General features: G+C 67.1%; 56 protein-coding genes and 2 pseudogenes (2 of these 58 running past the window's edge). 36 read left to right on the top strand and 22 right to left on the bottom strand.

Going from position 1 to position 56060, the window contains the following annotated elements; all coding sequences use genetic code 11:
* Nucleotides 1-141 carry the 3' portion of a hypothetical protein gene (locus tag ACNQR1_RS09130; RefSeq protein ID WP_418045471.1) on the top strand. The gene continues 345 nt to the left of window position 1, outside the view, so only the last 141 of its 486 coding nucleotides appear in the window; the start codon falls outside the window, past its left edge; the stop codon is at nt 139-141.
* A 12-nt stretch (nt 142-153) separates the two neighbouring features.
* On the opposite strand, the gene pcrA is transcribed toward ACNQR1_RS09130, so the two are convergent.
* Nucleotides 154-2493 (bottom strand): DNA helicase PcrA, encoded by a 2340-nt coding sequence (gene pcrA, locus ACNQR1_RS09125; RefSeq protein ID WP_418045470.1) that lies wholly within the window; start codon nt 2491-2493, stop codon nt 154-156.
* On the opposite strand from pcrA, the gene ACNQR1_RS09120 reads away from it, so the two are divergent.
* Nucleotides 2486-2806, top strand: a complete 321-nt coding sequence (locus ACNQR1_RS09120; RefSeq protein ID WP_418045469.1) for a chorismate mutase — start codon at nt 2486-2488, stop codon at nt 2804-2806. The two genes, pcrA and ACNQR1_RS09120, sit on opposite strands and share 8 nt — an antisense overlap.
* Nucleotides 2807-2834: 28 nt before the next feature.
* Here the strand turns inward: ACNQR1_RS09120 and ACNQR1_RS09115 are convergent, their stop codons facing one another.
* The 3 genes from ACNQR1_RS09115 to ACNQR1_RS09105 all read right to left on the bottom strand — a co-directional run bounded on the left by ACNQR1_RS09115 (nt 2835) and on the right by ACNQR1_RS09105 (nt 7361).
* Nucleotides 2835-3704, bottom strand: coding sequence for a hypothetical protein (locus tag ACNQR1_RS09115; protein WP_418045468.1), 870 nt, complete (start codon nt 3702-3704; stop codon nt 2835-2837).
* A 79-nt stretch (nt 3705-3783) separates the two neighbouring features.
* Nucleotides 3784-5832 carry an acyltransferase family protein gene (locus ACNQR1_RS09110; RefSeq protein WP_418045467.1) on the bottom strand — a complete coding sequence of 683 codons (2049 nt, stop codon included), beginning with the start codon at nt 5830-5832 and terminating at the stop codon, nt 3784-3786.
* 80 nt (nt 5833-5912) lie between these two features.
* Nucleotides 5913-7361, bottom strand: coding sequence for an NAD-dependent succinate-semialdehyde dehydrogenase (locus ACNQR1_RS09105; protein WP_418045466.1), 1449 nt, complete (start codon nt 7359-7361; stop codon nt 5913-5915).
* A gap of 161 nt (nt 7362-7522) precedes the next feature.
* On the opposite strand from ACNQR1_RS09105, the gene ACNQR1_RS09100 reads away from it, so the two are divergent.
* Both ACNQR1_RS09100 and pgi read left to right on the top strand, forming a co-directional pair.
* A complete protein-coding gene (locus tag ACNQR1_RS09100) occupies nt 7523-8926 on the top strand; it encodes an IS1380 family transposase (protein ID WP_011768002.1) in 1404 nt (467 codons plus the stop codon).
* Between the two features lie 147 nt (nt 8927-9073).
* Nucleotides 9074-10723 carry a glucose-6-phosphate isomerase gene (gene pgi / locus ACNQR1_RS09095; RefSeq protein WP_418045465.1) on the top strand — a complete coding sequence of 550 codons (1650 nt, stop codon included), beginning with the start codon at nt 9074-9076 and terminating at the stop codon, nt 10721-10723.
* A gap of 12 nt (nt 10724-10735) precedes the next feature.
* On the opposite strand, the gene ACNQR1_RS09090 is transcribed toward pgi, so the two are convergent.
* Nucleotides 10736-11056, bottom strand: a complete 321-nt coding sequence (locus ACNQR1_RS09090; RefSeq protein WP_205867210.1) for a hypothetical protein — start codon at nt 11054-11056, stop codon at nt 10736-10738.
* 221 nt (nt 11057-11277) lie between these two features.
* On the opposite strand from ACNQR1_RS09090, the gene ACNQR1_RS09085 reads away from it, so the two are divergent.
* Nucleotides 11278-11730, top strand: a complete 453-nt coding sequence (locus ACNQR1_RS09085) for a hypothetical protein (protein WP_418050322.1) — start codon at nt 11278-11280, stop codon at nt 11728-11730.
* Nucleotides 11731-11745: 15 nt separating this feature from the next.
* On the opposite strand, the gene ACNQR1_RS09080 is transcribed toward ACNQR1_RS09085, so the two are convergent.
* From ACNQR1_RS09080 to ACNQR1_RS09070, 3 genes and pseudogenes are all read right to left on the bottom strand, one after another.
* Nucleotides 11746-12495, bottom strand: coding sequence for an SDR family oxidoreductase (locus ACNQR1_RS09080; RefSeq protein ID WP_044520156.1), 750 nt, complete (start codon nt 12493-12495; stop codon nt 11746-11748).
* Between the two features lie 45 nt (nt 12496-12540).
* Nucleotides 12541-13029 (bottom strand): zinc finger domain-containing protein, encoded by a 489-nt coding sequence (locus ACNQR1_RS09075; protein ID WP_418050321.1) that lies wholly within the window; start codon nt 13027-13029, stop codon nt 12541-12543.
* A gap of 123 nt (nt 13030-13152) precedes the next feature.
* Nucleotides 13153-13395: pseudogene (locus ACNQR1_RS09070) on the bottom strand (DNA-formamidopyrimidine glycosylase family protein); the annotation flags it as partial.
* Nucleotides 13396-13435: 40 nt separating this feature from the next.
* Here ACNQR1_RS09070 and ACNQR1_RS09065 point away from each other — a divergent pair.
* Nucleotides 13436-15181: an FUSC family protein gene (locus tag ACNQR1_RS09065; protein WP_418045464.1), complete on the top strand. Its 1746-nt coding sequence runs from the start codon at nt 13436-13438 to the stop codon at nt 15179-15181.
* On the opposite strand, the gene ACNQR1_RS09060 is transcribed toward ACNQR1_RS09065, so the two are convergent.
* On the bottom strand, nt 15152-15535 hold the full coding sequence (locus tag ACNQR1_RS09060) for a phage holin family protein (protein WP_044520159.1): 384 nt from the start codon (nt 15533-15535) through the stop codon (nt 15152-15154). The genes ACNQR1_RS09065 and ACNQR1_RS09060 overlap by 30 nt on opposite strands.
* Nucleotides 15536-15541: 6 nt before the next feature.
* The gene (gene cobF, locus ACNQR1_RS09055; protein WP_418045463.1) at nt 15542-16312 is read right to left on the bottom strand and encodes a precorrin-6A synthase (deacetylating); all 771 of its coding nucleotides are present in this window, start codon (nt 16310-16312) and stop codon (nt 15542-15544) included.
* Nucleotides 16313-16435: 123 nt separating this feature from the next.
* Here cobF and ACNQR1_RS09050 point away from each other — a divergent pair, with 123 nt between their 5' ends.
* A complete protein-coding gene (locus tag ACNQR1_RS09050; protein ID WP_418045462.1) occupies nt 16436-17707 on the top strand; it encodes a diiron oxygenase in 1272 nt (423 codons plus the stop codon).
* Here ACNQR1_RS09050 and ACNQR1_RS09045 read toward each other — a convergent pair.
* A complete protein-coding gene (locus ACNQR1_RS09045; RefSeq protein WP_418045461.1) occupies nt 17691-18866 on the bottom strand; it encodes an MFS transporter in 1176 nt (391 codons plus the stop codon). The genes ACNQR1_RS09050 and ACNQR1_RS09045 overlap by 17 nt on opposite strands.
* A gap of 61 nt (nt 18867-18927) precedes the next feature.
* On the opposite strand from ACNQR1_RS09045, the gene ACNQR1_RS09040 reads away from it, so the two are divergent.
* Entirely contained in the window at nt 18928-19791 is an 864-nt protein-coding gene (locus ACNQR1_RS09040) for an LLM class flavin-dependent oxidoreductase (protein ID WP_418045460.1), read from the top strand.
* A gap of 200 nt (nt 19792-19991) precedes the next feature.
* A complete protein-coding gene (locus ACNQR1_RS09035) occupies nt 19992-21203 on the top strand; it encodes an MFS transporter (protein WP_418045459.1) in 1212 nt (403 codons plus the stop codon).
* Here ACNQR1_RS09035 and ACNQR1_RS09030 read toward each other — a convergent pair.
* Entirely contained in the window at nt 21177-21581 is a 405-nt protein-coding gene (locus ACNQR1_RS09030; RefSeq protein ID WP_418045458.1) for a DUF5709 domain-containing protein, read from the bottom strand. The genes ACNQR1_RS09035 and ACNQR1_RS09030 overlap by 27 nt on opposite strands.
* Nucleotides 21582-21789: 208 nt before the next feature.
* On the opposite strand from ACNQR1_RS09030, the gene ACNQR1_RS09025 reads away from it, so the two are divergent.
* From ACNQR1_RS09025 to rnhA, 5 genes are all read left to right on the top strand, one after another.
* The gene (locus ACNQR1_RS09025) at nt 21790-22083 is read left to right on the top strand and encodes a hypothetical protein (protein ID WP_418045457.1); all 294 of its coding nucleotides are present in this window, start codon (nt 21790-21792) and stop codon (nt 22081-22083) included.
* Nucleotides 22084-22264: 181 nt separating this feature from the next.
* On the top strand, nt 22265-22591 hold the full coding sequence (locus ACNQR1_RS09020) for a hypothetical protein (protein ID WP_418045456.1): 327 nt from the start codon (nt 22265-22267) through the stop codon (nt 22589-22591).
* A gap of 48 nt (nt 22592-22639) precedes the next feature.
* On the top strand, nt 22640-24034 hold the full coding sequence (locus ACNQR1_RS09015; protein ID WP_418050320.1) for an acyl-CoA dehydrogenase family protein: 1395 nt from the start codon (nt 22640-22642) through the stop codon (nt 24032-24034).
* Between the two features lie 26 nt (nt 24035-24060).
* Complete coding sequence (locus ACNQR1_RS09010) at nt 24061-24711, top strand: glyoxalase (RefSeq protein ID WP_418045455.1); 651 nt, start codon at nt 24061-24063, stop codon at nt 24709-24711.
* Nucleotides 24712-24759: 48 nt separating this feature from the next.
* Entirely contained in the window at nt 24760-25245 is a 486-nt protein-coding gene (gene rnhA, locus ACNQR1_RS09005; RefSeq protein WP_418045454.1) for a ribonuclease HI, read from the top strand.
* Between the two features lie 59 nt (nt 25246-25304).
* Here the strand turns inward: rnhA and ACNQR1_RS09000 are convergent, their stop codons facing one another.
* Entirely contained in the window at nt 25305-25742 is a 438-nt protein-coding gene (locus tag ACNQR1_RS09000) for a hypothetical protein (protein ID WP_418045453.1), read from the bottom strand.
* Nucleotides 25743-25849: 107 nt separating this feature from the next.
* Here ACNQR1_RS09000 and ACNQR1_RS08995 point away from each other — a divergent pair, with 107 nt between their 5' ends.
* Nucleotides 25850-26677, top strand: a complete 828-nt coding sequence (locus tag ACNQR1_RS08995) for a helix-turn-helix domain-containing protein (protein WP_418045452.1) — start codon at nt 25850-25852, stop codon at nt 26675-26677.
* Here ACNQR1_RS08995 and ACNQR1_RS08990 read toward each other — a convergent pair.
* Nucleotides 26672-28945, bottom strand: coding sequence for an ATP-dependent DNA ligase (locus ACNQR1_RS08990; RefSeq protein ID WP_418045451.1), 2274 nt, complete (start codon nt 28943-28945; stop codon nt 26672-26674). The two genes, ACNQR1_RS08995 and ACNQR1_RS08990, sit on opposite strands and share 6 nt — an antisense overlap.
* Nucleotides 28946-29017: 72 nt before the next feature.
* Between ACNQR1_RS08990 and ACNQR1_RS08985 the strand changes: the two genes are divergently transcribed.
* Both ACNQR1_RS08985 and ACNQR1_RS08980 read left to right on the top strand, forming a co-directional pair.
* Nucleotides 29018-29689, top strand: a complete 672-nt coding sequence (locus ACNQR1_RS08985; protein ID WP_418045450.1) for a cutinase family protein — start codon at nt 29018-29020, stop codon at nt 29687-29689.
* A gap of 23 nt (nt 29690-29712) precedes the next feature.
* Nucleotides 29713-30633 (top strand): carbohydrate kinase family protein, encoded by a 921-nt coding sequence (locus ACNQR1_RS08980; RefSeq protein WP_418045449.1) that lies wholly within the window; start codon nt 29713-29715, stop codon nt 30631-30633.
* On the opposite strand, the gene ACNQR1_RS08975 is transcribed toward ACNQR1_RS08980, so the two are convergent.
* On the bottom strand, nt 30624-32051 hold the full coding sequence (locus tag ACNQR1_RS08975) for a PLP-dependent aminotransferase family protein (RefSeq protein ID WP_418045448.1): 1428 nt from the start codon (nt 32049-32051) through the stop codon (nt 30624-30626). The genes ACNQR1_RS08980 and ACNQR1_RS08975 overlap by 10 nt on opposite strands.
* A 79-nt stretch (nt 32052-32130) precedes the next feature.
* Between ACNQR1_RS08975 and ACNQR1_RS08970 the strand changes: the two genes are divergently transcribed.
* A complete protein-coding gene (locus ACNQR1_RS08970; protein ID WP_418045447.1) occupies nt 32131-32766 on the top strand; it encodes a pyridoxamine 5'-phosphate oxidase family protein in 636 nt (211 codons plus the stop codon).
* 60 nt (nt 32767-32826) lie between these two features.
* Entirely contained in the window at nt 32827-33720 is an 894-nt protein-coding gene (locus ACNQR1_RS08965) for a Ku protein (protein ID WP_418045446.1), read from the top strand.
* A gap of 1 nt (nt 33721) precedes the next feature.
* On the opposite strand, the gene ACNQR1_RS08960 is transcribed toward ACNQR1_RS08965, so the two are convergent.
* Nucleotides 33722-34045 carry a hypothetical protein gene (locus ACNQR1_RS08960; protein WP_418045445.1) on the bottom strand — a complete coding sequence of 108 codons (324 nt, stop codon included), beginning with the start codon at nt 34043-34045 and terminating at the stop codon, nt 33722-33724.
* A 153-nt stretch (nt 34046-34198) separates the two neighbouring features.
* Entirely contained in the window at nt 34199-34678 is a 480-nt protein-coding gene (locus tag ACNQR1_RS08955) for a glucose-6-phosphate dehydrogenase (protein WP_418045444.1), read from the bottom strand.
* 185 nt (nt 34679-34863) lie between these two features.
* Here ACNQR1_RS08955 and ACNQR1_RS08950 point away from each other — a divergent pair, with 185 nt between their 5' ends.
* From ACNQR1_RS08950 to ACNQR1_RS08925, 6 genes and pseudogenes are all read left to right on the top strand, one after another.
* Complete coding sequence (locus tag ACNQR1_RS08950) at nt 34864-35655, top strand: SDR family oxidoreductase (RefSeq protein ID WP_418045443.1); 792 nt, start codon at nt 34864-34866, stop codon at nt 35653-35655.
* Nucleotides 35656-35663: 8 nt separating this feature from the next.
* Nucleotides 35664-36740, top strand: coding sequence for a diacylglycerol kinase (locus tag ACNQR1_RS08945; protein ID WP_418045442.1), 1077 nt, complete (start codon nt 35664-35666; stop codon nt 36738-36740).
* 24 nt (nt 36741-36764) lie between these two features.
* The gene (locus ACNQR1_RS08940) at nt 36765-37031 is read left to right on the top strand and encodes a hypothetical protein (RefSeq protein ID WP_418045441.1); all 267 of its coding nucleotides are present in this window, start codon (nt 36765-36767) and stop codon (nt 37029-37031) included.
* Nucleotides 37032-37086: 55 nt separating this feature from the next.
* Nucleotides 37087-37317 (top strand): hypothetical protein, encoded by a 231-nt coding sequence (locus ACNQR1_RS08935; protein WP_418045440.1) that lies wholly within the window; start codon nt 37087-37089, stop codon nt 37315-37317.
* Nucleotides 37318-37407: 90 nt separating this feature from the next.
* Nucleotides 37408-38634 carry an Nramp family divalent metal transporter gene (locus tag ACNQR1_RS08930; RefSeq protein WP_418045439.1) on the top strand — a complete coding sequence of 409 codons (1227 nt, stop codon included), beginning with the start codon at nt 37408-37410 and terminating at the stop codon, nt 38632-38634.
* Nucleotides 38635-39045 (top strand): annotated as a pseudogene (locus ACNQR1_RS08925) (gamma-glutamylcyclotransferase family protein); the annotation flags it as partial.
* A gap of 5 nt (nt 39046-39050) precedes the next feature.
* On the opposite strand, the gene ACNQR1_RS08920 reads toward ACNQR1_RS08925, so the two are convergent.
* On the bottom strand, nt 39051-40148 hold the full coding sequence (locus ACNQR1_RS08920; protein ID WP_418045438.1) for a glutamate--cysteine ligase: 1098 nt from the start codon (nt 40146-40148) through the stop codon (nt 39051-39053).
* Between the two features lie 62 nt (nt 40149-40210).
* Between ACNQR1_RS08920 and ACNQR1_RS08915 the strand changes: the two genes are divergently transcribed.
* From ACNQR1_RS08915 to hchA, 8 genes are all read left to right on the top strand, one after another.
* Nucleotides 40211-41026, top strand: a complete 816-nt coding sequence (locus tag ACNQR1_RS08915; RefSeq protein WP_418045437.1) for an LLM class F420-dependent oxidoreductase — start codon at nt 40211-40213, stop codon at nt 41024-41026.
* Nucleotides 41027-41069: 43 nt separating this feature from the next.
* Nucleotides 41070-42371, top strand: a complete 1302-nt coding sequence (locus tag ACNQR1_RS08910) for an NAD(P)/FAD-dependent oxidoreductase (RefSeq protein ID WP_418045436.1) — start codon at nt 41070-41072, stop codon at nt 42369-42371.
* A complete protein-coding gene (locus tag ACNQR1_RS08905; protein WP_418045435.1) occupies nt 42365-43111 on the top strand; it encodes a DUF1365 domain-containing protein in 747 nt (248 codons plus the stop codon). Before ACNQR1_RS08910 ends, ACNQR1_RS08905 begins: the two co-directional genes overlap by 7 nt.
* Nucleotides 43108-44376, top strand: a complete 1269-nt coding sequence (locus ACNQR1_RS08900; protein ID WP_418045434.1) for a class I SAM-dependent methyltransferase — start codon at nt 43108-43110, stop codon at nt 44374-44376. The genes ACNQR1_RS08905 and ACNQR1_RS08900 overlap by 4 nt, the downstream gene beginning before the upstream one ends.
* Nucleotides 44377-44384: 8 nt before the next feature.
* On the top strand, nt 44385-45152 hold the full coding sequence (locus ACNQR1_RS08895; protein ID WP_418050319.1) for a DUF1295 domain-containing protein: 768 nt from the start codon (nt 44385-44387) through the stop codon (nt 45150-45152).
* Nucleotides 45153-45154: 2 nt separating this feature from the next.
* A complete protein-coding gene (locus ACNQR1_RS08890) occupies nt 45155-45736 on the top strand; it encodes a sigma-70 family RNA polymerase sigma factor (protein WP_418045433.1) in 582 nt (193 codons plus the stop codon).
* Complete coding sequence (locus ACNQR1_RS08885) at nt 45733-46443, top strand: anti-sigma factor domain-containing protein (RefSeq protein WP_418045432.1); 711 nt, start codon at nt 45733-45735, stop codon at nt 46441-46443. The genes ACNQR1_RS08890 and ACNQR1_RS08885 overlap by 4 nt, the downstream gene beginning before the upstream one ends.
* A gap of 75 nt (nt 46444-46518) precedes the next feature.
* Nucleotides 46519-47403, top strand: coding sequence for a glyoxalase III HchA (gene hchA, locus ACNQR1_RS08880; RefSeq protein ID WP_418045431.1), 885 nt, complete (start codon nt 46519-46521; stop codon nt 47401-47403).
* 34 nt (nt 47404-47437) lie between these two features.
* Here the strand turns inward: hchA and ACNQR1_RS08875 are convergent, their stop codons facing one another.
* Genes ACNQR1_RS08875 through ACNQR1_RS08865 form a run of 3 tightly spaced genes read right to left on the bottom strand, consistent with a single transcriptional unit; the run spans nt 47438 to nt 51223 of the window.
* Nucleotides 47438-47890, bottom strand: coding sequence for a hypothetical protein (locus ACNQR1_RS08875; RefSeq protein WP_418045430.1), 453 nt, complete (start codon nt 47888-47890; stop codon nt 47438-47440).
* Between the two features lies 1 nt (nt 47891).
* Nucleotides 47892-50750 (bottom strand): RND family transporter, encoded by a 2859-nt coding sequence (locus ACNQR1_RS08870; protein ID WP_418050318.1) that lies wholly within the window; start codon nt 50748-50750, stop codon nt 47892-47894.
* A complete protein-coding gene (locus tag ACNQR1_RS08865; protein WP_418045429.1) occupies nt 50729-51223 on the bottom strand; it encodes an MmpS family transport accessory protein in 495 nt (164 codons plus the stop codon). The genes ACNQR1_RS08870 and ACNQR1_RS08865 overlap by 22 nt, the downstream gene beginning before the upstream one ends.
* Nucleotides 51224-51473: 250 nt before the next feature.
* Here ACNQR1_RS08865 and ACNQR1_RS08860 point away from each other — a divergent pair, with 250 nt between their 5' ends.
* The 3 genes from ACNQR1_RS08860 to ACNQR1_RS08850 all read left to right on the top strand — a co-directional run bounded on the left by ACNQR1_RS08860 (nt 51474) and on the right by ACNQR1_RS08850 (nt 54848).
* Nucleotides 51474-51944: a MarR family winged helix-turn-helix transcriptional regulator gene (locus ACNQR1_RS08860; RefSeq protein ID WP_418045428.1), complete on the top strand. Its 471-nt coding sequence runs from the start codon at nt 51474-51476 to the stop codon at nt 51942-51944.
* A 132-nt stretch (nt 51945-52076) separates the two neighbouring features.
* Nucleotides 52077-52538 (top strand): SRPBCC family protein, encoded by a 462-nt coding sequence (locus tag ACNQR1_RS08855; RefSeq protein ID WP_418050317.1) that lies wholly within the window; start codon nt 52077-52079, stop codon nt 52536-52538.
* A gap of 228 nt (nt 52539-52766) precedes the next feature.
* Nucleotides 52767-54848 carry a hypothetical protein gene (locus ACNQR1_RS08850; RefSeq protein ID WP_418045427.1) on the top strand — a complete coding sequence of 694 codons (2082 nt, stop codon included), beginning with the start codon at nt 52767-52769 and terminating at the stop codon, nt 54846-54848.
* Nucleotides 54849-54914: 66 nt separating this feature from the next.
* On the opposite strand, the gene ACNQR1_RS08845 is transcribed toward ACNQR1_RS08850, so the two are convergent.
* On the bottom strand, nt 54915-56060 hold the 3' portion of the coding sequence (locus ACNQR1_RS08845; RefSeq protein WP_418045426.1) for a glycosyltransferase. The gene runs 3 nt beyond the window's last position; the window shows 1146 of its 1149 coding nt (coding positions 4-1149); its start codon lies off the right edge, out of view; the stop codon is at nt 54915-54917.

The following is a 56060-nucleotide window of genomic DNA, read 5'->3' as shown; positions in this document are numbered from 1 at the left end:
GCCCTGTCGATGTTCTTCTTCGCCGGCTTCGAGACGCCCTTCAGCGCATCTGTTTTCACCGCCGCCGCGGCCGCTCTACTGCTCGGCCTGGCACCCGACAGTAGCCACACGCTACGGCTGGACCGGTTCCTCAGTAGCTGAGCAACCTAAGCCCTACAGTTTCTGCACCGGTGCGTGGTTGTGCATCAGCTTGACCCGGCCGGCGCTGCCGAAGTCGATCAGTGACATCGCCGATTCGCCCACACCCGAGACTTCCTCGACCCGGCCCAGCCCGTACTTGTCGTGGCTGACACGGTCGCCGGGCTCCAGGGTGATCACCGGACGGTTGCGGGCGGGCGCCGGCCGCGACGGTGACGGACGCGGACTACCGTAGCGGCCGGCGTTACCGACCGGCGCGCTCAGCGACGACGTTGGCTGCTCGATGCGCCGCCAGTTGATCAGATCCTCCGGAATCTCCCGCAGGAACCGCGATTCCGGGTTGAGCATGGGCTGTCCCCACGACGAGCGCACCTTCGCCCGCGAGAGGTAGAGCCGCTTACGCGCGCGGGTGATGCCGACGTAGGCCAGCCGGCGTTCCTCGGACAACTCGTTGGGATCGCCGAGCGCCCGCATGTGCGGGAACATGCCGTCCTCCCAGCCGGTGACGAACACCGCCGGGAACTCCAGACCCTTGGCGGTGTGCAGCGTCATCATCGTCACCACGCCTGCTCCGTCTTCGGGGATCTCGTCGGCGTCGGCGACCAGTGACACCCGCTCCAGGAACTGGGCCAGCACCCCGGTGTCGGGGATGTCCTCGTCGACCGGCTCCCCCTCGCCCTGTTCGGCCAGTGCCCGGGCATTGGCCAGGTCGGTGCTGAATTCGTGTGCGACGCTGACCAATTCGTTGAGGTTGTCCAGCCGGGCGAGATCCTGCGGATCGCTGGAGGCTTCCAGCTCACGGCGGTAGCCGGTGCGCTCCAGGACAGACTCGACGAGATCGCCCAGCTCGTCGTCGAGCTTGGCCCGCAACTGGTCCAGCATCTCCACGAAACTCGCGATGGCCTTCTCCGAGCGGGAGTTGAGCATCGGCACCCGACCCTCGGCGGCTGCCTGCAACGCATCGTTGAAGCTGGCTCCGGTGTTCTCGGCGTACACCGCCACACAGGCCTCGGCCCGGTCACCGATGCCGCGGCGCGGGGTGTTGAGGATGCGCCGCATGCTCACCGAGTCACCCGGATTGTCCAGCACCCTCAGGTAGGCGACGATGTCGCGGATCTCGCGGCGCTCATAGAACCGCACGCCGCCGACGACCTTGTAGGGGATGCCGGCGCGGATGAACACCTCCTCCAGCGCGCGCGAGGAGTTGTTGGTGCGGTAGAACACCGCGACGTCCGAGTATTTGATGCCCTCGCTGTCGGCCAGCGCGTCGATCTCCTCGGCCACGAAGCGGGCCTCGTCGTGCTCGTTGTCGGCCACATAGCCGACGATCAGCTCGCCCTCACCCTCCTCGGTCCACAGCCGCTTCTCGCGCCGGCCGGTGTTGCGGGCGATCACCGAGTTGGCCGCGTTCAGGATGGTCTGGGTGGAGCGGTAGTTCTGCTCCAGCAGGATCGTCGTCGCGTCCGGGTAGTCCCGCTCGAAGTCCTCGATGTTGCGGATCGTCGCGCCGCGGAACGCGTAGATGGACTGATCGGCGTCACCCACGACGCACAGTTCGGATGCCGCCACCCCGTCGTTCTCGTCGAGATGGTGGCCCACCAATTCACGCACCAGCACGTACTGCGCATGGTTGGTGTCCTGGTACTCGTCGACCAGGATGTGGCGGAACCGGCGCCGGTAGTACTGGGCGATCTGCGGGAAGGCCTGCAGGATGCCGACCGTCTCGCCGATCAGATCGTCGAAGTCCAGCGCATTGGCCGCGCGCAGCCGGCGCTGATATTCGCCGTAGACCTGGGCGATGATGCCCGCCATCTCCTCGGCCGCCTCCGACGCCTCGGCCGCGGCCTGCTCCGGACCGATCAGCTCGTTCTTGAGGTTGGAGATCCCGTTGGCCAGCAGCCGCGGCGAGTACCGCTTGGTGTCCAGCCCCATGTCCTTGCCGATCATCATCAGCAGACGCCGGGAATCGTCGGAGTCGTAGATCGAGAAGTTGGAGTTCAGGCCCGGCAGCAGCGAAGCCTGGTTGCGCAGGATCCGCACGCACGTGGAGTGAAACGTCGACACCCACATGTTCCGAGCCCTGGGACCCACCAGCTGAACCACCCGCTCACGCATCTCGGCGGCGGCCTTGTTGGTGAACGTGATGGCCAGGATCTGCCCCACCCCGACGTCACGGGCGGCCAGCAGATAAGCGATCCGCCTGGTCAGCACCGCCGTCTTACCCGAGCCGGCGCCCGCGACGATCAACAGCGGCGACCCCTGGTGCAGCACCGCTTGGCGCTGCTGCGGGTTCAAGCCGTCAAGAAGTTCATCAACATCTGCAGCAGCCGGCGGTGCCATGGGAGAAGTGGTCATCTTGCGTTCAAACTTACCGCCGACCGGGGACAGTTTTGCGCTGGCACGGGCCGACTGGGACTATCAGGCTGTGCCTGAGATCGATGACCTGCGTCGGGAGATCGACGAACTCGACGCCACCATCCTCGCCGCCGTCCAGCGCCGCGCCGAGGTCTCCAAGCTGATCGGCAAGGCCCGGATGGCCTCCGGCGGTACCCGCCTGGTGCACAGTCGCGAAATGCAGGTCATCGAGCGTTACAGCGTGCTCGGCCCCGAGGGCAAGGACCTCGCCATTCTGCTGCTGCAGCTGGGCCGCGGCCGGCTGGGCCACTGAGTTCTCCGCGGAACTGCATTCCCGGTCGTCACGCCGGCCGCTGAGCGACCCTGGCTTCCGCTTCGCGGCGCGCCCAAGCTGCCCGCACCCGATCGAGAATGTCGCGCGGACGATCTTCCTTGATGACGCGGATGTGCAGCCAGCCCTGGCGTTGGATTCTTCTGAGCCTGACCACGTCCCACGCATACGTTTCGCGATCGGTCCGGTGATGGTCCCCGTCGTACTCGACCGCGACCATGATGTCCTCCCAGCCCATGTCGAGATAGGCGAACGGATGCCCGGCGCCATCGAGCACCGGTATCTGCGTCTCGGGTCGGCGGAAACCCGCGTCGATCAGCAGTCCCCGAAGCCATGTTTCCTTCGGGGACTGCCCGCCGGCATCCATCAGGTTCAGCGCCTCGCGACACCGCCGCACCCCATGCGCTCCGCGGAATTCCTCGACCAGCGGTGCGATGCCGTCGACCGCCAGACCGGTCGCTCTCGCGAGTGCATCGAGATGCGCGACGGCAGCTCGACGGGGCAGGAAGCGCCCGAGGTCCAGTGCGGTCCGCCGGATCGAGGCAACCGCCATGCCGTTGATCTCGACGACATCCTCGTTGGTTATGCGGTCGGCGTGGGTGATGATGCCCGACGGCGGGCGGTGATTGCGCCAGATCAGTTCGATCGGGGCGTTCTCGTCGACCCATTTCGCGCCGTGCAACGCTGCCGCCGCGCGTCCGGTAACGACAGCCCGCCGCTTCGACCACAGCCAGGCGCCCATCGTGTTGCCGTACAGCGACGGTGTTGCCAACCGTGATTGATAGACGTCGGGGAACATCGGCCGGTAGGCCGACCGCAGCCGCCCGCGAGTGAGTTCGCCGCGGGCCAGCGCTTCACTACCCAAGAAGATCGTGCCCATGGCGAGATCCTGCGCGACCGCGCCGACAAGTGACTGCGGACTCCATCCAGACTGCAGTCAGGGTTGCCAAGCGGCCGGCTCAGCGACCGGGAATGCCGTTCCGAGGAGCAGGAGAAGAAGAAGCGAGCGAGTCCAACAACCACGGCGCCAACCACTGAACCGCCTCTGACGTGGGGTGCACCCCGTCGCTGCGCATCTTGACCCCGTTGACCTTCGCGGTGTACTTGCCGTCCGGATTGAGCTTGGCGTTGAAATCCAGCACCGACACATTGGGCCGTTGCCCGGCCGCCTCACGGAGCATGGTGTTCCAGGCCTGTACCCGGCCCGGCTGATCCTCCGGGTACAGCGTTCCGTCCGACCTCTCACCGCGCCGGTTGTAGGGCGCGGTGGTGACGACCACCCGCGCCCCGGTCGCGCTGAGGATGTCCAGTGCGCGCCGCAGTTCGCCCTTGAGATAGGTGTCGTAGGCCTCGTTGCCGATGTGCATCCACCGACCGTGCCAGGTGCGGTCGACGACCTCCCACCGCCCGATCATCAGCAGCACCGTCTCCGGACGGTCGTGGGCCATGCGCTGCGCCCAGCGTTCCGGCCAGGAATCGCACTCGGGCTTCTGGTTCAGCGTCTCCCCCGCCGACCGGTAGGGGCCGCCGCGGGCGATGCCGCAGCCGATCGTCGTGTAGTCGCTGAAGTGAAATCCCGGGGCGGGAGGCAGATAACGCATCAACGTCCAGGCCACCGAATCACCGAACACCGCGACCGTCCGCGTACCGGGTGGCAGCGCCGGCGCCGGTCCCACTGCCACGGCCCGCTCCGCGCCGACGTCCTGCTCGGATGCCGCCGCCGCCATCACGTCCGGGCCCGGGGGCCGGGTCGGCGCGCCGACCGGGACGACCGTCATCGTCACGACCGCGGCCGTGGCCACCGTGGCCGCCGACAGTCGCAGCATCGGGACGTGCTGCGGGCGCCAGTGCCGGACCGGCTGCTCGATCGCCCACCACGACACCCACGACACCGCGATCGTCACCGCGCACCGCAGCGCCAGCAGTGACCAGCCCGAAAGGCCGGTGCGCTCGCCGTTGAGGATCTGGAAGATCGGCCAGTGCCAGAGGTAGACGCCGTAGGAGATGACGCCCAGGGTGACGAGCGGGTACCAGGCCAGCACCCGGGCGACGTAGCCCTCCTGATCCAGCGCCACCGGAGCGACGACCAGAACCGCGCCCAGGGCCACCACGAGGAGCAGGCCGTGGTGGAACTCGTCGGCGCTGCCGGTCGCCAGGTGCGCGGCCGCCGCCAGCACCGCCACCCCGATCACCGGCAGGATCCAGGCGATCCAGCGTCGCCAACGGGCCCGGATCAAGGTGCCCGACATCGTCAGCGACGACCAGTCGCGCACCAGTAAGGCCGCGGCCGCCGCGCCCACCAGCAGTGCCTGGGCCCGGGTGTCGGTGCCGAAATACACGCGGTTGAGCTCGGCGGCATCACCCGACAGCCAGATCGACGCCACCGCCGAGCCGGCCACTCCGAGCACCGCCAGTCCGAACACCACGGCGCGGGTTGCGCCAACCAAACGGGTGTGCGGACCATCCGTCGTGAAACGGCGCACCAGCAGCGCGGCGACCAGCACCACCAGCGGCCAGATGACGTAGTACTGCTCCTCGACCGCCAACGACCAGGTGTGCTGCAACGGTGACGGAGCACTGCCCTGACTGAAGTAGTCGGTGTCGGCTGCGACGAACATCCAGTTCGCCATCCAGAAGAACGCCGCGACCGCGTCTTCGCGAAGCGACGTCACCGCGTCCGAGGAGAACAAGGGACGGGCGATCACCACGGCCAACGTCATCAACACCATGGCGGGCAGCAGGCGCTTGGCCCGGCGGATCCAGAACGCCTTCAGATCGACGCGGTCGGTTCGGCGGTACTCGTCGAGCAGCAGCGAGGTGATCAGGAATCCGCTGAGCACGAAGAAGACGTCGACGCCGATGAAACCCCCGGCGACACCGGGCACCCCGCCGTGGCCGGCCAACACCAGGGCCACGGCGATGGCGCGGATGCCGTCGAGTGCGGGGATGTCACGGCGGATGGAGGCACGCCGACGCCGGCTGGCAGCACGGACTGGCGCCGCAGTCACGTCATGCCCTCCCGTCTTGGCGTCCGAGCCCCGAAGTTTAGGGGGGATCGGGCGCCGAGTCGGGAAGGCGCGACGAAGCGCTAGCGGGTTAGCGCAATATATTTCGTGTCGAGGTACTCCTCGATGCCCTCGGTGCCGCCCTCACGGCCGAAGCCGGATTCCTTGATGCCACCGAACGGTGCGGCCGCATCCGAGATGACACCGCGGTTGATGCCGACCATGCCGGACTGGATACCCTCGGCCACCCGCAAGGCGCGGTCCAGCGACTGGGTGTAAACGTAAGCAGCCAAGCCGTATTCGGTGTTGTTGGCCGCAGCCACACCCTCGTCCTCGGTGTCGAACCCGGTGATCGGGGCGACCGGGCCGAAGATCTCCTCCTTGAGGATGCGGGCATCGGCGGGCACATCGGCCAGCACCGTGGCCGGGTAGAAGTTGCCCGGCCCGCCCGGCGCGACACCGCCGACCGCGACGGTCGCGCCGCGCGACACCGCATCGGAGACCAGTTCGGTCACCGTCGAGACCTGCTTGGAATTGATCAGCGGGCCCAACGTGGACGACGGGTCGATGCCCTTGCCGAGGGTGAACTCGCTCATCCGTTTGACGAGCTTGTCGGTGAACTCCTCGCGCACCGAGTTGGCCACGTGGAAGCGGTTGGCCGCAGTGCAGGCCTCACCGCCGTTGCGCATCTTCGCCAGGATCGCGCCGTCGACCGCTGCGTCGACATCGGCGTCGTCGAACACGATGAAGGGGGCGTTGCCACCCAGCTCCATCGACGTGCGGAGCAGCTTGTCGGCGGACTGCTTCACCAGTGCCTTGCCCACGCCGGTCGAACCGGTGAAGGTGAGTTTCCGGAGGCGACCGTCGTCGACGAGCGCCGACGTCACCGCACCCGGGTTGCTGGTCGGCAGCACCGAGAGCACTCCCTTGGGCAGCCCGGCCTCGTCCATCAGCTTGGCCAGCAACAGCATCGTCAGCGGGGTTTCCTGCGCGGGCTTGACGATCATGGTGCAGCCCGCGGCGAACGCCGGCCCCATCTTGCGAGTGCCCATGGCCAGGGGGAAGTTCCACGGGGTGATCGCGTAGCACGGACCGACGGCCTGCTTGGTGACGAGAATCCGGCCGGTGCCGGCCGGTGCCGGGGTGTAGCGGCCGGCGATGCGCACCGCCTCCTCCGAGAACCACCGGAAGAACTCGGCGCCGTAGGCGACCTCGCCCTTGCTCTCGGCGAGCACCTTGCCCATCTCCAGGGTCATCAGTGCGGCGATGTCGTCGGCCCGTTCGGTGATCTTCTCGAACACCGAACGAAGGATCTCGCCCCTCTTACGCGGAGCCGTCGCAGCCCATTCGGCCTGCACCGCACATGCGGCGTCCAGTGCGGCGACGGCATCGGCGGCGGTGGCGTCGGCCACCGTGGCCAACACCTGATCGTCGCTGGGATCCAGCACGTTGAACGTCGATGCGGCCTGGCGTTCCTCACCACCGATCCACAGACCCGTGGGCACGGATGAAATCAAGTCTTCAATGGCCATACATCCATCATGTACACCCTTCAGCCGAGCGCCACACTAAGCCTCGATCCACCGATGAATTGCCTGTGTAGGTGGGTGTCGATATAAGGAAAGTGCCCCTTGAGCTGGGAGGATTGGTGTTCTCTACGCATCAATCAGGCCAGTTAAGAAAGGCACTTCCAGTGCAAGTGTCCCACGGGTTCGCTGCGTCGTCGGCGGTCTTCGATGAGGATCATCTCGTGTCGTGCGCCGGACTGGTGCCGGTGATGACACTGGCTGAGCAGACCGGCCTGCCGAATCTGTTGGCTGACAAGATCTTCATCCCCGCGCCGAAGATCAAATCCGGGTCAGCGAATCCGGCACCGAAGCTGGCCACGGTGATCGCCGGGATGTGCGCCGGCGCCGACAGCATTGATGACCTCAACATCGTCCGGGCCGGGGGCATGAAAACACTCTTCGGCGATGTGTACGCACCATCAACCATCGGAACCCTGTTGCGGGAGTTCACCTTCGGACACGCACGCCAACTCGAATCAGTCCTGCGCGAACACTTGGCCGCCCTCTGCCGGCGCGTTGAGTTGCTACCCGGATCCGACAGCGGTGTGTTCATCGACATCGACTCCCTGCTACGACCGGTCTACGGCCATGCCAAACAAGGCGCCTCCTACGGACACACCAAAATCGCTGGCAAGCAGGTCCTGCGCAAAGGACTCTCGCCGTTGGCGACCACGATCAGCACCCCCGGTGCGGCGCCGGTGATCGCCGGGATGCGGCTGCGGGCCGGCAAGACCGGCTCCGGTAAAGGAGCCGGTCGAATGGTCGCCCAGGCCATCACCACGGCCCGAGCGGCCGGGGTCACCGGCCAGATCCTGGTCCGCGGCGATTCGTCCTACGGCACCCGCGCCGTCGTCGGCGCCTGCCGACGCCATGGTGCGCAATTCTCGGTGGTCATGGGCCGCAACAGCGCGATCAACCGGGCCATCAACGCCATCGACGACGCGGCGTGGACACCGGTGAAATACCCGGGCGCGGTGCGTGATCCCGACACCGGAGAGTGGATCTCTGATGCCGAAGTCGCCGAAATCAGCTACACCGCATTCGCGGCCACCACAGACCGCTTCACCGCCCGACTGGTGGTACGTCGGGTCAAAGATGCGCGCTTCCGCGACGCCCTGTTCCCGGTCTGGCGGTATCACCCGTTCTTCACCAACACCGACCTACCAACCGCCGACGCCGACATCACCCACCGTCAACACGCGATCATCGAAACTGTCTTCGCCGACCTGATCGCCGGCCCCTTGGCCCACATGCCCTCCGGGCAATTCGGCGCCAACTCCGCGTGGGTGCTCTGCGGGGCCATCGCCCACAATCTGCTGCGCGCCGCCGGTGTGCTTGCCGGTGGAGCGCACGCAGTGGCCCGGGGAGCCACCTTGCGACGCACGATCATCACCGTCCCGGCACGGCTGGCCCGACCGCAACGCCGACCCATCCTGCACCTACCCAGCCACTGGCCCTGGACCGAGCACTGGCTCACCCTGTGGCGCAACACCATCGGCTACAGCCCACCCGCTACCGCAACCGTCTAACCGTCGCCGAACAGGCCCCACCGAAGCACACAGGAAAAGCTGGGCAGACCAGCGGCTACATCCTGCCCACCCCACAAACCGCCGTCAGAATCACCGTCGAACCACACCACTCAAGTCAGTCCACGGATTGAGGCTAAGGTCAGCGGAATGAGTGCTGACATCACCGCAACCCCCGCATGGCAGGCACTGTCGAAGCACTACGCCGAAATCGGCGACACCCATCTGACAGAGCTTTTCGCCCAGGATCCCAGTCGCGGCACCGAGCTGGTGCTGACCGTCGGTGACCTCTACATCGACTACAGCAAGCACCGTGTCACCCGCCGGACCCTCGAACTGCTGGCCGATCTGGCCCGGGCCGCCGGTCTGGAGGCCCGCCGCGACGCCATGTTCGCCGGTGAACACATCAACACCTCCGAAGATCGCGCCGTGTTGCACACCGCGCTGCGGTTGCCTGCCGACGCGACGCTGACCGTCGACGGCCAGAACGTGGTGACCGACGTTCACGAGGTGCTCGATCGCATGGGCGGGTTCACCGACCGGCTGCGCAGCGGCGAGTGGGCAGGCGCCACCGGCGAGCGCATCAAGACCGTCGTCAACATCGGTATCGGCGGTTCGGACCTGGGGCCGGTGATGGTGTACGACGCGTTGCGCCACTACGCCGACGCCGGGATCAGCGCCCGCTTCGTATCGAACGTCGATCCGGCCGACCTGGTGGCGACGCTGGCCGACCTGGACCCGGCCACAACGCTTTTCATCGTCGCGTCCAAGACGTTCTCCACTCTCGAGACGCTGACCAACGCCACGGCCGCGCGCCGCTGGCTCGTCGATGCGCTCGGCGAGGACGCTGTGGCCAAGCACTTCGTGGCGGTGTCCACCAACGCCAAGCTCGTGCAGGAGTTCGGCATCGACACCGACAACATGTTCGGGTTCTGGGACTGGGTGGGCGGCCGGTACTCGGTGGACTCGGCGATCGGGCTGTCGGTGATGGCCGTGATCGGCCGCGAGCGGTTCGCCGAATTCCTGTCCGGCTTTCATCTGGTCGACGAGCACTTCCGCACCGCACCCCTGGCAGGCAACGCTCCGGCGCTGCTGGGCCTGATCGGGCTGTGGTACTCGAATTTCTTTGGCGCACAATCGCGTGCGGTCCTGCCGTACTCGAACGATCTGTCCCGGTTCGCGGCGTACCTGCAGCAGCTGACCATGGAGTCCAACGGGAAGTCCGTGCGAGCCGACGGCACCGCTGTGAGCACCGAGACCGGCGAGATCTTCTGGGGCGAGCCGGGAACCAACGGCCAGCACGCGTTCTATCAACTGCTGCACCAGGGCACCCGGCTGGTACCCGCCGACTTCATCGGCTTTTCCCAGCCCACCGACGACCTCCCCACGGCCGATGGCACCGGCAGCATGCACGACCTGCTGATGAGCAACTTCTTCGCCCAGACCCAGGTGCTGGCGTTCGGCAAGACCGCCGAAGCTATTGCGGCAGAGGGCACTCCGGCCGCCGTCGTCCCGCACAAGGTGATGCCCGGAAACCGACCGACGACGTCAATCCTGGCAACCAGGTTGACGCCGTCGGTCGTGGGTCAGCTCGTCGCCCTTTACGAACACCAGGTGTTCACCGAGGGAGTTGTGTGGGGGATCGACTCCTTCGATCAATGGGGCGTCGAGCTGGGCAAGACCCAGGCAAAGGCCCTGCTGCCGGTGATCACCGAATCGGAATCACCGGGCAAGCAGTCGGACTCGTCGACCGATGCGCTGGTGCGGCGCTACCGCGTCGAGCGAGGGCGCTCGGCCTAGGTCCGGTCGTTATCAGCCGGGCAGGTCAATGGTCCGGCACGGTCCGCCCGGAACACAGGCGACGCCGCCACCGGGCCCGGCCTCGGCCCAAGGCCCGCCGGGCACACCTGCGGAGACGTGGCCGTCGGAGCCGGCTTGCGCCCCTGGGCCACCGGGGACCTCGGCGCCCGCGCCCTGCGGGCCGGCCGACGGAGTACACGGAGTGCCGTCCGGGTTGTAGCAACCCGGGGCCGGCGGGGGCGGTCCGGGCTCAGCGAAAGCAACCGGGGCGAAGGCCACAGCACCCGCCGCGGCGCCTGCGAACAACATCGAGGTAATCAACTTTGTGGACATGAGTCTGGGCTACCCACGTTCGTTTCGGGCTCAAACCTAACCTCGACCGACAGTGGCCCGGATCATGCGGATGATTCAATCCGGTCGTCAGCGGGAACTCCGTAAACCCTGCTCTACCAAAAACGTGTCCCGACCGAACTGGAGTTCAAACGATGTCAACAAACCGGCTGACCTTGACCACCTGCAACAGCGGTACCTGGCCATCCATCCGGAAGTGGTCGATGACGGTCGGAATGGGCATGGCGCTCACCGCGGCACCGCTGCTTGCAGGGTGTGGTTCCAGTGAAGACACCGCTCCCTCACCGACATCGTCCGTCGTCACCACGACGGTGACCACGGAGACCCCCACCACCACTCCGGCTCCGGCCACTGGTGGTGAAGGTTCGATGCCCGGTGGCCCCACCGGCGGTGGCGGTCCGGAAGGCGGCGGCGGCTCGATTCCCGGTGGCCCCACCGGCGGTGGCGGTCCGGAAGGCGGCGGTGGCTCGATTCCCGGTGGCCCGACCGGCGGTGGCGGTCCCGAAGGCGGCGGCGGCTCGATTCCCGGTGGCCCGACCGGCAGTGGCGGCCCCGGTGGCGGCAGTGGCTCGATTCCCGGCGGCCCGAGCGGTGGCGGCGGCCCCGGCGGTGGCGGTGGCTGCCTTCCCGGCGTGGGCTGTGTGCAGGTGCCCTGACGCCGGGTGAGCCGCTCAGGCGAAGCGCTTGGTGTACTTCGGTGGCAGCAAGCGCATCACCTGGGTCAACGGCGCCCACGGCCAACGCGGCACCACGGCGCGGCCCTTCTCCTTCTCGATGGCCTCGACCATCGCGCGCACGCCGGTTTCGTTGTCGACCATGAGCATGGTGGTGGCCGACTTGGCGGTCATCTCCGACTCGATGTAGCCCGGCTCGATCACCGTCACCCGGATGGGTCCCTTGTCGTACTCGGCGCGCAGTGACTCGCCCAGCGAGGTCATCCCCGCCTTGGACGCGCAGTATGCGGCCTTGCCGCCGGGCACACCGGTGTTGCCCAGCACCGACGAGATCAGCACCAGGTGACCGCTGCCGGATTTCTTGAACATCTCCAGCGCCGTCTCGATCTGCACCAGACCGGCGATCAGGTTGGTCTCGATGGTGGCCTTGTTCGCCCACGGCTTGCCCTCGCCCAGGGGCCAGCCCTTGCCGATGCCGGCGTTGACGATCACGCGATCGATGCCGCCGAGTTCCTCGGACAGCTCGCCGAATACCCGCGGCACGGCCTCGTGGTCGTTGACGTCCAGCGCAGCGACCGCGACCTTGACGTAGGGGTGGCGGTCGGCCAACTCGGCCTTGAGCTCATCGAGCCGTTCGGTGCGGCGGGCACACAACGCCAGGTCACGGCCCTTCGCCGCGAACTGCCGGGCCATGCCCGCGCCCAGTCCGGAGCTGGCACCGGTGATGAGGATCTTCTGACGGGTCATCGCTGCAGGATAACCGAGTTAGACAACTGTCAAAAATGCGGACCGCTACTTGAGCAACCGCGACATCCGCCGGTCGGCCAGCACCTTGCCGCCGGTCTGGCACGTCGGGCAGTACTGGAACGACTTGTCGGCGAAAGACACCTCCCGCACCGTGTCCCCGCACACCGGGCACGGCAGGCCGGTGCGGGCGTGCACCCGCAGACCAGACCGCTTCTCCCCCTTCAGCGTCGCGGCCTGCTGCCCCACCGAACGCGACACCGCATCGGTGAGCACCGAGACCATCGCGTCGTGCAGCGCCCCGAGCTGCGCATCGGTCAGCTTGCCCGCCGTGGCGAACGGCGACAGCTTGGCCACGTGCAGGATCTCGTCGCTGTAGGCATTGCCGATACCCGCGATCACCTTCTGATCGGTGATCACCGTCTTGATCCGTCCGCCCTCTCCGGCCAGCACACCCGCCAGCCCGGCCGAATCCAGCGACAGCGCATCGGGTCCCAGCGCGGCGATCTGCGGAACGTCGAGAGGATCGGCGACCACCCACACCGCCAACCGCTTCTGGGTCCCGGCCTCGGTCAGGTCGAAACCCACCGAGTCCCCCAGATGCACGCGTAGCGCGATCGGCCCCTTGCCCGGTTTGAGCGGCGTCGTCGCCAATTTGTCCGACCAGCGCAACCACCCCGCCCGGGACAGATGGGTGATCAGATGCCAGGGCCCGACTTCGAGTCCGAGGTACTTACCCCAGCGGTTCGCGCCGGTCACGGGCTGTCCGTGCAACGCCGTCGTCTGCGGATCGAACGTCTTGAGCACCGACAACGCGGACACGTCGATCCGGGTGACCACCCGGCCCGTGGCATTGCGGCGCAGATGATCGGCCAGCGCCTCGACTTCGGGCAGTTCAGGCATGGCTCCAGTGTGTCAGCGAAACGCCGAGCATGCTGTAGACATGTCCGACCGGCCCGCTCCCACGGCGACCAACCCGCTGCGGAACATCTTCGTGATCAACAGCGTGCCGCGCCGGTGGCCGTTCGCGCTGCGCGCCGGAATCTGCATGGCCGTACCCGTACTGGTGGGCTGGCTGGCCGGCGATACCACGGCCGGATTGATCGCCACCATCGGCGGATTCACCTCGCTGTACGGCAGCGGCCGCCCATACCTGAATCGCGGCGCGTACCTCGGCGTGGTCGCGGTGTGCTTCGCCGCCGCGGTGGCACTCGGCGACTGGGCGTCGGCGGCGCCGTGGCTGGGCGTGCTCACCGTGACGATGATCGCCGTGGTCGCCACGCTGGTCTGCAGCGCCCTGAGCATCGGGCCGCCCGGGGCCTACATGGTGGTGCTGGCCTGCGCGGCCGGCACCGGCACACCGGCGACCCTGCACCTGAGCCCGGGCCATCACGCCGCACTGGTCCTCGCAGGCGGCGCGTTCGCCTGGCTGGTGCACATGTCCGGCGCGCTGTTCCGGCCCCGCGGGCCGGAGAAAGCAGCGGTGGCCACGGCTGCCGAGGCCGTCGCGGCCTACATCGAGACGCCCTCGGCCGACACGCGACACCGCGCGGCGCTCCTGCTGCACACCGCGTGGGTCAACCTGGTCAATTATCAACCGGTACAACCCAAACCGGACCAGACGCTGTACCGGCTGCGGGTCGTCAACCGCCGACTGCACGTGCTGTTCGCCGAAGCCATGCGCGCCGCTGATGCCGGTGAACCGCTGGCATACGACGGCGCGGCCCTGGCCCGTCACCTGGCCGCGGTGCCCGCCGATGCGATCACCGATGAGCATGGCGCCGAGGGGGTTCCGCTCGGCAGGCCCAGCATCGTGCAACTACTGCGCCGGGCGCTGACGGCGGGCTCGGTATCACTGCAACTGGCGGTGCGGGTCGGCATCGCGGTCGCGATCTCGGGTGTCATCGCCGTGCTGATCTCGCAGGCTCTCACGATGACTCACGCGTACTGGGCGATGGCTGCCGCGGTACTGATGCTGCATCAGGGATTCGACTGGCAACGCACGGTTGCCCGTGGTGTCGAACGGACGCTGGGTACCTGGCTGGGGCTCGGCGTGGCCGGCGCGATTCTCGCGCTGCACCCGCAGGGCCTGTGGCTGGCGCTGGTCATCGGTGCGCTGCAATTCATCATCGAGATGTACGTGATGCGCAACTACACGCTCGCCGTCGTCTTCATCACGCCCGCCGCGCTCACCATCGCCTCCGGCGGTCAACCGGTCGACGACCTCGGCGAACTGCTGCTCACCCGTGGCAGCGACACCCTGATCGGCTGCGCGGTGGCGCTGGCGGTCTACTGGGCGACCCAACGTCTGCGCCACCCGACCGGCCTGCGGTCTGCGATCACCGCCACGCTCGACGCCGTCACCGCCACCCTGCCCCACCTCGCCGCCGATGACGCCACATCCCCCGCAGCCCGTGCCGATCGCCGCGATCTGCAGTTGCGGGCCATGGAATTGCTGCCGGCCTACGACGGGAGCGTCGGCGGATCAGCCGCACAACGCGTTGGGGCCGAACGTATGTGGCCGACAGTCGTGGCCACCGAACAACTCGCGTACCGCACACTCGCGGCATGCTGGGGCGCCGAGCGCAACGGCGATACCGACGCGGGCGCCGAAGCGGCCGCGGACACCGCGGCCGCACTGACCGAACAGGCGTCTGCGCTACGCGAGGGCCTTGACGAACGACAGTAGCCAGCTCACCAACGACAGCACGATCGCCGCCCAGATCGCCGTCCACCAGAACTGGTCGATGTGCAGGCCCCAGTGCGTGGTGTGATCGGTGATCCACGACGTGATCCACAGCATCAGCGCATTGATCACGATGTGGATCAGGCCGAGCGTGAGGATGTACAGCGGGATCGACAGGATCTGGACGATCGGCTTGATGAACGCGTTGACCAGACCGAAGATGACCGCGACGACGAAGATGATTCCGACCCTGGCGATGGTCGTGTCACCGCCGATGAAGTAGATCCCCGGCACGATGAGAGTGACCACCCAGAGCGCGAATCCGGTTATCGCAGCGCGCAGCACAAATGAGCCCATGGCGGTCTAGTCTGCCGAGCGCAGCAGGTATGTGTCCATGATCCAGCCATGGCGCGTCCTCGCTTCGGCACGCGCGGCAACGATTTCGTCACCGATCTCACCGACCGTGCCGGCATAGAGCAGCTCGTCGGGCGTGCCGAGGTAGGCGCCCCACCAGATCCGGGTCTGCGGCGGGCACTGCTGGAATGAACAGTCGGCGTCGAGCATCACGACGGCACTGCCGGTCAGCCCGTGCTCGCGCAACTGGCGTCCGGTGGTGATGAGCACCGGTTCGCCGACGTCGTTGAGCGGGATGCGGTGCCGTGCCGTGAGGACCTGGATCGCGGTGATGCCGGGGATGACGTCGTAGGTGAACTCGACGTGCTCGCCCACCATCTCCAGGATCCGCAGCGTGCTGTCATACAGCGACGGATCCCCCCAGGCCAGAAAGGCCCCGACACCGTCAGGGCCGAGTTCGGTTTCGATGGCCGCCGCCCAGAGCCGGGCCCGTTCGGCATGCCAGTCCGCCACGACCTGGCGGTAGCCCGGTCCGTCGCCGGCCGCTGCGCGCGGCGGGTCGACCAGTTCGACAAAGCGGTAGCCGGGTTTCCCGGGTTCGGTACGGATGAAGCGGTCGCAGATCAGCTTGCGCACGGCCACCAGATCGTCAGCCGAGCCCCTGCGCGGGCCCTTGTCCATCGCGAAGAACACCTGGGTGTCGTTGAGCGCGGAAATGGCCTGGGCGGTGACGAAGTCCGGGTCACCGGCCCCGATTCCGATGACATGGATGCGACGCACTGTCGAAGGTTAACCGAACCGAAACCGGGTACCCCAAGTACCCGGTACCCGGGGTATTGACATCCCGCATTGTCGCTACATACCTTCGGAAAAGGGCAATACCAAACGAAGGGAACGTCAACGGTGACAACTTCGGTCAGACCCGGCGGAGGCTCGGCCAACGCAGCGCGGCGAGACGCATTTTCCGAACGCCTGCTCAAGGGCTCGGTTCGCAAGTCCTACGCACCCGTGGTCGACATCGACTGGCACGCGCCGCTGGATCCGGACAAGTTCTTCCTGCCGCCGAGGATCGTGTCGTTGTACGGAACCCCGTTGTGGGACAGCATGTCCCGCGAGGAACAGGTCGAGCTGTCGCGCCAGGAACTGGCCAACACCCTCTCGGCGGGTATCTGGTTCGAGAACATCCTGAACCAGGCACTGCTGCGCAAGATGATGCACCAGGACCCCACCTCGAACTCCACGCACTACGAGCTCACCGAACTCGGCGACGAGACCCGCCACATGGTGATGTTCGGCAAGGCCATCGACAAGATCGGCGCCAAGCCGGTGCGGCCGCGGCTGTACCAGCGCATGATCATCAACACGCTGCCGTTCTTCTTCCGCGGCTCGGTGCTGTGGGTGGCCGCGCTGGTCGGCGAGGAGATCTTCGATTCGCTGCAGCGGCAGATGATGGACGATCCCGAGCTGCAGCCGATGGTGCAGCGCCTCATGCGTATTCACGTCACAGAGGAAGCCCGCCACATCCAGTTCGCCCGCGACGGCCTGCGTCAGCGCACCCCGTCGATGCGCTGGTACAAGCGGGTCTGGGTGGCCAACCTCAACGGGGTCGGCGGGTTCTTCTTCCGCTACCTGTTCACCAACAAGGTCCAGTACGCCCGCGTCGGCCTGAACGCCCGCGCCGCGCGCCGGACCGCGCGGGCCAGCGCCCACCGCCGTGAGGTGCAGATCTCCGGATTCGCCCCGCTCGCCGCCTTCCTCGAAGAAGTCGGGCTGATGGGCCGCATCGCCCGCCGCATGTGGCGGCGGTCCGGATTCCTGCCGGCCAAGACACCGCTGCGGCTTTCCGCGGCCGCCGGTTCCGCTGCGAGTTCCGACTCCGGCATCACCGAAGAGGTGTACGACGGGTTCGCGGTTCTCGACACCGGAGACGGCGACCGCCGGGTCCACGTGCGACTGGCCGGTCACCTGGATCCGATCGACGGGAAGTACCACTGGCGCGGAACCATTCTCGACGCGCCGAGCACCCTCGCCGCCGGGCCGGTGCGGCTGAGCATCGGCACCCGCACCGTCGACGCCCGGATCACCGAGCGCACCTCCCAGGGCACGCACTCGGTCTCCGGGATCGGTGAACCACCGTTCACGCTCGACGATGAGGACGTCAGCGCCGCCGGGTGAGCAGTGAGCGACCGAGCAGTCCGGCCGCGAACACCGCCCCACCGATCCCCGAGATCAGCAGTGGAAGTTGGCCGGGCTGACCTGGAACGGCAGTCCAGAGCAGCCCGGCCCATATCCCGGCGCCCAGCACCGCGAATCCGCTGAGCCCCTGGAACACTCCTTGCGCACTGCCCTGCAGGTCGGAGGCCACCAGGGAGGACACCCAGGCCTTGCTGACCCCGTCGGTACAGCCCGTGAACAGACCGTAGGACCCGATCAGCAGCCAGGCGAGCACCGGATCGGTGGTAAGCCCCAGCCCGGCGTAGCCGATGGCGAAGAACACCAGGCCGATGCCGAACACCGGCAGCCTGCCGATCCGGTCGGCCAGCACCCCGGCCGGGAAGCTGGAGATGGCGTACACCGCGTTGTAGGTGACGTAGGCCAGGATCACCTCGACGACCGAGAAGCTGATCTCGTTGAGCCGCAACAACAACAGTGCGTCGGGGAAATTCACCAGGCCGAATGCCACCAGCACGGCCGTCACCCGCCAGTAGCGGCCGGGCAGGTCGCGCACCCGGGCGAACACCGGCTGACGTTCTTTGCGCGGCTGGGCCTTCCGCCCCTCGGCGACCAGGAACACCAGCGCGACACTGAGCACCGCGGGCACCACCGCCACCCACAGCAGCGGCGCGATCTGATGGTCGAGCAGTTCGTAGGCGGCCAGGCCCAGCAGCGGACCGACGACCGCGCCCAAAGTGTCCATGGCCCGGTGGAATCCGAATACCCGGCCGCGGGCGGCGTCATCGATGTCGGCGACCAGCAGAGCGTCGCGGGGCGCGCCGCGGATACCTTTGCCGAGCCGGTCGACCACGCGGCCGGCGAGCACTCCCGACCACGCCCCGGCGGCCGCGACCATGACCTTGCCCAGGGCAGCCATGCCGTAGCCCGTGGCGATCAACGGTCGCTTGGAGAATCGGTCACCCAGCGGGCCCGCGGCCAGCTTGGTCATGGCCGCCGCACCCTCGGCGGCCCCCTCCACCGCGCCGACCACCGCGGGCGGTGCGCCCAGCACGGCCGTCAGATAGATCGGCAGCAGTGGATAGAGAAGTTCACTCGCAGCGTCCTGCAAGAAGGACACCGCCGACAGCACCCGGACGTTGCGGGTCAGCCAGGCAGGCACCCGGTCATCATGCCTGCCCGATCGGCCCCACAGAACTAGAACACGTTCTAGTGTGTACGGCATGCGGTTCACCTACGCCGAAGCCATGACCGATCCCACCTACTACATTCCGCTGGCCCAGGCGGCCGAGGCAGCCGGCTATCACGCCATGACGATCGCCGACAGCGTCGCCTACCCCTTCGAGTCCGATTCGAAGTACCCCTACACCCCGGACGGCAACCGGGAGTTCCTGGATGGCAAGCCCTTCATCGAGGCCTTCGTGATGGCATCGGCCCTGTGCGCGGTCACCACCACGCTCAAGTTCAACTTCTTCGTCCTCAAGCTGCCGATCCGCCCGCCCGCGCTGGTGGCCAAGCAGGTCGGCTCGCTGAACGCACTGTTCGACAACCGGCTGGGCCTCGGGGTCGGCACCAGCCCGTGGCCCGAGGACTACGAGTTGATGGGGGTGCCGTTCGCACGTCGCGGCAAGCGCATGGACGAGTGCCTCGACATCATCCGTGGACTGACCAGCGGTGACTACTTCGAGTACCACGGCGAGTTCTATGACATTCCCAAGACCAAGATGACCCCGGCGCCGTCGAAGCCGGTGTCCATCCTCGTCGGTGGGCACGCCGAGGCGGCCCTGCGCCGCGCGGCCCGCAACGACGGCTGGATGCACGGCGGCGGCACCGACGACCTGGACGTGCTGCTCAAACGACTCAACGAGATCCGGGCAGAGGAAGGCCAGACCGGGCCGTTTGAGGTCCACGTGATCTCGGCTGACGCCTACACCCCCGACGGCATCAAGCGTCTCGAGGACAAGGGCGTCACCGATGTGATCGTGGGCTTCCGCCTGCCGTACATCATGGGCGACGACCCGGAGCCGCTGGACCGCAAGATCCGCCACCTGGAGAAGTTCGCCGAGAACGTCATCGCCAAGGTCTAGGCCGTTTCCTGCGGGGATTGCCCGCGCCGTTTCCTACGCCCGGGTCGCGTTCGGCACCGTCCGACAACCCAGGCGCAGAAAGCGGTGGCATCGAACGATTGAATTTGAGGGAACAGCGGGCGCGCCGTTAGCGTTGCACCCGCCGTTCTCGCCAACGCTGTCCGAGAGCTCCAGTCAGTGAACCCTCGGAAAGCCGGAGAATGACGACCTCCCTCGAACATGCGCGCGCCATCGTCGCGCCCGACCCCGCCGTGCGCCTGCTCGCGGTGTTCGCCCTGGCCCTCGGTGGCTTCGGCATCGGCACCACCGAATTCGTCGCGATGGGGTTGCTGCCCGACATCGCGACGGGCTTCGGCATCAGCGAGCCGACAGCGGGTCACGTCATCTCCGCGTATGCGCTGGGCGTCGTGATCGGCGCACCCGTCATCGCCGCGCTCACCGCGCGCTGGCCCCGCAAGGCCCTGCTGCTCACGCTGATGGCGGTCTTCACCCTTGGCAATCTGGCCAGCATGCTGGCACCGACCTACCTGACCCTTGTGATCGCCCGATTCGTCACCGGCCTGCCGCACGGCGCGTTCTTCGGGATCGCCGCGCTGGCCGCCGCACACCTGATGGGTCCGCAGAACCGGGCCAAGGCCGTGGCCTATGTGCTGTGCGGTCTGACCGTCGCGACGGTGTTGGGTGTCCCGCTGGCCTCGTGGCTCGGCCAGGCCCTCGGTTGGCGCAGCGCGTTCGGCCTGGTGGTCGGCGTCGGCCTGGTCACGTTGGCTGCGCAGTGGCTGTGGCTGCCCACGCATCTGCGGTCCATGCACGTCACCAGTCCGCTGACCGAACTCGGTGCGCTGCGCCGGCCTCAGGTGTGGCTCGCGGTGCTGGTCGGCATGATCGGCTTCGGCGGCATGTTCGCGGTGTACACCTACATCAGCACCACCATGACCGACGTGACCGGCCTGCCCCGGTCGATGGTTCCCGTCGCACTCATGGTGTTCGGTCTCGGCATGGTCGTCGGCAACCTCGTCGGCGGCCGGTTGGCCGACACCTCGGTGATCGGAGCGCTGTATCTGTCGCTCGGCTCGCTGGCAGTGCTGCTGGCCGCGTTCTCGCTGGGGTCGCACAGCCCGTGGACCGCGCTGCCGTTGCTGTTCGGCGTCGGCGTGGCCGGCTCGGCTGTCGGTCCGGCATTGCAGACCCGGCTGATGGACGTCGCCCACGACGCCCAGACGCTGGCCGCCGCGCTCAACCACTCCGCGCTCAACATCGGCAATGCCACGGGCGCCTGGGTGGGTGGCCTGGTGATCGCCGCCGGCCTCGGCTACACCGCCCCGGCCGCGGCCGGCGCAATCCTGGCCCTCGGCGGGTTGGCGGTGTTCACCGTGTCGGTGGCGTCAGAACGGAAGACCGCCATCCGGTGACGACTCCGGGATGATGTGGACCGCGGCTTCCTCGGCGGACGCCGCACCACCGTCGATGCCGACGTCAGTGCCGAGGAGCTCGGCCTCTTCGTCGGCACCGAAGCCCGCATTGGGGGCCACCAGCCGACCCGAGCGCAAGTCCCCGACCTCGTCGTCGCCTGCCTGCTCGTCGGGATAGTCGGGGTCGTCGAGCTGCATCGCCGGATCCGGCTCTTCCTCGGCCAGCAGCTCATCGAGGGTCTCGTTGTCACGAGGCGCCCGCCAGCGATCCGGGGGCGAGTACCCCTCGTCGAGCAAGTCATCGACGCCCCGATCGATCAGGGTGTCCTCCTGAGTCAACTGGTCGTCGTCATCGACGCTGTACCCGTCACTACTCATGTTTCAACGATGGCACAGGTCGGGCCCACCTGAGCAAGTTCTTCGCAGTTGGAGACCCTCGCTGAGGTGGCCTGAACTGCATCCTGAGAAATTCCGCATTTTCAGCTGAGAATTCCGGAATTTTTGAACTCGATCCCCAATTAGACGTAATAGGCAGTAACCGGAAGTTGCGGGACCTCCGGTGCGGCCTACGACGGAGGGTTGGGAAATGAAGTCATATACCATCGCGACAATAGCCGCCGGCGCACTGGCCGCGGGCACATTCCTCGGGGGCGTCGCCGCTGCCGCCCCGACCGGGCAGTCGGCCGAACAAACCGTGAAAAGTCTACAGACCAGCGGTTATCACGTCATTGTGAACCGCACCGGCGCCGCACCACTGGCCAACTGCACCGTGCTCGGTGTGCGCCAGGGACAGACCATGGCCACCAACGACTCCAGGGGTGGAAGTTCGATCAATACCACCGTCATTTCAAAGACGGCATATGTCGACGTCGCCTGCTGAGTCGGGAATAAAAACAGGGCGTGCATTTGTTAAACCCGCCAAACCGCAATGGGCAGCTTGGCGACTAAAGAATGCCAGCAATCGGCCGCACACAATGTGCGGCCGATTGTTTTTTGCCGCCGAGTTCGCGCGGGCTGCGCGTCGGCCCGGCTTGTCGGTGGGTCGGCGTACGGTACCGAACATGAGTTCGATATTGGCATCCGATAGGGATCTGGAGCGGGCGATCGTCGGTGAAGCCCTCGATCACCTCAACGCCGCATGCAAAGAAATCGACGCGCTGTCGGTGCACGCCCTGACCCGGTCGGAACTGCACGAGGTTCTGGTCCGGCTCGACGCCGGGGAGAAACGGCTGGCGACCGCACAACAACGGCTGCTCGGACGGATGGTGGCCACCCAAACCGCGTCGCCGCCCCGGTTCGACCCGGCCGCGGTCCTGGCCAGAAGGCTACGGATTTCGCCGGCCGAAGCCAGGAAGCGGATCGCGGCCGCCGGCCAGTCGCCCGACTGAGGTCAACCGGAAAGTTCGGCAGCTGTCGCAGTGGGTACCCCACTCGCTGTGGCATTCGACCTCACCCCCACCGCGGCCCAGCATGACCTGGCCCGACGCACACACGAGTTCGCTGACCAGGTCATCCGGCCGGTCGCTGCCGAATACGACCGGCGGCAGGAGTTTCCGTGGCCGGTGCTCGAAGAAGCGGCCGCTCAGGGCTTCTACAGTCCGCTGTTCTACCGCGACCTGATCGGCGACCCGACAGGATTGTCCCTTCCGATGTTCATGGAGGAGCTTTTCTGGGGCTGCGCCGGGATCGGCTTGGCCATCGTCATGCCGGCACTTGCGCTGTCGGCGATCGGCCAGGCCGCCTCTCCGGAGCAGATGCTGCAATGGGCGCCAGAATGCTTCGGCACACCGGGCGATCTCAAGCTCGCGGCGCTGGCCATCTCCGAACCCGAGGGCGGCAGCGACGTGCGGAATCTCCGCACATATGCCACCCGCAGCGGCCCCGGCCCGGACGCGGACTGGATCATCGACGGCCACAAGATGTGGATCGGCAACGGCGGCATAGCCAATGTGCACGTCGTCAACGCAGTCGTCGACAAGGACCTCGGCCACAAGGGCCAAGCCCTGTTCGTGGTGGAAGGCGGCACGCCGGGGCTGGAAATGGTGCGCAAACTCGACAAGCTCGGGTGCCGCGCCTCGCACACCGCCGAGCTCAGGTTCAACGGTGTCCGCGTGCCCGCAGGCAATCTGCTCGGCGGTCACGAGAAACTTGAGAACAAGCTGGCGCGGGCTCGTGAGGCAGTCGCAGGCGCCGCGCATTCCGGTTCCGCCACGCTCGGAACCTTCGAACAGACTCGGCCGATGGTGGCCGCCCAGGCGCTCGGAATCGCCAGGGCCGCATTGGAATACGCCACCGAATACGCCAACCGACGGATCGCCTTCGGCGAACCCATCATCGACAATCAGGGCGTCGCGTTTCCACTGGCCGACCTGGCCACCCAGATCGACGCCGCCCGCCTGCTGACCTGGCGGGCATCCTGGATGGCCGCCACCGGAGTGCCCTTCGAACGTGGCGAGGGTTCGATGTCGAAGCTCGCAGCGAGCGAAGTCGCGGTCAGCACCACCGAGCGGGCCATCCAGACCATGGGCGGCTGGGGCTACATCAAGGACCACCCGGTCGAGAAGTGGTACCGGGACGCCAAGCTGTACACGATCTTTGAGGGCACCAGCGAGATCCAGCGCATCGTCATCTCGCACGCGCTGGGCGCCGCCGACGGAAAGCCGCCACTGCACGTCGACCTGGAGCCGACCGGCGGGCCGCTGAACCGATGGTTCGGTCGTGGCACGCCGCTGCGCACCCGGGCCGCCGGGGCGGCGCTGTCCGCGAAAGACCACGTACCGGAACCCGTCATGCGCCTGGCGATGAAAGCCTTACGCCCGCCCCGCAAGTGATGCGGGCCAGATAAGATCCCACGTCCATGACCGTCTCCGTGGACGAGATCGAAGTCGCCGACCCGCCGGACGCCTGGACGCGAGCGGGGTTCAGTGTCGATCCCGGCGGCGACGCCGGCCCGGTCTGCCGGGTCGGCAGCGTTCGCATCCGACTGGTCGGGGGTGATCGCGGCACCGGCATCGTCGGGTGGTCATTGCGCGGCCTGCCACCGGATGGGGCGGTAGCTGACCTCGACGGCATCCCGACAGTGCGGTCCAGCACTGCCACCGCGCGCCCGGCCACACATCCGAACGGCGCCACCGCGATCGACCACGTCGTGCTGTTGTCCCCCGACCTGGGCCGCACCGTCGAATCGCTGGCCGCCATCGGCGTGGCGCCGCGCCGCGAACGTGACGCCGAGCTCGGCGGGCGCCGGGTCCGCCAGGTCTTCTTCCGGTTGGGTGAGGTGATCCTCGAGGTCGTGGGCTCTCCGGAGACCACGAGTGACGGTCCCTCGACGCTGTGGGGCATCACGTACGTCGTCGACGACATCGAATCGAGCGCCGCGTTCTTCGGGGACCACACCACTCCCGTCAAGGACGCGGTCCAGCCCGGACGCCGGATCACCACGATCCGGCACAAGGACTTCGGATTGTCGGTCCCGACGGCGGTGATCTCGGCTACCCCTGACCGTTGACGTGTGTCGGGGCTCCGACCACCCCACCCCGTTGCCTATCCTCAGCGGATGACCGACGCCGGATCCCTGCGCAACGACGTCGTTGTGGTCCACACCGATGGCGGGTGCCGCCCGAATCCCGGCCCCGGCGGCTGGGGTGCGGTGCTGCGCCACCGCGAGCACGTTCGCGAGATGTACGGCGGGGAGCCCGGCACCACGAGCAACAACCGGATGGAGCTGATGGCGCCCATCATGGCGCTCGAGGCACTCACCCGGCCCGTGGTGGTGCACCTGCACACCGACAGCACCTACGTCCGTAACGGCATCACCAAGTGGGTGCTCGGCTGGGAACGCAACGGCTGGCTCACCGCCGCCAAGCAGCCGGTGAAGAATGTCGACCTGTGGCAGCGGCTGCAGGCCGCGTGCGCCCAGCACCAGGTCGAGTGGTTCTGGGTGAAGGGCCACTCCGGTATCGCCGACAACGAACTGGCCGACGAGTTGGCGACGCGGGGATTGCGCGAAGCGCTCGACGGTTCGGGCGATCTGGTCCACTGACCCCCGTCAGGCACCGACGATAGGTGCGAGTAGGCCGTCGATGAGTTCGTCGGCCCGCCTCAACGGGATTCAGAGACAGTCCGGCCCTCATCTACCAATCGCGGGAACAGAGGTCCGCCCCGCAGTGGGCCGTAGTCAGCCGCGGCAAAGGCAGCCGCGGCTGCTGATATCAACGCCAGGATGATGGCGGGCCGGCCGCCGGCGTGAGCAGGGAAGTCGTAGAGCAGCAGCCAGGCCAGGGTCAGCGAGGTGATAACGCCGAGACCATCGGTCGCGCCGATGATCGAAACATCCCGCCTGTTCAGGCCGATCTGTCCGCCGGTGATCGCCGTGGCCAACGCACACGCAGCCAAGGCCACACACAACGGAAAAGTGAGTTTCCACAGACCCCACGCGACGGGATCGGCGTCTGGCCCCTGGTCCCACGGCAGCAGCAATGCGACCACCATCGAGGCGCCCGCTGCGCCGCAGACCAGCCGTCGAAGCAAGTTGGTCATGTCGTCCTCCTGATCGTCATACCAGTGATGCTTGAGGCCAGAGGTCGTGCTGTCGATTACCTAGAGGTAATGGAGTAGCGAACCCGACGCAGCTACAGTCGGTGCGAATGGTGACCACCAGCTCCGCTCCTCAGGTCGGGCCGCTGCTGCGGGAGTGGCGGCAACGGCGTCGACTGACCCAGCTGGAGCTTGCGCTCGACGCGGGCGTATCGGCGCGTCATCTGAGTTTCGTCGAGACCGGCCGCTCCAAACCAGGGCGAGACATGCTGCTGCGCCTTGGAGAACGGCTCGAAATACCGTTCCGCGAACGCAACCGGCTACTGCTCGCCGCTGGGCATGCTCCAGCATTCCCCGAGCATCCGTTCGGCGCACCCGAACTCGCTCCGGTCCGCGAAGCGCTGGAGCGGATTCTGAAAAGTCACGAACCGTATCCGGCGGTCGTGTTCGACCGTCACTGGAACCTCGTCGCCGCGAACGCGGCCGTACAACCGCTCGTCGCGACCATCGATCCTGCCCTGCTGAACCCACCCATCAATGTCCTGCACGTCGGCATGGAATTGGTGCCGCAGATCATCAATGCCCACGAGGTCATGGCCTATTTTCGTGATCGCGTCCAGCGCCAGCTCGCCACCACCGCAGACGAGCAGCTCGCGCAGCTCCTGGAGGAGTTCGACAACTACCTGACCAGCGAAGACCCTGGTGCGGCAGCCGATTCCGACTTCGCGCAGAATCTCGGCCCGGTCAGGGTCCGGGCGCCCGACGGTGGCGAGTGGTCGTTCTTCGGCATGTTCGGCACATTCGACATGCCGTTCGAAGTCACGATCTCCGAACTGGCCATCGAGTTGCTCTTTCCCGCCGATCGCAGGACTGCCGATGCGTTTGAATCGCTTGCTCGAGATCGCGAAGAGAGCTCTGTTTCGCAGCTGTTCCTATGATTCCCAGACCACGTCCTGCGGCGATTTGTCCGGCCGCAGACCCCGCCAGCTCGGCTGACGCAACCGGCGGTCACTGGTGCGCTCGCTGTAGCGGACCTCGCCCACCAGCTCGGGCCGCACGAAGGTGACGCCCTTGGCATCGAGCTTGGGCAACGGCTTGTCGAACGGCGACTCGTCGGTGTGCAACGGGGCCAGCAGGCCCTTGAGCTTGGTCAGTTCCTTTTCGGTGAACCCGGTGCCGACGCGCCCGGCGAACTGCAGGCCGTCGGGGCCGGGCACACCGAGCAGCAGCGCCCCGATGCCGCTACTGCGCCCGCCCTCCCCTTGGCGCCAGCCACCGATCACCGCTTCCTGCGTGTTCCAGATCTTGTCCTTGATCCAGGATGCCGACCGCCGGCCCGGCTGATACGTCGAATCCCGCTTCTTGGCCACCACACCCTCGAACCGGTGCTCGCGGGCGTGGTCCATGGCCTCGGAGCCGTCGCCGGGCAGCGGTTCGGGAACAATCAGACCACCGCCGGCAGCCAACGCCTCCAACAGCTTTCGGCGATCGGAATACTTTGCGCGCAACAAGGACCGACCGTCGAGCCACAGGATGTCGAAGGCCCAGAACTCGACCCGGGTGGAACGGGCCCGGTTCTGCATCTCGCCGAAGCTGGGCACCCCCGAATCGTCGAGGGCCACCACCTCGCCGTCCAGCACCACGTGGTGGTCGGCCAGATCGGCTGCCACCGCCTGCAATTGCGGGTACTCGGCGGTGACGTCGCGCCCGCGACGCGAACGCAGTTGCAGGCGGCCATGATCGGCCTCGACCAGCAGCCGGTATCCGTCCCATTTGCCCTCGAACGCCCATTGCGTGGCCTTCAGCTTCGCGACGGACCCCTCGGTGGCCAGCATGGGCGCGAAGTCCCGCGGGTCGGGCGTTTTCGACTTCTGGTCCTTCATCCGGTGCGCCAGCCAGTTCTTGCCCTCGGTCTGGATCAGCGCGTACCGGCCCTCGATCTTCTCGCCGTGCAACGTGACGATGACTTCCCCGCCCTTGTCAGGACCGTCGGGCGAGTTGTCGTTGAACTTCTCGGTCTCGTAGGTCCCGGTGTCCCACACGAGGACCTTGCCCCCGCCGTACTCCCCTTTCGGTATTTCGCCGTGAAACGTCAGGTATTCCAGTGGGTGGTCCTCGGTGTGCACGGCGAGACGGTTCTCCGAGGTGGTCTCCGGCAGGTTCTTCGGCACTGCCCAGCTCACCAGCACCCCGTCGCGTTCCAGCCGGAAGTCGTAGTGCAACCGCCGGGCGTGGTGCTCCTGGATCACGAACTTGTCATTGTCGCCCGTCTTCGGTGACTGTTTCGGCACCGGCTCGGGGGTCTTGGCCGCGTCGCGCATGCTGCGGTAGGTGGTCAGCTTGTCGGCGCCGGGTGCATCGTCATCGAGCCCGGACAGCAGGTCGCCGTCATCGGAAACCCGTTGCAGCACTTCGTCGAATCGCAGATGACGCAGATCCGGATCGCCGATCTCCTCCCACGTGCGGGGCACGGCGACAGTCGGGTGCTCCCGCCCGCGCAGCGAGTACGGCGCGATCGTGGTCTTGGCACCGCTGTTCTGGCTCCAGTCCACAAAGATCTTCTGGGCCCGGATACTGCGGGTCATCGTGGCGGTGACCATCTTTGGCATCGACTGTTCGAGCTGCTGTGCCACCCGCTTGGCCAGCACCGACGCCCCGCGTGAGCTGATCGGCTCGGCCAGCGGCACATACAGATGCAGGCCCTTGCTACCGCTGGTCAGCGGATACGTCGTCAACCCGATATCACCCATCAGCTCGCGCACCGCCTGCGCCACCTCGCACAGCTGCCGCATGGTGACGCCCTCGCCAGGGTCGAGGTCGAACACGATGCGGGTCGCGGGGCCTTGACCACCGTCGGAGTCAAACCGCCATTGCGGCACATGCACTTCGAGTGACGCTTGCTGTGCAATCCAGGCGAGCCCCTCGCGGGTGTTGATGATCGGGTAGGTGGTGGTGCCCGACTTGTGCGCGATGGTCCCGCGCTCGAGCCAGTCGGGAGCCGAAGACGCCAACTGCTTTTCGAAGAATGATGCCTGCGCGACCCCGTTGGGCCACCGCTTGCGGGTCACCGGGCGCCCGGCGATGTGCGGAAGCATCACCTCGGCGATGCTGAGGTAGTAGTCGAACACCTCGGCTTTGGTGGTGCCGGTGGCGGGATAGAGCACCTTGTCCGGATTCGTCAGCCGAACCCGCTCATAGCGCTCCATGACGCCCCTCCATGAGGCAAACGTATACCCACATCGAGGACACGGGCCCCGTCGGCATGTGAGCATGTGCAGATGGTGCTGAACCGTGTGCACAGTTTGCTCCTGCGATTGGCCGTGGCCGTGTCGATACCCGCGACGGCCGTTTTCACCGGTCCGGCGCCTGCGGCATCGGCCGATCCCTGCTCGGACGTCGAAGTGGTGTTCGCCCGGGGCACCGGTGAGCCACCGGGGATCGGCCGGGTGGGCCAGGCGATGGTCGACCTGCTCGGGCCAAGGATCGCACCGCGCAGCCTCGGCGTGTACGCGGTGAACTATCCGGCCGGGCTCAACTTCCTCACCACTGCGGACGGCGCGAACGACGCGGCCGGCCACATTGCCTGGTTGGCCGACCAATGCCCCGGTACCCAGGTGGTGCTCGGCGGATTCTCGCAAGGCGCAGCGGCAGTCTCGATGTTGGCGGGCGTACCGCCGATCGGGGACCGGATCGGCGCGATCGGCTCGGCTCCGGCGTTGCCGCCCTACAGCGCAGACCGCGTCGCCGCGGTCGCGGTGTTCGGCAATCCCGGCAACCGGTTCGGCACGCCGCTGTCGGGCACCGGCCAATTCGCGGGACGGGCCATCGACCTGTGCAGCCCCGGCGATCCGATCTGCGTCCAGGGTGGGCGCCTCCGCGCGGCACACAGCGCATACGAGCTTCCGCCGTATCCCGACCAGGCCGCCGGCTTCATCGCCGGACGGCTCTAGCCGAACCCACCTACGATGGAGCCATGAGCCGGGCCCTGGTCATCGGCGAGGCGCTGATCGACGTCGTAGAGAGCGGCGGCACGATCAGCGGCGAGTATGTCGGCGGCAGTCCGCTCAACGTCGCCGTGGGGCTGGCCCGATTGGGCCGCGGCGTCGACTTTCTCACCCACATCGCGAGTGACGACCACGGTAAACGCATCGTCGAGTACGTGGAAAATTCTGGGGTAGAGCTGGTTTCGGGGAGTACGACGGGCCATCGGACGCCGACCGCGACGGCCACCCTGGACTCCGCCGGATCGGCCCACTACACCTTCGACATCGATTGGCAGCTGGCCGGCACACCCGAGGTGGCCACGCCGCTGCTGGTCCACACCGGTTCGATCGCGACCGTGCTGGAACCGGGATGTCGTGCCACCGCAGCGCTGCTCGACGCCTACCGGATGTCGGCGACCATCAGCTTCGATCCGAATGTCCGGCCGGACGTGATCCAGGACGGTGACATCGCCCGCGGACGTATCGACCGGCTCGTCGAGCGCGCCGACATCGTCAAAGCCTCCGAGGACGATTTGCGCTGGCTGGATCCCCGGCACACCCCCGAACAGATCGCGCGGGCCTGGCTGGAGGTCGGCCCGTCGATCGTGACGGTGACATCGGGTGCGCGGGGCGCGTTCGCCGTGTGCCGGGCCGGTCTGGTCTCGGTTCCGGCACGCGCAGTGCAGGTGGTCGACACCGTCGGGGCCGGCGATGCCTTCATGACCGGCCTGCTCGACGCGTTGTGGTCCTTGGGACTGCTCGGCGCCGAGCGTCGTCGCGATCTGGCCGCCATCGGCGTCGGGGCACTCGAAGGTGTCCTGGAGGCCGCGGCGCTGTCGGCGGCGTTGACCGTGGCCCGGCCCGGCGCCGACCTGCCCGATCTCGCGGCGCGGGACGCCGCTCAGGGCTGACCGATCGCGCCGGCGATCAGCCCGGCCACCGTGTCGGCCCGGGTTTCGGGCAGACACGCGTATCCACACACCAGACCCCGGGCGCCGGGCGGACCCGCGAAGTACGCGGACAGCGGTGCGACGGTGACACCCCGCTCACCGAGCGTGGCAGCGATGGCCACGTCGTCGATCCCGTCGTCCAGCCGCACCACCAGGTGCAGCCCCGCCTCGACCCCCTCCAGCCGGATGCCCGCGCACCGGCGTCCGAGCGCACCGACGAGCGCCGAGCGCCGCGCCGCGTACGTGCGTGCCGCCCTCGCGAGGTGTCGAGTCAGTGCACCCGAGTCGATGAACCGGGCCAACGCGAAAGTGGTCACCCCACAAACTGATTCGCCGCTGCGCTCCAACGTGTCGGCGACCGCGTCCCGCAGGGCCGGCGGTGGCAGCAGCCAGGCCACCCGCAGTGCGGGCGTGAGGACCTTCGAAGCAGTCCCGACGTAGACCACGCAGTCACGCCCACCGTCGATACCGCGCAACGCCGGCAGGGCCGATACGTCGTACCGGAACTCACCGTCGTAGTCGTCTTCGATGAGCAGGCCGCCGGTCCGAATCGCCCACTGCACCAGCCGGGCGCGACGAGGCACGGGAAGCCGCGCGCCGAGCGGATACTGATGTGCCGGAGTGCAATACACGGCTGAATCGGAATCGTGCAGCGATCCGGGATCGAGTCCGTCGTCGTCGACCGCCACGGCACGTGTTCGGGCGCCGGACATCTCGAACGCCCGCCGCGCCTCGTCATATCCCGGCTCCTCGAACGCGATGTCGCGCCCGGTCAGCCCGGCCGCCGCGGTGATGGTGCGCAGTGCCGAGGCCACGCCGGGCACGATCACCAGTTCACCCGGATCCGCGACGATGCCACGGGTTCGGCGCAGATGACCGGCCAGGGCCCGGCGGAGCTCGGCATGACCGTCCGGGCCCGCCGCGGCGGCCGGCACAGGTGCGGCCGCGGCTGCTCGCCAGGCGCGCCGCCAGTCAGTCGTCGGGATCAGCCCCGGGTCAGGATGCCCGGGGGTGAGATCCCACGCCGGTTGTTGTGGACGTGGTGCCACCGGCGCAACAGTCGTGGCGCCGGTCGCGGTGACGTGGGAAGCGGCTCCGGCGTGGGCGGCGGCGTCTGCCCCGGCGGCGATCCGCGTGCCCGAACCGAGCCGAGCCGTGGTGTACCCGGCGGCAGCGAGTTCGTCGTACGCGTCGACCACCGACGAGCGGGCCACCCCGAGGTCGGCAGCCAGGCTGCGCGTCGACGGCAGCGCGTCACCGGGACCGAGCCGGCCCAGCCGGACCTCCTCGATGACGGCCGCCGCGATGCGCTGCCGCAGCGGCGACTCGTCGGAGGGGAGCCGCAGGGCCAAGTGCAGCTCAGGTGCGTGACGCGCCATGCACCCACAATAGTGGTCTGCACTTCCGATCCAGTTCTGGATCTTCTCAGCATGCCGGAATACCCTCAGAATTCACTCCGTGAAGGAGATCAGGAGAGAACGCGAGCGCGCCCGCACCGACCGGCCCGCCCTCGACTCGGTACTCGACGCCGCGGCCGTGGGGACGCTTGCGACGGTGCTGGACGGACAGCCGTGGGCCGTACCCATGCTCTACGCCCGCGACGGTGATCGAATCGTCTTGCACGGGTCGACGGGTGCCGGCGCGTTGCGACATGTCGCGGCCGGGGCACCTGCCGCGTTCTGCGTCACGCTTCTCGACGGAATCGTGGTGGCGGATACCCTTTTCGACTCGACCGCCAATTACCGGTCGGCCGTCGTACGCGGACACCTGACGGTCATCGATCCGGCCGACGCAGCCTATGCACTGGATCTGATGAGCGACTCGCTGATACCGGGCCGCAGTGCGGAAGTGCGTTCCAGCTCGAAGAAGGAGCTCGCCGCGACGCTCGCGATCGCCCTGCCGATCACGCCCGACGGCTGGACGGTCAAGGTGCGCGACGCACCGCCGTCGCCACCTGACGACGCGGCCGACGCAGGCGGATGGGCCGGTGTCGTGCCGCTGCGGACCGTGGCCGGCGACCCGGTTCCCGCGCCGTGGGTGGACGCCGGCGTCGACGCGCCGCAGTCGGTGTATCGCCTCGTCAACGGCACCTGACCCGACGCACCGATCCGGTGGATCTTCGCGCAGTCGCCGATATCAAGCCATACTGGGCAAATGCGATCCATCTGGAAGGGTTCGATCGCCTTCGGCCTGGTGAACGTGCCGGTCAAGGTCTACAGCGCGACCGAGGACCACGACATCAAGTTCCATCAGGTCCACGCCAAGGACAACGGGCGCATCCGCTACAAGCGCGTCTGCGAGGTGTGTGGCGAGGTCGTCGAGTTCCGCGACATCAACAAGGCCTTCGAATCCGACGACGGGCAGATGGTGGTGATCACCGACGAGGACATCGCGACGCTGCCCGAAGAACGCAGCCGCGAGATCGAGGTCGTCGAGTTCATCCCGGCCGAGCAGCTCGACCCGTTGATGTACGACAAGAGCTACTTCCTGGAACCCGACTCCAAGTCGTCGAAGTCGTACGTACTGCTGGCCAAGACTCTCGCCGAGACCGAGCGGGTGGCCATCGTGCACTTCTCGCTGCGCAACAAGACACGACTGGCTGCGTTGCGGGTCAAGGACTTCAGCAAGCGCAACGTCATGGTGATCCACACCCTGCTGTGGCCCGACGAGATCCGCGATCCGGATTTCCCTGTGCTGGACAAGGAAGTCGAGATCAAACCGGCCGAGCTAAAGATGGCCGGTCAGGTGGTGGAGTCGATGACCGACGACTTCAAGCCCGACCGGTTCCGCGACGACTACCAGGAACAGCTGCACGAGCTGGTCCAGGCCAAACTCGAAGGCGGAGAAGCCTTCTCGGTCGAAGAACAGCCGACCGAGCTCGACGAGACCGAGGACGTGTCCGATCTGCTCGCGAAGCTTGAGGCCAGCGTGAAGGCTCGCGGCAGCGCGGACAAGGAGCCGGCCAAGAAGGCTCCCGCGAAGAAGGCCCCAGCCAAGAAAGCGCCGGCCAAAAAGGCAGCAGCCAAGAAGGCCGCCGCCAAGAAGTAGCTCAGCGGCGGCAGTCCAGGTCCACGTACACCGTCGTGTACTGCAGATTCTGCCCGGGGTTGAACGACGTGATGCTCGCCGCACCGGCCGGCACCTGCGGCGCGGTGACCGAACGTCCCTGGCGGACGGCGCTCACCGTGCAGTCGTCGAGGGCCTTGGTGCCGACCTTGCTCAGGATCACCCGGTAGCCCTGACTTTCGAGGTCACTGATGGTCTGGCTCGCCGTCGACTCGGTGGGCGCGGCGGCCGCCGGCGCGGCCAACGCCGTCCCCAGCCCGCACAGCCCGACACCGGCGACACACACACTTCTCAAGTTCCGTTTCACTGGGTTCAGCCCGTCCTCTCAGGTTCGGTGAAGTGGGCTAAACCTAAAACGGCGAATTCCCTTGTCGGACAATCTCATACCGAATCCACACCGGTTAACACACAGCGAATGCCACCGAAATACGGCGTTAACATGAGCGTTCCCGGGGGACTGTCACACCCCTACGTCGACGCGCAGGGCCTCGTGTTCGTCCAGGATCCGGCGCAGGGCCGCATCCATGGGATGAGCGGATTCGAGGTCGTGACTACAGCGCCGATCGACCGCGACGACGGTGCCCAGGCTCAGCGGTGTGCGCTCGACCTGGTCGACGAACGCGTCGAACATCGAGCGCGGTGTGGCCAGGTAATACAGACCGTGCTGCGCATCGGCGAAGCGCGCGCCGTACATCAGACCGCACTGGGTGATGACGAACAGTTCCGATGCCGGGTGCGTGCGATGACCGGTATGGCCCAACTCCTCCTCGCCCCATGCCTCCGCCGCCAGACGGGCCTGGGCCAACCGGTCCTGCAGGTCGTCGGTACCCGCGAGCAGGCGGTGGATGAGGGTGCCCGCCGTCGACGGGTACTCGTCGATCGCGGGGCTGAAGTACCGCGCGAAGACATCGCCGAAGAAGTCATATCGCTGCTGGGTCATCGCGGCTCCCGACGTTGAACTGACTCCTCCAGTGTGCGCCCGTCACCAAGGCCGCGGTAGGGGTTTGGCCAACGCTGCCACGACACGCGCAGGTGACACACAGCGACTAGAACGTGTTTCAGAAACGCCCCACGGCCGTCGACTCTCCCTGCTAGCGTGGCGCCGGACAAGGGAACGGAGCGCACGTGATTCTGGACAGATTCCGACTCGACGACAAGGTGGCCATCGTCACCGGGGCAGGACGTGGACTGGGCGCGGCAACAGCGCTCGCGTTCGCCGAAGCCGGTGCGGACGTGCTCATCGCGGCCCGCACCCAGGCCCAGCTCGACGAGGTGGCAGACCAGATCGCCGAGACGGGACGCAAGGCGCACGTCGTCGTCGCCGACCTCGCCCACCCCGAGGCCACCGCGGAACTCGCGGCCGCCGCGGTCGAGGCGTTCGGGAAACTAGACATCGTCGTCAACAACGTCGGCGGCACCATGCCGGCGCCGCTGCTGAACACGTCGACCAAAGATCTGCGCGACGCCTTCACCTTCAACGTCTCGACCGCGCATGCGCTCACATGTGCGGCCGTGCCGCTGATACTCGAGCACTCCGGCGGCGGCAGCATCATCAACATCACCTCCACGGTGGGACGCCTGGCCGGGCGTGGATTCGCCGCCTACGGCACCGCGAAAGCCGCCCTCGCGCACTACACCCGACTGTCCGCGCTGGACCTGAGCCCCCGTATCCGCGTCAACGCCATCGCGCCCGGTTCGATCCTCACCTCGGCCCTCGACATCGTGGCCTCCAACGACGCCCTGCGCGACCCGATGGAGAAGGCCACGCCGCTGCGCCGCCTCGGTGATCCGGCCGACATCGCCGCCGCCGCCGTGTACCTGTCCTCCCCCGCGGGCAGCTACCTGACCGGCAAGGTGCTCGAGGTCGACGGCGGCCTCAACATGCCCAATCTCGACCTGCCCATCCCTGACCTCTGAGGAGAAGAATGACCATTCGCGTAGCGGCGGTCGGTACCGGAAACGTCGGTAAGCACGCGCTCAAGCAGCTCGTCATCAATCCGGACTACGAACTCACCGGAGTGTGGGTGTCCTCGTCGGCCAAGGCCGGCAAGGACGCCGGAGAGCTTGCCGGCCTTGATGTTTCGACGGGCATTCTCGCCACCGACGACCTCGATGCGATCCTGGCCGACAAGCCGGACTGCGTGGTCTACACCGCCCTCGCCGACAACCGGCTGCCCGAGGCCCTTGAGGACTACCGGCGCATCCTGGCGGCCGGTGTCAATGTGGTGGCCAGCTCCGCGGTGTTCCTGCAGTACCCGTGGCAGGTCCTGCCGGCCGAGCTGATCGAGCCCATCGCCACGGCGGCCGAGGCAGGCGGGGCCAGCATCTTTGTCAATGGCATCGATCCCGGTTTTGCGAACGACCTTCTGCCCCTTGCCCTTGCCGGCACCTGCCAGCAGATCGAGCAGATCCGCTGTATGGAGATCGTCGACTACGCGACCTACGACAGCGCGGCGGTGATGTTCGACGTGATGGGCTTCGGCAAGCCGATCGACGAAACTCCGATGCTGCTGCAACCGGGCGTGCTGACCCTGGCCTGGGGTTCGGTGGTCCGCCAGCTGGCCGCAGGCCTGGGCATCGAACTCGACGAGGTCACCGAGGAGCACACCCGGGTTCCGGCGCCGGAAGACTTCGACATCGCGGCCGGCCACATCCCGGCGGGCACCACCGCCGCACTGCGTTTCGAGGTGCGCGGTATGCGCGACGGCAAGGCTGCCGTGGTGTTGGAGCACGTGACGCGGCTTCGCGATGACCTGTGCCCCGAATGGCCGCAGCCCGCGCAGGAGGGCGGCTCGTACCGGGTCGTGGTGACCGGTGAACCGTCCTACAAGCTGGACCTGTGCCTGAGCAGCCCGAACGGCGATCACAACCACGCGGGTCTGGTGGCGACGGCGGCGCGGGTGGTCAACGCGATCCCGGCGGTCGTCGATGCCAAGCCGGGTATCCGGACCACTCTCGATCTACCGTTGATCACCGGTCGTGGTCTGTACGCTGCCGGTTAGACCCACCTTGGAAGGAGCGCCGCGATGAGAATTCGTCTCACCACGCTTACCGGTTGTCTGATGGTTGGCGGTGCTTGCGCGGCGATCGCCCTGGCCCCGCTGGCCTCCGCCGAACCCAGCGCCCCCAGCGAGCCTCGTTTGCTGCCCCAGTGCGAGGTGACCGGCGGCAGCTCGGTCGAGGGTGGACAGACCACCGAATGCGCGTCCGAGGGCAACGTGCAGATCGACTCGACACCACCGGAGCCCGGCTACGGGATGTTCCCCTGGGATGACGAATTTTTCGTCCTCTGACCAGCGCTGACAGCACCGTTCAGACGTAGACTTACTCCATCGATCGGAGTAGGTCATGAGCAACATCGTTCGGTGCGTGGCCGCGTTGCTGGCAGTGCCGTGTTTGGCGATTCTCACGGCCCCGTACGGCTCGGCCGCGCCGAAATGCACTAACACGACACCGACCACCACGCTCTGCCAGACGAACGGCAGCAGCCAGATCGTCACCTCTCCACCGGCCATGAACAACTACGGCCCCTGGTATGGGCCGATGTTCGGGTTCGGAGGCATCGGCATCGGGTGGTGACACCCCCTTATCGCCCCCGACGTGGCTTCACCTTGAGGTTTCGGCTACCCTAACTTTTCTATTCGCATACCCGGATAGAAGGTAGGGGCGTTGTTAGAGGACACCAAGGCGCGCACGACGCCGAGTTGGGTGCTGCTCGGGCCGGCATTCGTCGCCGCGATCGCCTATGTCGACCCCGGCAACGTCGCCGCCAATGTCAGCGCTGGAGCACAGTTCGGCTATCTGCTGGTCTGGGTGATCGTGGTGGCCAACGCCATGGCCGGGCTGGTGCAGTACCTCTCGGCCAAGCTGGGCCTGGTGACCGGTCGTTCACTGCCCGAGGTGGTGGCGGACCACACCCGCACCCCGAGCCGTATCGCCTACTGGATACAGGCCGAATTGGTCGCCGTCGCAACAGATCTCGCCGAAGTTGTGGGTGGGGCGATCGCCCTGCACCTCCTGTTCGATCTGCCGCCGCTGCTCGGCGGAGTCATCACCGGGGCGGTATCCCTGCTGCTGCTGAGCGTGCAGAACCGCCGCGGCCAACGGGTGTTCGAGCGGGTGATCACCGGGCTGCTGTTGATCATCGCCATCGGTTTTCTCACCAGCCTGTTCGTCGAGACTCCCCCGGCGGCCGAGGTCGCGGCCGGGCTGATCCCCCGGTTCCAGGGTGCTGAAAGCCTGCTGCTGGCCACTGCGATGCTCGGCGCAACCGTGATGCCGCACGCGGTCTACCTGCACTCCGGCCTGGCCCGCGACCGCCACGGCCACCCCGAGCCGGGTGTTCAGCGGCGACGCCTGCTCCGGGTGACCCGCTACGACGTCGGACTCGCGATGCTGCTGGCCGGTGCGGTAAACCTGGCCATGCTCCTGGTCGCGGCCACCAACCTGCAGGGACGCGACAACACCGACTCCATCGAGGGCGCCCACGCCGCCGTCCGCGACACCCTGGGCCCGACGGTTGCCCTGCTGTTCGCCATCGGACTGCTGGCCTCCGGCCTGGCGTCGACGTCCGTCGGCGCGTACGCGGGCGCGATGATCATGCAGGGACTGCTTCGTCGCTCCTACCCGCTGCTGCTGCGCCGGATGGTCACCCTGATCCCGGCCCTGGTCATCCTGGCCATCGGCGTCGACCCCAGCCGGGCCCTGGTGCTGTCGCAGGTCGTGCTGTCGTTCGGCATACCGCTGGCGCTGATCCCCCTGGTGCGGTTGACCAGCAACGCCACCCTGATGGGCGACGACGTCAACCACCGCATCACCACCGCACTCGGCTGGGCGGTGGCCGGGTTGATTAGTGTGCTCAACGTGGTGCTGATCTATCTGACCGTCACGGGCTGAATGCTTCACCCGTACTTCGCCTACGGCTCGAATCTGTGCGTGACACAGATGGCCCGGCGCTGTCCGGGGGCGATCGATCCCAGGCCGGCCCGCCTCGACGGCCACAGCCGGCTGATCAACCAGCGTGGCGTGGCCACCATCGAACCGCTCGGCGCAGCTCACGTGCACGGAGTTCTGTGGCAGGTCACCGACCACGATCTGGTCGCGCTCGACGCGGCCGAGGGGGTGCCGGTGCGCTACCGCCGGGACCGGCTGACCGTGCACACCGCCGGCGGACCCGAGCCCGCCTGGGTCTACATCGACCATCGCGTCGAACCCGGACCGCCGCGGCCGGGCTATCTGGAACGCATCCTGGCCGGCGCGGCACACCACGGGCTGCCGCACGCCTGGGTCGAATCCCTGCACCGCTGGGCAGGCTAGTCGCCGGTCACGGCGGCCGCCAATTCGCTTATCACGTCCGCGATCTCACCCCGACGACGCCAGGCCCGACGCTGCCGCATCGCGCCGTTGCCCTCGGCGGCGATGCGGGCGATCTCGCCCCGCACCATCTCGTAGTCACCCAGCGCCACCAGTGCCGGTCGCACCGTTTCGACGAATCGGTTCAGCAGGTCCCGCACCGGGACCGTCGACTGGTCTCCCAGCAGATCGATGCCATCGCCGTCGAGCCCGTCGTGAGCGGCCTTCCAATGCGCCGCGCGGATCTGACAATCCGCCAGGCGCGGAACCGATTCGCCGTCGTCGTGCGCGCGCTGCGCCGTCATCACCCCGGCCCGGATCAGCGTGGCGACCAACACGGTCTCGGCGACAGTGGCCGGCACGTCGGACACCCGCACCTCCACGGTCGGAAAATTCGCCGACGGCCGGACATCCCAATAGATCATGCCGTCGTCCAGGGCAACGCCGGCCCGCTCCAGCATGGCGACGGCTTCGTCGTACTGCGCGGCCGAATCGAAATACGGCGGAGGTCCCGAACTCGGCCACCGCGACCACAGCACGCTGCGGAAGCTGGCGTAGCCACTGTCGGTGTTGCGGTAGATCGCCGAGTTGGCGGTCAGCGCCAACAGCACATGCAGCCACGGCCGCAGCCAGTTGCTGACATAGATGGCATGCGGCCGGCTGGGCACCGCAACGTGCACGTGGCAGCCGCAGATGCCCTGTTCGTGGGCGATCATCCCGAACCGGTGGGCGATCCTGCGGTAGCGCGCCGTCGGTGTCACCGGGAACTTGTGCGGCACGGTCGGCGGCAGCCCGACAGCCAACAGCTGCGCCCCGTTGGCCGCCGCCGCCTCGGAGGCGATCCGGCGCAGCCTGGTCAGCTCGGTGCGCAACGCGCCGCTGGTGTCCATCACGTCCGTGGTGGTCTCGACCTGGCAACTGGTCAGCTCCAACTGCAGGTCGACCCCGTGCTCGGCGGCGCAGGCCGCGACCTGCTTGTTCCGGGCGATCGGTTCGCCGCGCTGTGGATCGACGAGCAGGAACTCCTCCTCCACGCCCACCGTCGGATGACTCGTCACGGCTCAGAATTGCCCACCGCAGACGCCCCCAAACCTGCAGCTGCCGTGCCTAAGATCGGGTGATGCCCAACGACTTCCGCTTCGGTGTCAGCCTGCGCGCCACCGGGTCCCAATCGCAGATCGCCGACGCTGCGCGGCAGGCCGAAGATCTCGGCTTCGACGTGCTCAACGTGCCCGATCATCTCGGCGCACCGGCCCCGTTCCCGACCCTGGCCGCGGTTGCCGCGGCGACCACCTCGTTGCGCGTCGGGACGTTCGTACTCAACGCCGGCTTCTACAAACCGGCGCTGCTGGCCCGCGACGCCACGGCCCTGCGCGATCTGTCCGGCGGCCGGTTCGACCTCGGCCTGGGCGCCGGCTACGTGCGCGAGGAGTTCGAGGCCGCCGAGCTGCCGTTCCCCAGCGCACGCGACCGGATCGACTATCTGCGCCACACCACCGAGTACCTGAAAGAACACGCACCCGACATCCCGATCCTCATCGCGGGCAACGGCGATCGGCTCCTGACGGTAGCTGCCCAGACCGCCGACATCATCGGCCTGACCGGTGGCGATCATGTCGACGGCGACCCGCTGGCCGACCGAATCTCCTTCCTGCGCAACGCCGCAGGCGACCGGTTCGACCAACTGGAGCTCAACATCGCCGTCACCGCGATGCCCGCGCCCGGCACCGAGATGCCCATTCTGAACGTCCCCCGCCACTTCCTGCCGGGGCTGAGCGACGAAGAGCTTCTGCGGCATCCCGGCGTGCTGTCAGGGTCGGTCAGCGCCATCGCCGACCGCATTCGCGGTCTGCGCGAGAAGTACGGCATCACCTACATCATCGTGCAGATCGCCCACGCCGAGGCGTTCGGGAAGGTGATCGCCGAACTCCGATAGGGGATCTTCCCATCCGGGCCGGGCCCGGCTCCGAATACCGGGTGTGGAACACATTCATCCTGGTGGGCGTGCCGTCGCGGTGATAGGTAGCGGCGTCGCCGGCCTGACCGCGGCCCATGTTCTGTCCGCGCGCGACCGGGTCACCCTGCTGGAGGCCGACACCCGATTCGGCGGGCATGCCCATACCCAGTACGTCGTCGAGGACGGGCATACGCTCGCCCTCGACACCGCCTTCCTGGTGCACAACGACCGGACGTATCCGACCCTGTGCCGGCTGTTCGACGAGCTCGGGATCCGTACGCAGGACACCGACATGTCGATGTCCGTACGCGATGACGGCACCGGTCTGGAGTACGCCGGGGCTCGCGGCCTGGGCGGGTTGTTCCCCAGCTGGTCCAATGTGGGCCGGCCACGCTATCTGCTGATGCTGGGCGAGATCACCCGATTTCACCGGCTGGCAAACCAATTGCTGCGGCGCACGGCAACCGGAGACGAGGAAACCCTCGACGAGTTCCTGCACCGGCACGGGTTCTCCCGGTATTTCACCGAGCGATTCATGACCCCATTGGTCGCCGCGGTGTGGTCATGCCCGCCCGGTGAGGCACTGCGCTACCCGGCGCGATACCTGTTCGTCTTCCTGCAGCACCACGGCATGCTGTCGGTGTTCGGCTCGCCGACGTGGCGCACGGTGGTCGGCGGGTCGGCCAACTATGTCGACGCCATCGTGTCGCGACTGCCCGAGGCGGTGACCGGTGCACATGTGCGATCCGTGCGCCGATCTGCCGACGGCGTGCTGGTCACAGTCGACGGACAGCCGCCCCGACGGTTCGACGCCGCTGTCGTCGCCACCCATCCCAACCAGGCGTTGCTGATGCTGGACCACCCGAGCGAGGCCGAACGACACATCCTCGGAGCCATCCCCTACAGCCTCAACCAGGCTCAGCTGCACACCGACGAGTCGGTGCTGCCACACCTGCCGAGAGCGCGCGCTTCGTGGAACTACCTGGTCGACCCCGACGACCACACCGTCACCGTCAGCTACGACATCACCAGACTGATGCGGCTGGGCGGGGCCCGGCGTTATCTGGTGACCCTGGGCGGAGCCCACCGGGTTGACCCGTCGAAGGTCGTGGCCGAGATGGTCTACGCCCATCCGGCCTACACCACCGAATCGGTGGCCGCGCAGTCACTCCTGCCTCAGCTCGACGACGACCGGATCGTCTTCGCCGGGGCCTACCACGGCTGGGGATTCCACGAGGACGGCGCGGCATCGGGACTGCGGGCCGCCGAGCGGCTGGGCGCGCGATGGGCCGGTGGGACGGTTGCGGAGCCGCTGGCATGCTGACCCCCGCGCTGTACCGCACCCGGATCACCCACATCCGCCGGGCCCCTGTGCGTCACCGCTTCAGTTATCGCGGATACAGCTGGTACCTCGATGTCGACCGGATGCCGCAGTTGCCGCGTTGGCTGAGGCCGTTCGCCCGGTTCGAGGTCCGCGACCATTTCACGGGTGCACCGAAAGACTCACTGCGCCAACGCGTCGACGCATTTCTTCGGTCACACGACGTGGACCTCGGCGGCGGCAAGGTGACTGCTCTGCTCCAGGCGCGGGTGCTCGGATACGTCTTCAATCCGCTGAGCCTGTACTGGTGCCACGACCCCTCGGGGACGCTGCGTTTCGTGGTCGCCGAGGTCCACAACACCTACGGCCAGCGACATGCCTATCTGCTTCCCGCCGGGCGACCCGCGAGCGTGCCCAAGCGCATGTACGTGTCACCGTTCAATGCGGTCGAGGGCCACTACCGGGTCCGTGCTCCCGAACCCGGCCAACACCTCGACGTGACGATTTCGCTTCACCGCCACGGTCATCCGGCGTTCGTGGCCACCATGCGCGGAGAACGCAGGCCGGCGACCCCGTGGGAGATCCTTCGGCTGCAACTGGCCGCGCCGCTGGCCCCGCTGGCCGGGGCCCTCGCCATCCGAATCGAAGGGATCAAGTTGTGGCTGCGCCGGGTTCCGGTGATTCCCCGACTCTCCGACGAACCCACGGCAATTCCCACCGACCACCAAGGAAGTCCGCTGTGAGCATCCAGACCGGGACGCATCCCGTCATCGATCCCGCCCGGTGGCCCGATGTGGCACGTCCGCCCGGCGGACCGGTTGCCGCCATCTCCGGGGCCGTCGCCGACCGGCTGCTCCGACGAGCGGTGGCGACGTTGCCGGTACGCCTGACGTTGCCCGGCGGCACGGTGATCGGGGCCGCCGATCCAACCCTGCCGACCATGGTCGTCGAACAGCCGAAGGCCCTGGCCCGCCGGATCGGCTGCCACGGCCTGATCGGGTTCGGCGAGTCATACATGGCCGGTGAGTGGCATTCCAAGGATCTCGTCGCGTTGCTCACCGAGTTCGGCAGGTCGATGGGCGAGTTGGTTCCCGCTGCGCTGCAACGGTTCCGGACCGTGACACTGCCGCGATCCCCACGTTCCGCCCACAACGACCCCTCGCAGTCCCGGCGTAACATCGCGGCACACTACGACCTGTCGAATGAGCTGTTCGCCGAGTTTCTCGACGAGACCATGACCTACTCCAGTGCGCTGTTCCCGCAACTTCCGGGCACGGCAGCCGGCCTGGCCGACGCCCAGCGCCGGAAGATCGACCGACTGCTCGACACTGCCCGCGTGGGGCCGGGCAGCCGTGTGCTCGAGATCGGCACCGGCTGGGGCGAACTGTGCATCCGCGCCGCCGAGCGCGGCGCCCGGATCCGCTCGATCACCCTGTCGGCCGAGCAACAACGCCTGGCCCGGCAGCGGGTGGCGGCGGCAGGCCTGTCGGATCTGGTCCGCATCGACCTGGTCGACTACCGCGACGTCGACGGCTGCTACGACGCAGTGGTGTCGGTCGAGATGGTCGAAGCCGTGGGATACCAATTCTGGCCCACCTATTTTCGGGCGCTGGACCGGCTCGTCACCCCCGGAGGCCGGGTCGCGATTCAGGCCATCACCATGCCGCACGATCGCATGCTGGCCTCGCGCGGGACGCACACCTGGATCCAGAAGTACATCTTCCCCGGCGGGCTGCTGCCGTCGACCGAAGCGATCATCGGTCTCACCGAACGGCAGACCCGGCTGCGCACAGTCGACATGATGTCGCTGCGGCCGCACTACGCCGAGACCCTGCGACTGTGGCGGGAACGGTTCGTCTCGCGCCGTGACACCGTGGCGGCGCTCGGTTTCGACGACGTCTTCGCCCGCATGTGGGAGCTGTACCTGGCGTACTCCGAGGCCGGATTCGCCTCCGGCTATCTCGACGTCTACCAGTGGACATTCGCCCCGACAGGAGGACACCGGTGAACCTGCTCATCGTCGCCGCGGTATCGCTGGCCGCACTCGCCGTCGTACACGGGGCGACGTTCCTGATCGGCCGAAACCTCGGGCGGTACAACGTCGTCGACGTGGCCTGGGGCATCGGGTTCATCGTGGTCGCCACGGTCAGCGCCGTCCTCGGTACCGGCGACCTCTTCCGGCGCATCCTGCTCCTGGTGCTCATCACCCTCTGGGCGGGCCGGCTGTCCTGGCACATGACACTCAAGTCCGCGGGCAAGGGTGAGGATCCGCGCTATCAGGAGCTGCTGGGCGGCGACTACTCGGCGGGTCACGTGCTGCGCAAGATATTCGTGATCCAGGGGGCCGCAACCTGGTTCGTCTCGCTGCCGGTCCAGCTGTCGTCCACCTTGGGTCCGACCCCGGCCGCCCTACGACCCGTCCTGATCGTGGGCGTACTGATCTGGGCCGTCGGGCTGGCGTTCGAAGCGGTCGGTGACCACCAGCTGCGCCGGTTCAAATCCGACCCGGCCAATCGGGGCACGATCATGGACCGTGGCTTGTGGGCCTGGACCCGCCATCCCAACTATTTCGGCGACTGTTGCGTGTGGTGGGGACTGTGGCTGGTGACCATCTGCGGCTGGCTGTCGCTGGCGACGGTGCTGTCCCCGGTGTCGATGACGTACTTCCTGGTGTACGCCACCGGTGCCCGGCTGGCCGAGAAGCATATGAGAGGCCGACCGGGGTTCTCGGAATACTGTTCGCGCACTTCATTTTTCATCCCGACACCACCGAGATCCGGATAAACGTGACGGCGCAGGCCCCGGTGGCTAGGCTGCTGTGGGTGACCGCCGAACTCGACGCGTTGCTGCGGCGGGTTGCCCGACGCGACATCGACGCATTCGCCGTACTGTACGACCACACGCGGTCGAGGGTGTTCGGCCTGGTCACCAGGGTTCTGCGGGACCCGGGATACAGCGAGGAGACCACCCAGGACATCTACCTCCAGGTGTGGCGTACCGCGGACAGCTTCGACCCGGCGGCGGGCTCCGCGATGGCGTGGCTGATGACGCTCGCACACCGGCGGGCGGTGGACCGGGTGCGCGCCGAACAAGCCGCCAGCCAGCGCGAGTCCCGCTACGGCGCGTCCAGTGTGGAGCCGCCGGCCGACCATGTCGCCGATTCCGTGATCACCCAGGACGAGCAGCGACGCGTCGCCGACTGCCTGTCCTCGCTGACCGATGCCCAGCGCGAGTGCATCCACCTCGCCTACTACGACGGACTGACCTACAGCCAGGTCTCTCAACGGCTGGCGGCCAACCTCGCCACCATCAAATCGCGGATTCGCGACGCCCTCCGCGGCCTGCGTAACTGCCTGGGGGCCGCATGACCGGACCGGTTGACCCCGACCTGATCGAGCTGGCGGCGCCGTATGCGCTGCACGCGGTATCCGACAGCGAACGCGTGGACATCGAACAGCGGTTGGCCACAGCGCCGCAGGAGGTGAGCGCGCAGTTCACCGACGAGGTACGCGCCGTGCGCGAGACCATGGCTCAGCTCTCGGTGAGCACGGCGGTCGAGCCACCGGCGCATCTGCGAGAACGGGTGCTGGCAGCAGTGAGCTCCGAGACGGTACGTGAACTGCGACCCACCGCGCGCTGGCGTAACGCGACGCTGGCCGCCGCGGCTGCCGTCGTCATCGCCCTCGCCGGCGTCGGCATCGGCATCGCGCTGCGCCCGAGCCCGCAGACGACAACGGCCGAGCAGATCTTCGGCGCCTCCGACGTACGGACCGTTTCCGGGTCGATCCCCACCGGCGGCACCGCCACGGTGGTGTTCTCCCGCGAACGCAACGCCGGTGTGCTGGTGATGAACGGTGTCACGCCCCCCGAGACCGGCACGGTCTACCAGATGTGGCTGCTGCGTGAGGGCGAGCCCGAATCGGCGGGCACCATGGACTCCGCCGCCGTCGCGCCGTCGACCACGGCGGTCCTCCCCGACCTCGGCAACGCATCGGCACTGGCCTTCACGGTCGAGCCGGGTAGCGGTTCGACTGCACCGACCACTCCGATCTTCGCGGAACTGCCCTTGCGGTGACACGCATGAGGTGGCCGAAAGCCGGGTATCACTGGCCTCAGCCGCCCGAACAGGGAACAGGAAGTGGTGAACGTGATGTCACAAGACGCAGCCGACCTCAGCAAGGAGCCCACCCCGGATCAGGCCGAGGACAACGCTTACTTCCCCTCCCCGTACTCGTTGAGCCAGTACACCGCAGCCAAGACCGACTTCTCCGGAGTCGAACACGCAGGCGCCTACACCGAGGGCCGGTGGAAGGTGCTGATGATCGCCACCGAAGAGCGATATGTGTTGTGCCAGAACGGAAAGATGTTCTCCACCGGCAACCATCCGGTGGAGACGCTGCTGCCGCTGCACCATCTCATGCAGACCGGGTTCGACGTGGACGTCGCGACCATCTCCGGCTACCCGGCCAAGCTGGAGTTGTGGGCCATGCCCCACGAGGACCACGCCGTGATGTCGACGTACGAGGCCCTCAAACCCAAGCTCAAGCAACCGATCCGGCTGTCGGAGGTGGTCGAGGATCTCAAGCCGGGCTCCGACTACCTGGCGGTGTTCATCCCCGGCGGCCACGGCGCCGTCGTCGGGCTGCCCGGCAGCGAGTCGGTCGGCCGGACCCTGGACTGGGCCTTGGACCACGGCCGGTTCATCATCACCCTGTGCCACGGTCCGGCGGCACTGCTGGCCGCAGGCCTCGGCAAGGCCCAGTCGCCATTCGCCGGATATTCGGTGTGCGTGTTCCCCGACGCGCTCGACGAAGGGCCCAACATCGAGATCGGGTACCTACCGGGGCGCCTGCAGTGGCTCGTCGCCGACCTGCTGACCAAGCAAGGGCTCACGATCGTCAACGACGACATGGCCGGCACGGTGCACCAAGACCGCCGGCTGCTCACCGGCGACAGCCCACTGGCTTCCGACGCGCTGGGCAAACTCGCCGTCAACTGTCTACTCGATGGGCTGGGGCTGGAGCGTCACCTCTGATCTGGGTCCTCGTCAGACGCCCACCTGCCCACGTTCACGGTGCGGACGTCTGCGCCGGCGGGGCCCGATTCGGGAGCCGCCGTTTCAGCCGTGCACTCCGGAGGATCTGGACCGCCATGTTGGTCGACGTCAGCATCGGGAAGACGCCGAGGAAGGTCCGCTCCGACGGGGTGTGTCCATGCAACTGCTCGAGGCTGCCGAAGACGTAGAAACATCCGATGCAGAACAAGGTGGCCGGAACGGCGAGCGCCATCACGCTGCCCCGGTCGGAGAGAACCTGTTGCGCGAGGCTCAGTTCGTCGTCCGAGAGGGGCTCGCGCCGGCGGACTTTGCGCAACGTCGCCGACAGCGTGCCGATGCCGAGTTCCGACGTGACGTGAGAGTGACCCCTCATCCGCCTCGTGAACCCGAAAGCGACGACGGCGAAAATCCAGATCAGTGCGAAGAAGACGATCGACAGGATGCCGAAGAGGCTTGACGTCGTCATGTCAGACCTCCACTCGCTGCCGTTGAGGTAGCGGCTGCCGCAGGGGCCGCTGCCGGATGAATGTCGGCCACCAGAACCACGGACCGAGGAAGCGCAACAGGCATGGGACGACGAAGGAGCGCACGATCAGCGTGTCGAGCAGCAGACCGATGCACACCGTCGAACCCACCTGGCCGATGGTCCGGAGATCGCTGATCAACATGGCCAACATCGTGAAGGCGAACACCAGGCCCGCGGATGTCACCACCCCGCCGGTGCTGCCGAGTGCGCGGATCAGCCCGGTGTTCAGCCCGGCTCCCGACTCCTCCTTCACCCGGGAGATCAACAGCAAGTTGTAGTCGGAGCCGACCGCGACCAGGATGATGAAGGTCAGCGGCAACACCAGCCAGTGCAAATGTAAGCCGATGATGTGCTGCCACACCAGGATTGACAGCCCGAATGCCCCCGCGTAGGAGAACGCCACCGTGCCGGGAATGACCAGGGCGGCCACCAGGCTGCGGGTCAGATACAACATGATCAGGAAGATCAGGACGAACGCGGCGATCGCCACGATGAGCAGATCCGACGCCGCATAGGCCTTGATGTCCTTGTTGTTGGAGCCGGCGCCACCGATGTAGATCCTGGAACCGGCCAGCGATGTCTCTTTGAGCGCGGCCTTGATCGCGTCGGGGAACTGTTCGACGTGATCGATTCCTTCCGGCCCCATGGCATTGCCCTCGTGGGTGACGATGAACCGGGCAGCCTTGCCATCCGGCGACATCATCAACTGCATGCCGGTCTTGACGTCCTCGTTTTCGAACGCCTCCCGGGGGATGTAGAAGAAGTCGTCGCTGCGGGATTGATCGAAGTCGTTGCCCACGTTGATCAGGTCGTAGTAGGTCTGATCGGTCTGGGTGGTCTGCAGATGGGACGGGCCGTAGTTGTTGGTGATGACGCCCAGCAGCGACCGGCTGTCGGCCATCATCCGCTCCAGCTGCGAGATCATCTGCGGCAGCAGCCGGTCGATGGCCTCGAACGACGTGACGGCATCAGCGATCTGTGCATCGAGGCTGTCGATACCGTCGAGCGAATCGAACAGCGAGCGCATCGCCCAGCACGCCGGGATATCGAAACAGTGGGGTTCCCAATAGAAATAGTTCTTCAGGGGCCGCAGGAAGTCGTCGAGATTGGAGATCCCGGCGTTCATGTCATCAGTGACCTGCTTGAGATTCTCCAGTGTCAGCACCGTCGAATGCAGTTCATCGGCCATCTGCTGGGTCAGCGCGATCACCTTCTGCAGCACCTCGACCGAACGAGCCTGAATCTCGGCCTGCCTGTCGGTGTTCTCGTTCTGCTGCTCGTTGAACGGCAGCTGCTGCCCGCTGCCACTGCCCTGGGTGGTGAACAGGTAGGGAATCGTGGCGTGCTCCAACGGCCGGCCCAGCGGCCTGGTGATGCTCTGCACCATGGCGACACCGGGTAGCCGGATGAGGCTCTTGGCCACCCGGTCCAGCGAGATGAAGTCGGCCGAGTTGCGCATGTCGTGGTCGCTCTCGACCATCAGCATCTCGCTGAACAGCTTGCTCTGCGAGAAGTGCCGATCGGAGGCTTCGAATCCGAGATTGGCTGCACCAGAAGCAGGTTGGTAGGCGCGATCGTCATAGCTGACCCGGAACGTGGGGACGAACACCGCACCGATCATCACGATGGCACTGCTCGCCACGAAGATCGGCTTGGGCCACCGGACAACGCTGGTGGCGATCCGTCGGTACAGATGCCCCTTGGTCACCTTCCTCGGATCGAACAGACCGAAGAGACTGCCGAGCGTGAGGATCGCCGGCGCGAGCGTCAGGGCGGCGGCGATGGTGAACAGCATGCTGATGGCCACCGCCGGCCCCATGGTGTGGAAATAGTCCAGGCGGGCCAGACTCAAGCAGTAACACGCGCCGGCGATCGTCAGACCCGAGCCGATGATGATGGGGGCGACGCTGCGATACGCGGTGTAGAACGCGTCTTCACGGCTCTCGCCGTCCTGCCTGGCTTCCTGGTAGCGCCCCAGCAGGAAAATGCCGTAGTCGGTGCCGGCCCCCAGAGTCAGCGCCACGACAATGTTCACCGCGAACGACGACAACGGGATGATGCCGAAATGCCCCAGCGTCGCGATGACGCCTTTGGCGACAAGCATTTCGATCAAGACACTGACGAGCGGGACCAGCAGGTTGGCCACCGAGCGGTATACCACCAACAGCATCACCACGATGAGGATGATCGTCAGGATCGTGATGTTGTTCAGGCTGGAGTTTGCGATCGTCAGGGTGTCCGCGGCCAGCGGCGCAGCCCCGCTGACGTAGACCGTGAGCCCGGGCGGTGGGGTGTCGTGGGCGATGATGTCCCGCACGGCGTTCACGGACTCGTTCGCCTGGAGCTGGCCGATGTTGCCGGCGAGCCGCAACAGCACGAAAGTCGCCTTGCCGTCCACACTTTGGGCACCGGCAGCGGTGATGGGCTTGCCCCACAGATCCATCACGTATTGCACATGCTCGGGGTCGTGCTTGAGCCGGTTCATCAGATCGTCGTAGTACCGGTGGTCGCCGTCGTCGAGCGGCCGGTCGGCCTCGAACACAAGCATGGTCAGGCTGGTGGAGGTGGACTCCTGGAACTTCTCACCGATCCGCAGCATCGCGACCTGTGACGGCGCATAGCTGGGGATCATCGACCCGGCGAGTTCTTCGGCTACCCGTTCGACCTGTGGGATGAACGTGTTCGTCGTGACCGCCAGAAGCGCCCAGAACACGATGATCGGCACGGCCAGGACGCGCACCGACCGCGCGACGACGGGCCGGCTCGCCCGATGGTTGCTCATGCCGACTTCACCCGGCAGGTGACGTCGGCTTCGGCGTGGGTGGACGATTGTTCGTCTCGCACAACGCCGTTGACCAGCATCCTGCACCCGACCTGGCCCCCGCTGACCTGTGCCGACATGCTGCCGGACACGACTGTCAGCGTGGTTGTCTCGGTGTGCGACCACGGCAGTTCGGTGAGATCGACCTTGTGCGGGTGTCCGTCGATGTCGACATAACTCAAGATTCCGCCGTCGCCGACCGACCCGAACAGCTCATAGGTGAGCTGCTTGGGGGTGAACTGCTCGGGCGCCTGCGCGGCGAGAACCGACGGCACAGGTCCCGGCTCGGACATCTGGTGCACCTTCCAGACCCCGAGCCCTCCCACGCCGACGGCGACGACGGTGACCAGGGGCAGCCATCCGTTCGTCAGGATGGTTTGGCCTCGTGGTCTGCGTCCGGCTCCACTGGCTTCTCGATCGCCACGCCGGCTCGCGGGTTGCTCCCCGATCATGACGGAAATATATATCGCATATAGGAACCAATCCTCAAGATGTCCGCAGCGCTGCGCCACGCATTCACAGCAGGCTGACAGCTGCGTTTCGCCGCGCGAGGATGGCACCACCGGTCAATTCTCGCCCGAATTACTGCGCTATTGGCCAGCGCACCGATGCCCCGCGCGCGCCCGGCACTCATCCGTCGCACCATCTTCCCGATGCCATTGATCCCCCGCTATTACTTCCTATTAGTGATATAAATGAGCCGTGACCAGCACAGCCACCGACGGCAGCGTGGAAGCGGTTTCGGCGATGCTCGTGGCGAGCGCCGACCTGATGTGGCGCCACCTCGCCGACCGGAAGGGATTGAGCGCCAGCGCGACGCTGGTACTGGTCCGCCTCAACCGGGAGGGCCCGATGCGGGTCACCGCGCTCGCCGAGGCGGAGGGTGCCAGCCAGTCGGGCATGACACAGCTCGTGCAACGCCTGGAAAGCCAAGGGCTGCTGGAGCGTTGCAGCGATCCCGACGACGGCCGGGCATGCCTGGTGAAGGTCAGCGAGGGCGGCCGCCGCCTGTGGGAGGAACGCGCCGTCGTCCGTAAGCAACGCATCGCCACCCTGCTGGCCGGGTTGCCCGAGGAAGACCAGACAACGCTGTGGCTCGCCGCCCAAGTCGCGGCCCGACTGGTCGATCAGATGCGCGAGATCGCCGACACCCCCGACATCAACGACGGCTAGGGTGATCCCCGAGACCTTCACACGTCGACAATCACACCGGCCACCATCGCTGCGAACCCCGGAAAACACGTAGTCCTCGTCGGCACCGGTGCTACGTTGACGCCGATCCCCGAGGAGGCGAATGCCATGGCCATGGACGGCTCGGTCACGGTGCGGATGTCAGCGCCGGCAGACCGCATCTGGGACCTCATCTCCGACGTACGCAATACCGGGAAGTTCTCGCCGGAGGTGATGGAGGCCGAGTGGCTGGGCGGTGCGACCGGACCCGCGCTCGGCGCGCGGTTCCGCGGACACGTCAAGCGCAATGAGATCGGCCCCGTCTATTGGACGACCTGCGAGGTGACCGCCTGCGAACCCGGACGCGAGTTCGGCTTCGCAGTGCTCGTCGGCGACCGGTCGGTCAACAACTGGCACTACCGGTTGGAGCCCGCGGGAGCCGACACCGACGTCACCGAATCCTTCCGGATGACGCCGGGAGCGTTCACCACCGTCTTCTCACTTCTCGGTGGGCAACTGCGTCGTCGTCGCAACGTCCGCGACATGCGCAAGACGCTCGAACGAATCAAGGCCGTCGTGGAGGGTTCGGGGCAATGACAGCCACAGTCCCGGCGCACGCTTCCCACCCGGAACTGTGTCTGAGCTGTGCATCGATGAGAATCCCGCCGGGAAGGCCGGTCCCCATGGCGACACCGCGCGGCATTTAGTTATGCTTATTATTGCGTAGGCATACATATCGGAGCCGGCATCGGCGCCTGAACATCTGGAAATCACGCGGTCGGGAGTGATGTGACCAGGTCACTGGTCGTCATCAAGGAGGTCTGCATGACTGCACTCATCCCCCCACCCGTCGACCTGAGGTCCTTAAAGCCCGCCGAGCCGCTGCCGCGGCGACGCAGGCTCATCCCCCGGTCACGCCGAGGCAAGGTTGCCATCGCCGGCGGGTTGGTCGTGCTACTCGTCGCCGGGTTACTCGGCGCGACCTACACGACCTCGCCGGGAGGCACCCTGTGGGGCGTTCAGAAGGCGATCTTCCCCGAGCACGCGCAAGATGTCGCCTTGACCGCTGTCGTCGACGACTTGAAGCGGGCACAGGACATCCTCGGGAGCGGACAGCAGCCCACACCGGATCAGCTGACCGACGCGCGCACAGCACTCAATCAGGCCAAACAAGGCTTGGACTACGTGTCCCCGTCGTCTCAGCGCACCAGTCTGCAGAACCTCTATCTGCAGCTGACACAACAACTTCTGCAGTACACACCCGATTCGGTGCAACAGCTGGTGGCGTTGCCCGCACCAGCTGCGCCACCCCCGTCGCCTGACGCGACGCTGACGAGCGGGTCTGCGCCGACCTGGGGATACGCGGGCGGGGGTGCCGACGAATTCATCCCACCACCACCCGATGTTCCGGTCGCCCCGGCGGCGGACTGGCCCCAGCCCGCGGATCCTCCATTGACTCCGAACCTCGGGTACCTGGGTTATTACGACCCGTCCTGGGGGCAGCTGTACGGCTACAGCTCCTACGACTGGTACAACTACGACCTCGGCGGCTACAACCGGTACGGGTTCGATTTCCTGGGCTTCGACCGGTGGGGCTACGACCGCTGGGGTTATGACCGGTGGGGCTATGACCGCTGGGGATACAACTGGTCCGGGTACAACTGGGCCGGTTATGACCGCGACGGTTGGGATCGCAACGGCTGCAATGAATGGGGCCAACGCCGCGACCACCCGGGCGACCCACGCAGGCAGGACTGGTACGACCGCCACCACCCGTACAAGCAGTACTACCAGTGGAAGTTCCACATCCACGATCCGGTGTACCGCCGCACGCAGTGGAACAAGGCCCACGGCTTCAACCCGGATCGGTACCAGAACTGGAACCGGGACCGGGATTGGCACAACCCGCGCAACCGCGACTGGGCGCCGCCTGCCATTACGGTGCGTACGAACGTCGACGTCCACCTGTCGTCCCCGGTGGTGAAGCTGAGCGCCTCACTGTCGCAGTTCATCTCCGACGACAAGGCGACGGCTACCTCCGGTCCGCTGATGAAGAGCCTCGCCGACAAATCGACGCGGGACTTCACCAAGGAACTCTCGCCGCGCCAGCTCGGCCTCACCGGGCCGCCGCCGGAGTCGGCACTGCGTAAGCAGCCCGAGAAGGCCGCCACGAAGCGCGAGACGTCAGTCGCACCACCGGCATTGACGGCACCTGTGCCGGCTGATCCGCCGTCGAAGGTGGCACCCGGGTTTACCGCACCCAAACTCGAACCGGCGCCCGCCTACACACCGCCGACGGCCGACAAACCGCGCGACAAGCGCGAGTCTCAGCCGGACAGAGTTCCTCCGGGAACGGACTCGAATCCGTCCTCCGGGGAAACGGTTGTGCCGCCGAGGGCAGGCGACCCAGACCGCGCAGGGACCCCGCCGGTCGAGCGGAGACCGGAGGCTCCAGCCAACCCTGCGGGGCCGTCTCCCCGCGAGGACTCGGCACCCCACTCGGACGACCCTGTTCGTGAGGCGCCCAAGCCGGAACCACCCGCGCAGGAGGCGCCGACCCGCGACGAGCCTTCCCGGCAGCAGACCGCTCCAGAACCACCGGCGCAGAAGCCGGTTCGTGAACAACCGCAGCAGCGGAGCGCACCGCAACCACCGGCTGAGGCACCTGCTCCTGAGGCTCCGGCGCGACAGGCGCCCACTCGGCAGGAGCCGCCTGCTCGGGAGGCACCGGTCCAACGAGCGCCGGTCCGAGAGGCACCGCCCTCACACGAGGCCCCCGCTCGGCAGAAGCCCGAGCGACAGGCACCGCCCGAACACAAGGCTCCACGGTCTGATCAGGGTCCGCGCCAGGCGCCCGAACAGCCAAGGACAAAGGGGCCCAAGTGTTCTTCATTTCCGATGTGTTGACCACCGGCATCCCGTACACGCCGGGCCCACGCATCCCGACGACGGTGGCGACGCCCCGAACACCGATCAGGTACGAGCTGTGACACCCAGTACCGCGTCGGCGATCCTGGCCCGGAAGGTCTCCGGCGAGAACGTCGCAGCGTGGTCGACGATGACCTGTGGACGGTAGTCACCGGGATCGAAGTCACGCATCATCGCGGCCAGGCGGTCGATGACGTCCTGATCGGCGCCCGGCGGCATGTGTTCACCGGTCACGCCGGGCAGCACAGTGTCGAGCGCCCCTCCCGCACCGAGGGCCAGCACCGGTGCGCCACAGGCCATCGCCTCGACCGGGACGATCCCGAAGTCCTCCACACCCGGCATCAACAGTGCCCGGCACCGGCGGTACATATCCTGGAGGACGTCATCGGAGGCGGCGCCCAGAAAGGTGGTCTCCGGCCCGGCGATGGTCTCGAGTTCCTCCCGAAATCGCCCTTCTCCCAAGATGACCAGCCGATTTCCAGAGCGCTGGGCAGCGCGGATGGCGAGGTCCGGCCGCTTGTAGGGCACGAGCCGGCCGGCGAACAGGTAGAAGTCCTCGCGGGGGGTTGACAGCTCTGGGGTGAAGCGGTCGGTGCGTACCGGTGGATGGACGACGCTCGACGGCAGGCCCCACCAGTCCCGGATCCGCGCTGCGACGGCCTGCGAGTTGGCGATCACATGCGACAACCGCGGAGCGGCCCGAAGCTCACCTCGCCGCGCCAGGCCACCGAGGGCCGACAGGGCGAACCGCCCGGCCCGGCTGGCCATTTCGTGATCACGGAACGTCCGGTCCCAGGCCCACCGGGCCGGGCTGTGCACATAGGCGACGACAGGCGCGTCGGTGGCCAGCGCCGCCTGGGTCGCAAAGGCATGATGGCTGACCAGGACGACATCGACGTCATCGCGCAGCGGCAACCCGCGAAAAGCCGGTGGCATCAGGGGAAGCAACGGAGCGTGCGATGCCCGTCCGGTCGCGGAGTAGATCCGGTCCAGCCACGTCCCGGAAATGGATGTGTCGGTGTCGGCCTCGTTCCGGCCTGCCGCGTGCAGCACCTTCTGCCGGCATGCTGGTTCGGTGATCGGCACGAAAACCTTTGCATCGGACCAGGTCTTCATGAACTCGGCGACCACGAGTTCGGAGCCGCCGAACTCGGTGAAGCGCTCGTGGACGATGGCCACGCGCGGTGACGA

This window comes from Mycobacterium sp. 48b (genome assembly GCF_048282725.1).
Classification (GTDB): domain Bacteria; phylum Actinomycetota; class Actinomycetes; order Mycobacteriales; family Mycobacteriaceae; genus Mycobacterium.
This window is presented reverse-complemented; position numbering and strand designations above follow the sequence as displayed.

What these genes read in the sequence shown, in the direction of transcription:
- pcrA (WP_418045470.1), bottom strand. Translation starts at nt 2,493, where the DNA reads ATGACCACTTCTCCCATGGCACCGCCGGCTGCTGCAGATGTTGATGAA.
- ACNQR1_RS09115 (WP_418045468.1), bottom strand. Translation starts at nt 3,704, where the DNA reads ATGGGCACGATCTTCTTGGGTAGTGAAGCGCTGGCCCGCGGCGAACTC.
- ACNQR1_RS09105 (WP_418045466.1), bottom strand. Translation starts at nt 7,361, where the DNA reads ATGGCCATTGAAGACTTGATTTCATCCGTGCCCACGGGTCTGTGGATC.
- pgi (WP_418045465.1), top strand. Translation starts at nt 9,074, where the DNA reads ATGAGTGCTGACATCACCGCAACCCCCGCATGGCAGGCACTGTCGAAG.
- ACNQR1_RS09090 (WP_205867210.1), bottom strand. Translation starts at nt 11,056, where the DNA reads ATGTCCACAAAGTTGATTACCTCGATGTTGTTCGCAGGCGCCGCGGCG.
- ACNQR1_RS09085 (WP_418050322.1), top strand. Translation starts at nt 11,278, where the DNA reads ATGACGGTCGGAATGGGCATGGCGCTCACCGCGGCACCGCTGCTTGCA.
- ACNQR1_RS09080 (WP_044520156.1), bottom strand. Translation starts at nt 12,495, where the DNA reads ATGACCCGTCAGAAGATCCTCATCACCGGTGCCAGCTCCGGACTGGGC.
- ACNQR1_RS09065 (WP_418045464.1), top strand. Translation starts at nt 13,436, where the DNA reads ATGTCCGACCGGCCCGCTCCCACGGCGACCAACCCGCTGCGGAACATC.
- ACNQR1_RS09060 (WP_044520159.1), bottom strand. Translation starts at nt 15,535, where the DNA reads ATGGGCTCATTTGTGCTGCGCGCTGCGATAACCGGATTCGCGCTCTGG.
- ACNQR1_RS09040 (WP_418045460.1), top strand. Translation starts at nt 18,928, where the DNA reads ATGCGGTTCACCTACGCCGAAGCCATGACCGATCCCACCTACTACATT.
- ACNQR1_RS09035 (WP_418045459.1), top strand. Translation starts at nt 19,992, where the DNA reads ATGACGACCTCCCTCGAACATGCGCGCGCCATCGTCGCGCCCGACCCC.
- ACNQR1_RS09030 (WP_418045458.1), bottom strand. Translation starts at nt 21,581, where the DNA reads ATGAGTAGTGACGGGTACAGCGTCGATGACGACGACCAGTTGACTCAG.
- ACNQR1_RS09025 (WP_418045457.1), top strand. Translation starts at nt 21,790, where the DNA reads ATGAAGTCATATACCATCGCGACAATAGCCGCCGGCGCACTGGCCGCG.
- ACNQR1_RS09020 (WP_418045456.1), top strand. Translation starts at nt 22,265, where the DNA reads ATGAGTTCGATATTGGCATCCGATAGGGATCTGGAGCGGGCGATCGTC.
- ACNQR1_RS09010 (WP_418045455.1), top strand. Translation starts at nt 24,061, where the DNA reads ATGACCGTCTCCGTGGACGAGATCGAAGTCGCCGACCCGCCGGACGCC.
- rnhA (WP_418045454.1), top strand. Translation starts at nt 24,760, where the DNA reads ATGACCGACGCCGGATCCCTGCGCAACGACGTCGTTGTGGTCCACACC.
- ACNQR1_RS09000 (WP_418045453.1), bottom strand. Translation starts at nt 25,742, where the DNA reads ATGACCAACTTGCTTCGACGGCTGGTCTGCGGCGCAGCGGGCGCCTCG.
- ACNQR1_RS08995 (WP_418045452.1), top strand. Translation starts at nt 25,850, where the DNA reads ATGGTGACCACCAGCTCCGCTCCTCAGGTCGGGCCGCTGCTGCGGGAG.
- ACNQR1_RS08990 (WP_418045451.1), bottom strand. Translation starts at nt 28,945, where the DNA reads ATGGAGCGCTATGAGCGGGTTCGGCTGACGAATCCGGACAAGGTGCTC.
- ACNQR1_RS08985 (WP_418045450.1), top strand. Translation starts at nt 29,018, where the DNA reads ATGGTGCTGAACCGTGTGCACAGTTTGCTCCTGCGATTGGCCGTGGCC.
- ACNQR1_RS08980 (WP_418045449.1), top strand. Translation starts at nt 29,713, where the DNA reads ATGAGCCGGGCCCTGGTCATCGGCGAGGCGCTGATCGACGTCGTAGAG.
- ACNQR1_RS08975 (WP_418045448.1), bottom strand. Translation starts at nt 32,051, where the DNA reads ATGGCGCGTCACGCACCTGAGCTGCACTTGGCCCTGCGGCTCCCCTCC.
- ACNQR1_RS08965 (WP_418045446.1), top strand. Translation starts at nt 32,827, where the DNA reads ATGCGATCCATCTGGAAGGGTTCGATCGCCTTCGGCCTGGTGAACGTG.
- ACNQR1_RS08955 (WP_418045444.1), bottom strand. Translation starts at nt 34,678, where the DNA reads ATGACCCAGCAGCGATATGACTTCTTCGGCGATGTCTTCGCGCGGTAC.
- ACNQR1_RS08945 (WP_418045442.1), top strand. Translation starts at nt 35,664, where the DNA reads ATGACCATTCGCGTAGCGGCGGTCGGTACCGGAAACGTCGGTAAGCAC.
- ACNQR1_RS08940 (WP_418045441.1), top strand. Translation starts at nt 36,765, where the DNA reads ATGAGAATTCGTCTCACCACGCTTACCGGTTGTCTGATGGTTGGCGGT.
- ACNQR1_RS08935 (WP_418045440.1), top strand. Translation starts at nt 37,087, where the DNA reads ATGAGCAACATCGTTCGGTGCGTGGCCGCGTTGCTGGCAGTGCCGTGT.
- ACNQR1_RS08915 (WP_418045437.1), top strand. Translation starts at nt 40,211, where the DNA reads ATGCCCAACGACTTCCGCTTCGGTGTCAGCCTGCGCGCCACCGGGTCC.
- ACNQR1_RS08905 (WP_418045435.1), top strand. Translation starts at nt 42,365, where the DNA reads ATGCTGACCCCCGCGCTGTACCGCACCCGGATCACCCACATCCGCCGG.
- ACNQR1_RS08885 (WP_418045432.1), top strand. Translation starts at nt 45,733, where the DNA reads ATGACCGGACCGGTTGACCCCGACCTGATCGAGCTGGCGGCGCCGTAT.
- hchA (WP_418045431.1), top strand. Translation starts at nt 46,519, where the DNA reads ATGTCACAAGACGCAGCCGACCTCAGCAAGGAGCCCACCCCGGATCAG.
- ACNQR1_RS08875 (WP_418045430.1), bottom strand. Translation starts at nt 47,890, where the DNA reads ATGACGACGTCAAGCCTCTTCGGCATCCTGTCGATCGTCTTCTTCGCA.
- ACNQR1_RS08865 (WP_418045429.1), bottom strand. Translation starts at nt 51,223, where the DNA reads ATGATCGGGGAGCAACCCGCGAGCCGGCGTGGCGATCGAGAAGCCAGT.
- ACNQR1_RS08855 (WP_418050317.1), top strand. Translation starts at nt 52,077, where the DNA reads ATGGACGGCTCGGTCACGGTGCGGATGTCAGCGCCGGCAGACCGCATC.
- ACNQR1_RS08850 (WP_418045427.1), top strand. Translation starts at nt 52,767, where the DNA reads ATGACTGCACTCATCCCCCCACCCGTCGACCTGAGGTCCTTAAAGCCC.